This is a genomic window from Streptodolium elevatio (assembly GCF_040649515.1).
Lineage (GTDB): Bacteria > Actinomycetota > Actinomycetes > Streptomycetales > Streptomycetaceae > Yinghuangia > Yinghuangia elevatio.
On record NZ_JBEZFP010000047.1, the window covers coordinates 1 to 56,435 of the forward strand.

Sequence of the window (56,435 nt, forward strand, 5' to 3'; positions counted from 1 at the left end):
CACCGATCGGTGCCCGGCCCTCGCCCGTCGTCCTGATCCGGCCCCGCTCCGGCCCGATCCGTCCCTGATTCGGCCCGATCCGACTCAGTGCCCCGAACCGCCGTCCTCCCTGGCCTGCTTCGGCATCAGGAACACGGCGCACCACGTGGCCGCCAGGACTCCGGCCATCACCAGCAGCGAGTTCGTGATGCCGTCGGTGAAGCCGGCCTGGACACTCGCGGCGCCGCCTTCGGCGTAGTGGAAGAACAGCGTGCCGAAGGCCGCGACGCCCACCGCGCCGCCGAGTTGCTGCACGGCGTTGAGCACGCCGGAGGCCGACCCGGTCTCCTCGAAGGACACCCCGGCGATCGCGATGTCGAAGAACGGCGCCATGATCAGGCCGACGCCGAGGCCGGTCACGGCGAGCGCGGGCGTCAGGCCCCATCCGGAGACCCCGGCCGGGTCGTGGTCGACGGTGTACCAGACGGCGAGCACGCCGAGGACCTGCACGAGCAGCCCCGCGTGGATCACCCGGCGGCCGAACTTCGGGGCGAGCAGGCCGCCGGAGAGTCCCGCGCCGACGGTGCAGGCGAGCGACCACGGGATGAGCGCGACCGCGGTGTCCGAGGCGCTCCAGCCGTGTCCCGCCTGCAGGTACACGGTGACGATCAGCATGAACGCGACCATGGTGCTGAAGAACAGCAGGCCGACCACGAGGGCGCTGGTGAAGGCGCGGTTGCGGAACAGGCTGAGCTCGACGAGCGTCGAGGCGCCCCCCGCACGGCGCCGCCGCTCGTGCCACACGAACAGCGCGAACGCCGGGAGTGCCGCGGCCATCGACACGAACGCCCAGGTCGGCCAGCCGGATTCGCGGCCCTGCACGAGCGGCAGGATGATCAGGACCATCGCCGTGCTGAGCAGCACCATGCCGGTCATGTCGAGGGTGACCGTACGCCGCGCGTCGACGCGGTCCCGCGGCAGCAGGCGCATCCCGGCCGCGAAGGCCGCGATGCCGATCGGCACGTTGACGAAGAAGATGGCGCGCCAGTCGGTGCCGAACAGGTCGGCGTCGACCAGGAACCCGCCGATGATCGGGCCGGCGACCGCGCCCAGGCCCATGACGGGGCCGAAGATGCCGAACGCGGCGGCCAGTTCGCCGGGCGGGAACATGTCACGCAGGAGGCCGAGCCCCTGCGGCACCATCATCGCCGCGGCCACGCCTTGCAGCGCTCGGTACGCGATCAGCGTCTCGGGCGAGGTGGCCAGGCCGCACAGGAGCGAGGTGGCGGCGAACGCCGCGGTGCCGACCAGGAACATCCGGCGCCGCCCGAACATGTCGCCGAGCCGGGCCCCGGTGATGAGCAGCATCGCGAACGCCAGGGTGTACGCCGCCGACATCCACTGGAGCTGGCTGTAACTGCCGCCGAGCGCTGACTCGATGCGGGGGCCCGCGACGCTGGTGATCGTGCTGTCCAGCAGGTCCATGAGCTCGGCGCCGAGGATGACGAAGAGCGCGAGCCAGCGCCACTTGTAGGGGGTGGCCCGTGGTGGCGCCTCGCCATCGGCGGCGCCGTGCACCCGCGGGTCTGCGGTCGTCACGTCGGTAGTGGTCACGGGATCCCCCTGGAGGAAGCGGTTCGCGAGCGGTCCGAACGCCGTTCGTCTTACGAACGCCGTTCGTTTACTACGAACACTGTTATAGGTACGAACAGTGTTCGCGTCAAGTACAGTGTTCGCACCGAGTCCCGGAGGTGATGTGGTGTCCGACGTTCCCGAGGTCCCGACGCCCGCGTGGCGCACGGCCCGCAAACCCGCGCGCGCACCGCGCAAGCCCCCGGTCACCGCGGAGGCGATCGTCGATGCGGCACTCGAGATCGTCGACACGGAAGGCCTCGAAGCCCTCTCCATGCGCGGGGTCGCGCAGCGCCTCGACACCGGGGCCGCGACGCTCTACGCCCACGTGCAGAACAAGGACGAACTGCTCGAACTGGTCCTGGACCGGGTGAACGGCGAAGTGCGGCTGCCCGAGCCCGACCCCGAGCGCTGGCAGCAGCAAGTGCGGGAGTCGGCACGGCAGATCCGGGACGTGTACGCGGCCCACAACGACCTCGCGAAGGCCAGCTTCGGCAAGGTCCCGACGATGCCGAACAGCCTCACCGCGATCGAGGGCATGCTCGCCCTGCTCAAGGCCGGGGACCTGCCCGACCGGGTCGTGTCGTGGGCCGCCGACCTGCTCGCCCTCTACACGACCTCGGCAGCGTTCGAGCAGGGGCTGCTGGGCCTGGAGGAGCGCCGGAACCCCGGGGCCACGGACAAGTACTTCCGGCAGCTCGGGGAGTTCTTCTTCGCCCTTCCGCCGGAACGATTCCCCACCCTGACCAGCATGCTCGCGTCGATGATCGAAGGCGACGGCGACGAGCGGTTCGACTTCGGGATCGACGTCATCACGCTCGGCCTGCGGGCGTACGCCGACCGCATGCTCGCCGAGAAGGCCGCGGAGGCCGGGGCGGAAGCCGGTGCGGCCGACGGTGAGGGCGCCGCCGCGACCGACCGACCCGCCACCGCCGCGGACGGCTCCACGAACTGACCGGGCGAACTCCCGTGCGGGCCGCCGCTACCCGCGCGACCGCACCGGCGCGGCGGTGCTGCCCACGGCCACCGCGCCGGTGCGCTTCGGCTCCGCGCGTACCGGGGTCAGGGCCGCGGCCGCGAGAGGGATGGCCGCGCAGATCCCGTACGCCGCGGCGTACCCCGGCCCGCCGATCACGATCGCGAACACCGGGGGCCCGACGGCCGCCGTCAGGTTCTGTGCGGTGTTCTGGATGCCCAGTGCGCGTCCCGCCCAGGCGCTGCCCGCGAGTTCGGCGACCGAGGTGAAGGCCACCCCGTTCCAGCACACCGTCGCCACGGACGCGACCAGCAGGGCGACGATCGCGGGCCACGAGCTCAGCCACGCGGCCAGCGCCAGGGCGGCGACGGCGGCGGAGTTGGCCAGCGAGAGCCTGCGCATGGGTATCAGCCGGGACCCCATGCGGTCCGACCACGCCCCCACGACCAGCCGGGAGACCGCCGCGACGCCCTGCACCGCGGCCAGCAGGCGGCCCGCCGACGTCGCCGTCCAACCGTGGTCCTGCACCAGGTAGTCCGCGGAGTAGGAGACCACCACGAACTGCGGTATCACCAGCAGCGCGCTCGCCGCGTGGATTCGGTAGAGCACCGGAGTGCCGTACGGCGAGCCCGACTTCGCGGCGCCCTCGACCGCGGCCGCGCGCGGCGGGTCGACGACGAACAGCGCGATCGCGATCCCGGCCAGCACGCAGAAGGCCAGAGGGAACAGCAGCGCCGCACCGAAGCCGTACGCGGTCCCGATCGGCGGCAGCACCAGCGCCGCCGCCACCATGCCCAGCGGCTGCGCCATCTGCCGTACGCCCATGGCGACTCCGCGTTGCTCCGGGCCGAACCAGCCCAGGACGACGCGCCCGCTCGCCGCGTTGACCGAGGCACTCGCCGCACCCGCGACGGCGAGCCACGAGCCCGTCCAGACGACTCCGTCGCCGGCGACCGCCAAGCCCATGGCGCCGCCCGCCAGCAGCAGACCGGAGGCCATGACGACGCGCTCGCCGAACCGGTCGGCGGCGGCACCCCACAGGACCAGGGTGCACATGAGCCCGATCGTCGGACACGTGACGAGAACGCCCGCGGACGTCAGCGACAGGCCCTCCTCGGCGCGCAACACCGGGACGAGGTAGGCGAGTCCGTAGAGGAACACGCACGACGCACACTGCGCGGTCATGCCGATGCCGAGCATCAGCCACCGCCGGTTCGAGTCCCCGCCTCCCGCAGTCATGCGCACCCCTCCCCCGCCGGACCACCCCGGCGGAACAGCATGCACATTACACCGAATCTCATGATTCGAGATCTGTTTCTCACATAGTGGATCAGCGTGCGCTCGGTGCGGCGCGTCGGACGCGGAATCGCCGGACACGGTGTGATCGTCGAACCGAACCCCCGCCGACCAGGAGGCCCCTCATGAGCAAGCCCGTCCCGACGTCCGACGCGACGGCCCCGTACGCCCCGACTCCCGGCCCACGCAACGCTCTTACCGATGTCCTTGGGCTCCGCGTCGGGCACGCGTCCTACACCGGTGACGGCGCCCTCACCGGGGTCACCGTCGTGCTCGCCCCGCCCGGCGGTGCGGTCGCGGCGGTCGACGTACGCGGCGGCGGCCCCGGTACACGCGAGACCGACGCCCTGGACCCGCGCAACCTCGTGCCGCGCATCGAGGCGATCGCCCTCACGGGTGGCAGCGCGTACGGACTCGACGCCGTGTCGGGCGTTGTCGCCTGGCTGGAGGACCAGGGCCGCGGGTTCCCCGTCGGCGAGGCCCCGCACGAGGTCGTCCCGGTGGTGCCCGCGGCCACCGTCTTCGACCTGGGCCGGGGCGGGGACTTCCGCCGCCGCCCGGACGCCGCGCTCGGCCGACTGGCCGTCGAGCGCGCCGCCGCCTCATCGGAAGGTGCGGCGGTGCCGACCGGCTGCGTCGGGGCCGGCGCCGGCGCGGTGGTAGGCGGACTCAAAGGCGGTGTGGGAACGGCGAGTTGCGTCCTGGAGGGCGGGGTGACGGTGGCAGCCGTCGCGGTCGTCAATGCGGCGGGGTCGGCCGTCGACCCGGTCGGCGGGCTGCCCTACGGCGTCGGCCTGGGCCTGCCCGGCGAGTTCCCGCTGTCCGCCCCCGAGCACGGCGAACACGCCGCCGCGCTCGACCGGTTCGCCGCGGACGGCCCGGACGGCGCCGCCGACGGCCCGCCGCCCCTGAACACGACCATCGCCGTCGTGGCGACAGATGCCGCACTGACGCGCGCTCAGGCCCACAAGATGGCCGGCACCGCACACGACGGCCTGGCCCGGGCGCTGCGCCCCGTACACACGCTCTACGACGGCGACACGGTCTTCGCGATGGCGACGGGCGCCAAACCGCTGCCGGCCGTGCCCGCCGACACCCCGTACGGAATCGACGCGGAGACGGCCGCGTTGGCCGCGATCCAGGCCGCGGCGGCGGACGTCCTGACCCGCGCGGTGGTCGACGGACTGCTTGCGGCGGAATCGGCGGAAATGGCCGCCGGGACGGTGCCTTCCTATCGCTCGCTGTATCCGAACGCGGCAGTCCGTTACCGTCCGCGCAACTGAATTCCCCACCCATGGCCCATCATTCCGGAGGGAACGGACGAATATCTCCAGTCCGGAATGCGCACCACCCGTACCAGCCGTCAAGATCAACAAAAAACGTCCGGTTAGCGTGCAGTGCACACGGACTTGCCGAGCCCATATCATCGGCCCGCAGCGATCGCATTTCCGGTTTCCCGTCGGGCGCTTCGTCGTTCGGCCGTCGACCCGTGATCTGCGTGCGCGGGGGACGAAGGCACGCCAACGATCTAGGAGGCTCGGTGAAATGGGGACGATCGACCATTTCTCGTCAGGACCCATCACCCCCGCACTCGCATATGTGATGTCGTGCATGGGCTCCGCGCTGGGCCTTCTGTGCACGTCGCGAGCGCGTGCCGCACAAGGCTGGGCCCGCGGCCGGTGGCTGGTACTCGCCGCCCTGTCGATCGGCGGAACCGGAATCTGGGTCATGCATTTCATCGCGATGCTCGGATTCTCGGTCGACGGAACTCCGATTCGCTACGAGGTGCGTCGCACGATCATCAGTCTGATCGTCGCGGTGGTCGTCGTCGGAATCGGCCTGACGATCGTGGGGTACGCGGGCAACCGCGTCGCCGCGCTGCTCCTGGGCGGCACGCTGACCGGCGGCGGGGTGGCCAGCATGCACTATCTCGGGATGTCCGCGATGTGGCTGCGCGGCTCGGTCGAGTACGACACCCTGATCGTCGCGCTCTCGGTGGGAATCGCGGTGGTCGCGGCCACCGCCGCATTGTGGATGGCATTCAACATCAGAGGCGCCGTGGCGACCACCGCGGCGGCTTTGATCATGGGCCTCGCGGTAAGCGGAATGCACTACACCGGAATGTCGTCGATGAGCGTCGACATGAGTGGCACGAGCGCCGCCTCGCACGGCGCCGATCCCGTGCAGTTCCTGGCCCCGTTGATCACCGGAATCAGCCTCTTCACGTTTGTCACGCTGTTCATCGTGGCGCTCTCCCCGACCGAGGAGGAAATGCGCGAGGAGGCCGAACTCGGCGCCCGGCTCACCAGATTGACCCAGGACCAGGTGATCCGCCGGCGTACCACCGTCCGGGCCGCCCGGCCCACTCGCCGGGCAGCCCGCCCGGCACCCCAGCCGCCCGGCCCGGACGACACCGTCGACGATTCCGTCTGGGGCCGTCCCGGATTCACCGCGCCGAACGTGCAGCGGCCCGACGGGAACGGAAACGGAATTCCGAATTCCCCGCCGAGGCGCGGCGGCCGGCCGATGCCGCAGCGCCGTCCCGGCGAGTCCCGGCCGCCGGGCGAAGGGCCCGGGACGCACGAGGACTTCTTCCGCAATCCGCGCCGATAGCGGGGCCGGGGGCGACGGGCCCTGCCGTCCCCTCGGCGGTCAACCGGACCGACCGCCGGACCGGCAGCCGGACCGGCAGCGGGCCGACAACCGGCCGACAGCCCGACCGGCAGCGGGCCGACAGTCGGACCGACCGCGAGTCCGGCACGGCGCGGACGGCCCTGCCGGGCGGCCCTTCTGACGATCCGTAACGCCCCGGACACGCCCGGGTGACGCACCCGCAACCCCTGCGTCGCAGGCTGTTCCGCAAACGATCCGGCCCCGGAGCGGAGCCCAGCAGGGGGAGGCAGGCGCATGCCCGAGCCGATGTCCGTCGTCGCGACAGCCCGCGCGCTGCGGGACGGCAGGACCACGTCCCTCGAACTCGTCGCGGCGGCACTGGAACGGGCCGACAGATTCGGCGTGCGCCTGGGCACGTTCGCCCACCGGCGCGACGACGAGGCGCTGTTCGAGGCGGAGCGCGCCGACGCCGACCGCGAGGCCGGCCGCGCCCGCGGACCGCTGCACGGCGTCCCGCTCGGCGTACGCGACCTGCTGGGCAGTTCCAGCGCCGTCGCCCGGCTGCGCGCCGCCGGGGCGATCGTGCTCGGCGCCACCACCGCGATGGAGTTCACCATCGGCCTGCCCGACCCCGGCCGCCCGACCCTGGTGCCGCGCAACCCGTGGAACCCCGCGACGTGGGCGGGCGGCGGCTGTTCGGGCACCGCGAACGGCGTGGCCGCAGGCATCTTCCCCGCCGGCGTCGGGGCGGACGGCGCGGCCGGCATCCGCATGCCGGCCGCGTTCTGCGGGGTGACCGGACTGCGCCCGACCAGCGGGCGGGTGCCGAGCCCGGTGGACGACGCGCGCGACGGCAGGCCGCTCGACCACATCGGTCCGGTGGCTCGGACCGCCGAGGACTGCGCCCTCATGCTGTCGGTCATGGCCGGGTACGACGCGGCCGACCACCGCTGCGCGGACCGGGCGGTCCCCGACTACCCGGCCCTGCTCACCGGCGACCTGGAGGGCGTCCGGGTCGGCGTGGACCCCTTGCTGCGGATCGGCGGCGACCTCGCCGACCCCGCGCTCGCGCTGCGCTTCGGCTCCGCGCTCGACGTGCTGGCCGCCGCGGGTGCGGTGATCGTCGACGTGGAACTCCCGTTCGTACGCAAGTTGTACGCCGCCGACATGCTCACCCTCGCGGCCGAGGCGCTGGCCCACCACGCCCCCGATCTGACCACCCGCTGGGAGGAGTTCGGCCAGGTGGGGCGCACGGCGTTCAGCACCGGAGCGTTCTACACGGCGGCGGACTTCGTACGCGCGCAGGCCGTGCGCCGCACCGGGCAGCGGGCCGTCAACGGCCTGCTGGACGAGGTGGACCTCGTCGTGACGCCGACCGCGACCGTCGGGGCGCCGCGCGTGGACACCCTCGATACCCCCGGGTTCATGGCGGTGTTCCGTTCGGCGGTGCACACGCCGTACTGGAGTGCGGTCGGCAACCCGACGCTGTCGGTGCCGATCGGTTTCGGCGACGGCGGGCTGCCGCTCGGGATGCAGATCTCCGGCCGGCCGTTCGACGAAGCCACCGTGCTGCGGGCCGGCGAGGCGTACCAGCGGCGGGCCGCATGGCACGACGAAGTTCCGGACATGCGCGGGAAGTTGGCCAGCATCCCGGCCGCCGCCTGAGCGCCCCGGGACGCCGCGCGCCGTCCGCGCGCCCGCGTACGCTCCCGTGGGCCGGGCGTACTATACGCCCGCGCACGGAGCATGCGGACGATTCCCGGCACTTTGCGGAAACAGCGCATCACGCGCGGTCACGCTGGTGACCGAGAGGAGGGCCGTGGTCCCCGCGAACGAGCGGGCACGCCGCGGCGCGAACCACCATGAACCACTTCACGTACGGCCCGCTCACCCCTGGTCTCGCGTTCCTGATGTCGTGCACGGGTGCCTGCCTGGGCCTCTTGTGCAGCGCTCGGGCCCAGGCCACCACCGGTGCGGTGCGTGCCCGTTGGCTCGCCTTGGCGGCCTTGTCGCTCGGCGGCACCGGAATATGGGTCATGCACTTCATCGCGATGCTCGGATTCAGCATCCCGGGACGCCAGGTCAGGTACGACATCCCGCTCACCCTCGCGAGCATGGCGCTGTCCGTCCTGGTGGTCGGCATCGGCCTCGCCCTGGCGATCGGCGGGGGCAGCCGCAACTCGACGCTGCTGGCCGGCGGGGCGATCACCGGCACGGGCGTGGGCGGCATGCACTACCTGGGGATGGCGGCGATGAAGACGTCGCAGCCCATCACGTACGACCCCCGGATCGTCGCGCTGTCGCTGGTCGTCGCCATCATCGCGGCAACGGCCGCACTGTGGGCGGCACTTCACGTCCGCGGGGTCAAGGCGACCGTCGCCGCGGTGCCGGTGATGGGGCTGGCGGTGACGGGCATGCACTACATCGGCATGTACGCGATGCGGGCCGGTGAGACCGCGCCGGGCAGCCGCGCGCTCGAGCACGTGCACGGCACCGAGCCGACGCAGTTCTTCGCCCCGATGATCACCGGCATCAGCCTCGTCACGCTGATCATCCTGGTGATCGTGGCGATCTGGCCGGACGTCGAACAGATGGCCGACGACCGGGACTTCGACATGCGGGTGAACCGCCTGACCGGGCCCCACCCCGGCGCTTAGCAAGTCCGCCGAACGCGCGTGCGGCCGCCGAACGCCCCGCGGCACCCGCACGCGCGAGGGTGTGCCCGCCGCCACCACCAGCCCGGCGGGCACACCCTCTCCCGTGCGCTCTGTACGCTCGGTGCGCTCACCGCACTCAGGGCTCTGAATGCGCCCGGTGCGCCGAACTCCCCGAGTCGTCCTGGTGCGCGCTCAGTCGTCGGCGAGCAGAGCGCCCAGGCGCTCGGTCGCCTCGACCCATTCCTGCACCATCGTCAGCACGACCTCCTGGGTCGGCCGGACGCGGTCGATGGCGCCCACGATCTGGCCCACCGGCCAGCCGTTCAGCTCCTTGTTCTTGGTCCGCGTGAAACGCCGTGCGGCCTTGTTGTAGATGAGGCCCTGGAGCGGCATCGGCAGCGGGTCGGGGTTGTTCTCGTCCTCCCACGCCTCGGTCCACGCGGTGCGCAGCTGGCGCGCGGGCTTCCCGGTCATGGACCGCGAGCGCACCGTGTCGGTGGACTTGGCCTCCAGCAGGTTCTGCACGGAAGTCTCGTGCGTGTCCGCCTCGGTGACGGTCAGCCAGATGCTGCCGGTCCACACGCCCTGGGCGCCGAGCGCGAGCGCGGCGGCCATCTGGCGGCCACCGCCGATGCCGCCCGCCGCGAGCACCGGGACGTCGGGGCCGACCACGTCGACGACCTGCGGGATGAGCACCATCGTGGAGATCTCGCCGCAGTGGCCGCCGGCTTCGGTGCCCTGTGCGACGACGACGTCGACGCCCGCCTCGACCTGCTTCTGCGCGTGCCGCGGGCTGCCGCAGAGCGCGCCGACCAGCACACCCGCGTCGTGGCACGCGTCGATGATGTCGGCGGGGGGCGGGCCCAGCGCGTTGACGAACATCTTGACGAGCGGGTGCTTGAGCGCGGTGTCGATCTGCGCCCGCGACTCCAGGTCGACGTTGAGGCCGGCGGCCTTGGCCGCCTTGCCTTCCAACTCCGGGGGCAGCGGCGGGATGTCGTGCGCCGCGAGGAGGTCGTCGACGAACTTCCAGTGGGCTTCCGGGATCAGCTTCTCGAGGTTCTCCGGCACGGCCGCGTCGCCGCCGCCCTTGCCGAGGTACTTCATCGGGATGGCGAGGTCCACGCCGTACGGCCGGCCGTCGACGTGCTCGTCGATCCAGGCGAGCTCGATCTCGAGCTGGTCCGGGCTGAACGCGAGGGCGCCGAGGACACCGAAGCCGCCCGCGCGGCTGACCGCGGCGACGACGTCCCGGCAGTGGGAGAACGCGAAGATCGGGAACTCGATCCCGAGCTTTTCGCAGATCGGTGGCTTCATGCGAAGAGCGTAGACAGGATGCTTGACCAATACAAGGTCAGGCATCCTTACAATTTGCCCGTGCCCGACGAGACGAACGGGCCGGACCGCATCCCACGCGCGGTCCGGCCCGTCGTCGCCGTGCGGATCAGCTCGACGGGAGCTGCGAGCCGACCGCCCACATCGCGAAGTACTGCGCGGCGGCACCGTACGCCTGCGCGAGGGCCACCCGCGCGCCGTCCACCTGGTGCTCGCCCGCGGCTCCGCGGACCTGGAGCGCCGCTTCGAGGAAGCGGAGCATGCCGGACGCCCCGATCGGGTTCGACGACAGCACGCCGCCCGACGGGTTGACCGGGAAGGAGCCGTCGAACGCGGTCTCGCCGCGGTCGACCATCTTCCAGCCCTCGCCCACCGGCGCGATGTCGTGGCCCTCCAGCCACATCGGCTCGTACCAGGAGAACGGCACGTACAGCTCGGCGACGTCGATCTGGTTGCGCGGGTCGGTGATCCCGGCCTGCTTGTAGACGTCCCACGCGCAGTCGACGCCCGCCTGCGGGCGGATCGGGTCGCGGCCGTTGAACGACGACGGCTCCGAGCGCATCGACGTGCCCAGCACCCACGCCGGCGGCCTGCCGTCGGCCTCCGCCGCGAGCCCGCCGGCCTTGTCGGTGAGCACGATCGCGCCGGCGCCGTCCGACGACGGGCACGACTCCAGGAAGTGCAGCGGGTCCCACATCATGGGCGACTCGCGCACCTTGTCGATGGAGATGTCCTTCAGGTGCAGGTGCGCGTACGGGTTGCGCAGCGCGTTCTGCCGGTCCTTGACCGCGACCTGCCACCCGATGTGCTCGGGCGCCCCGGACTTGCGGATGTACGCGCGGATCCACGGCGCGAACGCACCGCCGGCGCCGATCGAACCGGACTTGCCGCCGCCGAGGCCGAACTGCGCGTTGCCCTCGGACTGCTTCTCCCACGCCACCGCGAGCACGCGCTTGTGCACGCGCGAACTCACCAGGTGCGACGCCACGATGGCGGTCGAGCCGCCCACCGAACCGGCGGTGTGCACGCGGAAGACCGGCTTGCCCGCGCCGCCGAGTGCGTCGGCGAGGTAGAGCTCGGGCTTCATGACGCCCTCGAAGATGTCCGGCGCCTTGCCGATGACGACCGCGTCGATGTCCGACCACGTCATCTGGGCGTCGTCGAGCGCGCGTTGCGCGGCCTCGCGGACCAGGCCGGCGATCGACAGGTCGTCGCGGCGCTTCTTGTGCTTCGTCTGGCCGATGCCGACCACTGCGACAGGCTCGTGCCCCATCAGACGTCACCTTCCAGAATGCACACCAGGTTCTGCTGCAACAGCGGACCCGAAGTCGCGTGGGCCAGCGTGCGGTTGCGACCGCCGGACAGGATCTGCTCGGCCGCCTCGGCGATGCGGACCAGACCGGTCGCCATCAGCGGGTTGCCGGTCAGCGGGCCGCCCGACGGGTTGACCACGACGTCGTCGGCAAGGCCCAGAGCCTGCCGCAGGACGACCTCCTGCGACGTGAACGGGGCCATCAGCTCCGCCACTTCCACCCCCGCCACGCCGCCGGCCTTCTCCGCGGCCAGGCGCGTCGACGGCGAGTCGGTCAGGTCGCGCAGCGCCGGGTTGTGCACCTCGCTGCGGTGGTCGAGGCCGGTGATCCAGGCCGGGCGGGCCACCAGTTCGCGGGCGCGCCGGGCGGTCGCCATCACCACGCAGGACGCGCCGTCCGAGATGGGCGGCAGGTCGCTCTTGCGCAGCGGCGAGCGCAGGTACGGCTCGGCGAGCAGCTTGTCGACGTCGGTCTCCGCCGAACGCAGCTGCTGCTTGGGGTTGTTCGCCGCGTCGCGCCGCGAACGCGCGGAGATCTCCGCGAGTTCGCGCTCGGTGGTCTTGCCCGACTCGATCAGCTGCCTGGCCTGGAGGGCCGCCAGCGACACCGGGTCCGGGCCGAGCGGGGCCAGGTAGTAGGGGTCGAGTTCGAGCGGGTAGATCTCCGCCGGGTCGCCGGTCGACGACTTGCCGGAGCCCAGCGCGACGGCGATCTCGACGTCGCCGTGCTGCATGCGGACCCACGCCTCGTACAGCGCCCAGGCGCCGTCCATCTCGACGTGCGACTCGTGGATCGGCGGCCAGGCGCCCATCGCGTCGAGGTTCGGCACGAACGAGAAGGTGCCGCCGGAGATGTAGTCGCACGAACCCTGGCAGCTGAAGCCGACGTCCGAGCGCTTGAGCCCGACCTTGCCCAGTGCCTCGTCGACCACCGAGATGAGCATCTCGGTCTCGCTGAGCTCGTTGCGGCGTACGGAGGGGAGGTACGCGGTCGAGACGACCGCGATGTCTGTGTCGTTACGCACGATGCCTGTCTCCTGAGTGGCCACGGTCAGAACACCCGGTTCAAGAACTGCTCGGCGGGCAGGTCGGGTTCGCCGGTCGGCAGCCAGCCCTCGATGAAGCCGGCCACGGTGCCCCAGCCCTTGCTGGTGATCTCGGCGGCGTCGCGCTGGGCGTCCGGGAACCACTGCGCCTTGACGCGCATGCCCACCCGGATCTCGCCCACCGGGATGCCGATGATCTGCTGCTGCGCGATGACCATCTCGTCGCCGTCCAGGACCACCGAAGCGCGCGCGAACGGCTCGGTCTCCTTCTGGCCGGGGTACGGAGTCGGGGTCACGATGGTGTAGTTCGACACCGTGCCGACGTCCGGCAGCGTCTCCTCGAGCTCGGGGCCGAGGATCAGCGCGTCCACCGAGCAGTAGCCGCGGCCGAGGAAGACGCGGTTGCACTTGGGGCAGCGCTGGCCGGTGATGACGCCCGCGCGCATGCTCGCCGCGTACCGCTCCAGCGTCGGCGAGAGCACGTCGGTGTAGGTGATCGTGGAGAAGAAGTCCATGGTCTGGACGTCCTGCGCCTCGCCCGCGGCCGGCCCCTCGGGGGTCTCGCCGGGGATGAACGCCACGATGTCGTCGATACGGCCCACCGGTTCGTCGCGCCAGCGCGGCACGACGCGCATGCCGGTCGACACCGCGTCCTCGCTGCCCGCGTCCAGCACGTGCAGCAGGTTGGTGTCGGCGCCGTCCAGCTTGACCAGCGCGTACGCGAACGGCCGGTCGAGCGGGTGGTGCTTGCCGGGCTCGGCGACCCAGGTCCAGGACACCACGGTCCCGGCCGGGCCGACCTCGACGAAGTCCGGCTCCAGTTGGTTGCCGGTCTCCGGGTCGTATTCCATCGGCGGCACGATGACCCGCTCGCCGCTGCGGATCCCGACGATGCGCTGCGCGGTCAGCTCCGAGAAGAACCGGCTGATGACCGGTCCGAGCGTGCGCTTGTACGGGAACTGGATGGTGCTGCTTGTCTGTGTCGACACGCGGTCGTCCTCTCGGCGCTGGGCTGATCGGCGATGCTGCTGGTCTGCTGGGGCTCGGGCTCGGGCTCGGGCTCGGGGCTCGGGGCTCGGGGCTCAGGGCCCGGGGGCCGTTGGTTCGGGTGCTCAGGTGGCCTGCGCCGCGACGCGCGAAGCCCAGGCGTAGTCCGCCTTGCCGACGTTGGTGCGGCCGATCTCCTCGGTCAGGACGACCGCCCGCGGGACCTTGTAGCCGGCGAGCAACGAGCGGCAGTGCTCCGCCAGTTCGTCGTACGAGGGGGCGGCGCCCTCGCGCGGTGCGACGACCCCGACCACGCGCGCGCCCCAGCGCTCGTCGGGTACGCCCACCACGATGCAGTCGAACACGTCCGGGTGCGCCTTGAGCGCGGACTCGACCTCTTCGGGGTAGATCTTCTCGCCGCCGGAGTTGATGCAGACGGAGCCGCGGCCGAGCATGACGATCGCGCCGTCGGCCTCGATCATCCCGAAGTCGCCCGGCACGACGTAGCGCACGCCGTCCACCACCGGGAAGGTGGCGGCGGTCTTGACCTCGTCCTTCCAGTAGCCGAGCGGGATGTGCCCGGACCGCGCGATCTTGCCGACCACGCCCGAGCCGGGCTCGACCGGACGCATGGACTCCAGGTCCAGCACGGTGACCTGAGGACCCATCAGGAACCGCGGCGCGTTGCCGGCCGCGTCGTCCTTGTCGACGGTCTCCTTCTTGACGCCGCTGCCGCCGGCACCCAGTTCGGAGCTGCCGTAGCTGTCGTTGATCATCAGGTGCGGCACGACGGCCTTCAGCTCGTCCTTGACGGCCTCGGAGAGCACCGCGCCGCCGGAGCCGATGACGTACAGCTTCGAGAGGTCGTGGTCGCCGGCCTTCGCCGCGTCCGCGAGCGGGCGGCCCATGGCGTCGCCGACGATCTGGATCGAGGAGACCTGCTCGCGCTCCGCGATGCCGAGCAGCCGGGCGGCGTCGTACTTGCGGTCCGTGTAGAGCACGATGCGGTTGCCGGCCAGCAGCCCGCCGATCGCGAACCACTGCGCGGCGCCGTGCATGAGCGGTGCGGCGGGCATGAAGGTCAGCCGGAAGTCGCGCTCGGCGTTGCGGGTGATCTCGGCGGGCGCCGCGATGGGCGTACCCGGCCAGCCGCCTCCGCCCATCGCGCCGAAGAAGATGTCCTCGTGGCGCCACATCGTGCCCTTCGGCATGCCGGTGGTGCCGCCGGTGTAGACGATGTAGCGGTCGTCGGCGCTGCGCGCCCCGAACCCGCGCTCCGGCGAGGCGGCGGCCAGGGCCTCCTCGTAGTCGACCGCACCCGGGACGTCCTCGACGTCGGGCTGGTCGTCGGCGATCGAGACGAACGTCTTGAGCGCCGGGAACTCCCCGGCCACGGCCGCCAGCCGGTCCGCGTAACCGCGCTCGTAGACCATCGCCACCAGGTCGGCGTCGCCCAGCAGGTACTGGAGCTCCGCCTCGACATAGCGGTAGTTGATGTTGACCGGCACGGCGCGGATCTTCCACGCGGCGAGCAGCGTCTCCACGAACTCGGCGCGGTTGAAGCTGTAGACGCCGATGTGGTCGCCCGGTCCCACCCCCGCCGCGGCGAGGTGGTGGGCAAGTCTGTTCGCCCGCTCGTCGAGTCGGCGGTACGTCCGTCGCTGATCGCCTGCGACAAGCACCTCGGTGTCGCCGCCCGCGTCCGCGAGCAGCTCCCAGAGGTCGGCGAGATTGAAGTCGGCCACGGCCGCACGATAGGTAAGGTTCCTTGACGACGTCAATGGTTATGGAAAACGCGTAGTCGTGACGATCCCCACCCGCGGCCCGCCCAGAGGGCGGCACGGCGGGCCACCCCGGGACCTTGTCCCGACCTCCCGCCGGCCATGCGGCGGCGCCGTGCAGCGCGGCGCTCACACAGGGCCGGGCGGCCGGCTCCCGGCGTCGAACCCGATGGCCTCGAAGCCCAGCTCGGGGATCCCCAGATCCGCCCGCATGGCATCGGACGTGGCCTGCACGGCGCGGAAGAACGACAGCTGCGCGGTGAGGTACGGGGCGTCCAAGAGGGTGGCGCCGTCCGCCGGCGCGTCGCGGATATCGCGGCGGTGGTCCGGCTGGACCACCGCCGCGGGCGCGTCAGTCGAAGGTGAGCGGGACGACCTCGAAGGAGGCGGCGTAGCGGGTGCCCAGGCGTGTGCCGGCGCCCCGGGCGAAGCCCTCCAGCCACTCGGACGCGTCGGCCATGTTCCCGGCCGAGCCGCCGAGGCCGGCGAGGTAGGCGGCATGGGCCTCCAGCGAGGCCACGCCGCGCTCGAAGGTGGCGGTGGTGTCGACGGCGTGCGCCGCGTCCGGGGATCCGGCGGCCCAGATCTGCCGGACGCCGTTCCACGGCTCCAGGCCCGCGGACTCGGCGAGCTCGCGGAAGATCCAGCGGTTGCCCGCGTCGCGGACGCCGTCCAGGACGGCCCGGCCGGTGGCGATGTGGTCGGCCTGGTTGGGGACCGCACCGCCGTACGTCTCCCGCCAGTTGCCGGTGATGACGATGTCCGGGCGGTGCCGGCGGACCACGCGCGCGACCTCGCGGCGCAGCGGCAGCCCGTACTCCAGCACGCCGTCCGGGTAGCCGAGGAACTCCACGACGTCGACGCCGACGATCCGCGCCGAGGCGATCTGCTCGGCCTCGCGCAGCGGCTTGGCCTCGTCCGGGTGCATGCCGTCGATGCCGGCCTCGCCGCTGGTGACCATGACGTACACGACGTTCTTGCCCTGGTCGGTCCAGCGGGCGACGGCCGCGGCGGCGCCGTATTCCATGTCGTCCGGGTGCGCGACGATCGCCACGGCGGTCGACCAGTCCTCGCGGAGCGGCTCGAAGGGCGGCGGGGGTGTGAAGTCGGCCATGGGGATCCCCTTGCGGTGAGGAACGAAGTCTGCGGAACGGTATGTCTCAGGAGACTTTATGGGGGCCTCCGTCATTGTGTCGGACGATTTGTCCGCGCGGCGCGCGGGCGATCACCGAAGGCCTCTTGGACCGGACACCAAAACGTGACGGGGAATTCCCCCGTGATCGCTTTTCCGTCCCACGCGCCACATGTAGCGTCATCGGATCCACCCCCATTCGCGCGCTCAACGCTGTCATTGCGCGAGTACGAGGAGTAGTCCCATTAGCAGTCCAATAGTCAGCCACCGCCGTCCGCGTGTGCGTAGATCAATACGCCACCTGCTCATCGCCGTGGCCATCGTCCTGGCCGTCACGGCGTCCGTCCTCGGCTATTCGATGGCCCAGAAGAGCGAGGCCGCGCAGACTCTGCCCGCGGGCTTCTCGATACGCGAAATGCCCAGCGGCCAGCAGTCCCTGCCGACCGATATCGCGTACACACCGGACGGCGGCTATATATCTGCCGCAAAGTCCGGACACCTCGCTTATGTCGCCCCCACCGGTGAAGTGACGCCGCTCGGCGACCTTCCGGTCCGCGACGACCAGGACCTCGGCCTGACCGGTATCGCGGTGGCCCCGGATTTCGCGGCCTCGGGCTTTCTCTACGTCGCCCGCACGACAGACACCAGCGTGATGCGCCTCGGCCGTTTCACCGTGCAGTTCTCCGCCGGCGCGGACCCGAAGCCGGTCGGCCTCGGCACCGAGAAGGTGCTCCTGGAGACCCCGGCGCGCACCGCGGTGCACGGCATCAGCGGGGTGGAGGCGGCCGCCGACGGCACGGTATGGGTGAGCATCGGCGACTCCGCCGACTTCATCCGCGTCGACCCGCTGGCGCTCGACGCGCAGAAGCTGGACAGCCCGTACGGCAAGCTCCTGCACATCACCAAGGACGGCGCGGGCGTCGCCACGAACCCGTACTACAAGGCCGCCACGCCGAACTCCTGGAGCAGCAAGGTCTACGCGAAGGGCTTCCGCAGCCCGTTCCGCTTCACCCTCGACCCGGTCACCGGCGCGCCCATGGTCGGCGACGTCGGCTGGAACTGGTGGGAAGAGATCAACATGGTCAAGGCCGGGGACAACCTCGGCTGGCCGTGCTGGGAGGGCGACGACACCGCGGGCGGCTACCGCGACCTGCCCGGCTGCTTCGGGGTGACGGCGACCAAGCCGCTGCACACGTACAGCCACAACGGCAAGAACGCGAGCGTCACCGGCGGCATCGTCTACACCGGGACCTCGTACCCCGAGCAGTACCGCGGCTCGTACTTCTTCGCCGACTACGCACTGCAGACCGTCAGCAACATGAAGCTGCGCGACGCGCAGGGCAAGCTGCTGCCGGCGCCCGTGCCGACGGTCTTCAGCCGCGAGACGGTGCCGATGCAGCAGGGCGGCGGCAACTGCATCGTGAAGTTCACCGCGGCCCCCAACGGCGACCTGGTGATGGTCGACATCTGCTCGAACGTCGTCAAGCGCCTGGTGTACGAGGGCGGCAACCGCGCCCCGGTCGCCAAGGCCACCACGACGGTCGAACCGGCAACGCTCACCGTGCAGTTCGACGCGTCCGCGACCACGGACCTGGACGGCGACGTGCTCACCTACGCGTGGGACTTCGGCGACGGCGAGAAGGGCACCGGGGTCACCGCGAGCCACCGGTACGCGGAAGCGGGGGACTACACGGCGACGCTGACCGTCAAGGACCCCGGCGGGAAGAGCGGCACGTACAAGCTCAAGGTGGTGCCGGCCAACCACGCGCCCACCATCGAATGGGTCTCGGCCCCGGCCGAGGACCACAAGTTCAAGGTGGACGAGGCGCTGGTCATCAAGGCGCAGGCCACCGACGCGGACGAACTCGCGGCCGACGGCACGCCGACACCGCTCACGGTCCGCTGGGAATCGGTGATGTTCCACTGCTACGGGGGCGGTTGCCACTCGCACCCGAGCAAGGCGTACACCGGTCCCGAGTACAACGTGCCGTTCGAGGACCACGGCGACGACACGCACATGCAGATCACCGCGTTCGTGACGGACGCGAAGGGCGTGACGACGCAGCGCTCCTACAAGGCGTGGCCGAAGCTGATGAACCTCACCGTCCGGTCGACCTCCCCGGCCGCGGTGACCATCAACTCGCGGGACGCGCAGACCGTCCCGGTCACCGTCGGCTCGAAGTTGTCGCTGGTCGCGGCGGAGACCGCGATCGACGGCGTGGCGACGTTCAAGTCGTGGGGCGACGGCGGGGCGCGCGTGCACGACATGACGATGCCCGACCGCGACGTGGAGCTGACCGTCACGTACGAGACGCCGATCGACAAGCGCCTCGCGACGGACAAGCCGGCGGCCGCCAAGTTGGGGGCGCCGCTGGGCGCCGAGACCGGCAACGGCACGCTGCGCACCCGCGAGTTCCAGGGCGGCCGCATGTACTGGACGCCGCAGTCCGGCGCGCACATCGTCGAGGGATTGATCCTGACGAACTACCTGGCCAACGGCGGCCCGGCCACCATGGGCGCACCGACCACCGACGAGCTCACGACGGCGGACGGCGTCGGCCGGTACAACCGGTTCGAGTACGGCGCCGCGACCTACTGGACGCCGCAGACCGGCGCCCACTCGGTGTTCGGCGCGATCTACACCAAGTGGGCCGAACTCGGCCTGGAGCGCGGCCCGTTGGGGTACCCGACGACCGACGAAATGGGCACCGTCAAGCCCGGCGGCCGGTACAACTACTTCCAGAACGGGTCGATCACCTGGTCCGGCTGGACGGGGGCGCACGCCGTGTACGGCGCGATCCTGACCAAGTACGGCGAGCTGAAGTGGGACTGGGGAGTCCTCGGGTTCCCGCGGACCGACGAACTGCCCACCGCACGTCCGGGCGGCCGCTTCAACGACTTCGAGGGCGGCACCATCGTGTGGTCGCCGGGCACCGGTGCCCAGATGGTGATGGGTGCGATCCACACCAAGTGGGGTGAGTACGGCTGGGACAACGGCCGCCTCGGCTTCCCCACCAGCGGCGAGACCGCCACCCCGAAGGTGTACGGCCGCTTCAACGCCTTCCAGTTCGGCCTCGTGTACTGGTCGCCGTCCACCGGCGCGCATGCCGTCTACGGCGCCATCCAGACGCGCTATGCGCAACTCGGCTGGGAGAACTCCTACCTCGGGTTCCCGACGAGTGAGGAGTTCGGCGTACCCAACGGGCGGCGCCAGAACTTCCAGAAGGGCTACGTGGTCTGGGACGCCAGGACCGGGGCGGTGGTGGACCGCAGGAACTGACGTGACCCGTGCCGCCCCCTCGGGGCGGCACGGGCGTCGGCCAGGTGCGTGACGGGCGGGCGGTGCGGCGCGGGGTGATCCTCGTCGTACCGCCCGCCCGTCTTTGCTGGCAGCATCGAGGGCATGACGTCGATCGATCTGACGAATGACACGCTGTTCGACCCCACGGTGCCCGCGCCTCCGGTGGTCGACGTCGCGACCTACGGCTTCGAGGGGCGCCTCGACGCCCTGGCGGACGACTGGTCCGCGGACGCCCGCTATTGGGAGTACACCAAGGCGGCGAACCCGATCGGCGCCGGTTTCACGACCGAGGTCCCGGCGGTGGTGTTCCCGGCCGCACTACACGGCGACGGGCCGTCGCGGGCGATCCCGCTCGACCTCGCCGAACCGATGCGCGTGGAAGGCGGCCCGGCGACCAGTCCCGCGCTGCTGGCGAGCTTCGTCCGCGTCAACCGCGGCGACCGGCTGGCACTCGCCGTCAACGCGACTTCACAGCTCTACTACGTGATGTACGGGCGCGGCACGTCGGTGGTCGGCGGCCGCGTGGCCCGGTGGGAGAAGGGCGACTTCATCGTCCTGCCCGCGGTGGGCGAGGTCGTGCACCACGCCGACGCGGACACCGTCATGTACTGGGTGCACGACGAGCCGTTGCTGCGCTACCTCGGAGTGCGGCCCGACGGCCCGAAGTTCCGTCCCACCAAGTTCTCGCGCGAGCGCGCGGTCGCCGAGTTGGACGCGATCGCCAACGCGCCCGGGGCGAACGCCAAGAACCGGGTGAGCGTGCTGCTCAACAACGCCGGGCAGGACCAGACGCTGACCGTCACGCACGTGCTGTGGGCGATGTTCGGCCTGCTGCCCGTCGGGCAGATCCAACGCCCGCACCGGCACCAGTCGGTGGCACTGGACCTGATCCTGGACTGCCGGCCGGGCTGCTACTCGCTGCTGGGCGACCGGTTGGACGAGCGCGGCGAGATCGTCGACCCGGTGCGCGTGGACTGGGAGCCGGGCGGCGCGTTCGTCACGCCTCCGGGCAAGTGGCATGCGCACCACAACGAATCGGGTGCGCCCGCCCACCTGATCCCGATCCAGGACGCGGGCCTCCAGACGTACCTGCGCAGCCTGGACATCCGCTTCACGGACCGCAAGTAGCGGGCGCTGGACGCGCGAACGCCGCAGGCCCGCCGCGACCCCGGTACGAGGATCGCGACGGGCCTGCGGCGTGCCCGGCGGATCGCGGAAACAGGGGTATCCGCGTTCCGCCGTCGTCCCGCGTCCGGCCGTCCCCCGGTCGCGGGTGGTCCTGGTCGGCCCGAAGAGGGCCGTCCGGCAAGGCAGTTGCCGGGGTGTCAGCCCGTGAGGCCCGCGTACGCCCCCCTGAAGAACAGCAAAGGGGCGGCGTCGCGCGGCACTTCGAGCGCGCTCACGCGGCCGATCACGATCTCGTGGTCGCCGCCGGGCAGGATGTGCTCGACGTCCGCCTCGATCCAGGCGATGCTTCCGGCGAGCCGCGGCGCGCCGTTGCCGCCCTTGTCCCAGGCGACGTCCGCGAACTTGTCGCCGCCGCTGCGGCCCATCGCACGGCACACGTCCTGCTGGTCCTCGGCGAGCACGTTGACGACGAAGGACCCGGCCTCGCGGATGCGCGGCCACGTCGTCGAGGTCAGCGCCGGGGCGAACGAGATGTACGCGGGCTCCAGAGACAGCGAGGTGAACGACTGGCATGCCATGCCCACCGGCGCGCCCTCGTGCACGGCCGTGATGACCGTGACGCCGGTCGCGAAGTGCCCCATGACGTTGCGCATCCGCGCGGGGTCGATCGTGACGCTGGACATGGCGGCCCCAGAGCTCATGGAAAGCGACTATGACTAATAGTCGTATGACTTTTCGTTGCGCCTATGACACGCGATTTCCGACCCCCCGTCAAGAGGGCGTAGGCAAGCTCACGTACGACACGCGGCCCGGGAACTTCCGGGACCCCTCCCCGCGTCCTGCTGATGGCAAGTACCTTCGGTGCGGAAACCGGACAATCGACCGGACACATCGAGATCCAGAACCTCGGAGGGATTCCCCCATGGCTGTGAGCCTCAGCAAGGGTGGCAACGTCTCGCTCACCAAGGAGGCCGCGGGCGGCACGCTGACCGCCGTCGTCGTCGGCCTGGGCTGGGACCTGCGTACGACGACCGGCGAGGACTTCGACCTCGACGCCAGCGCGATCGTCGTCAACACGTCGGGCCAGGTCGCGTCGGACCAGCACTTCGTGTTCTTCAACAACGCCTCCACCCCGGACGGCAGCGTCGTGCACACCGGCGACAACAAGACCGGCGAGGGCGAGGGCGACGACGAGCAGATCAAGGTCAACCTGGCCGCGCTGACCCCGGACATCGACAAGATCGTCTTCCCGGTGTCGGTGTACGACGCGGAGACCCGGCGGCAGTCCTTCGGCCAGGTCCGCAACGCGTTCATCCGCATCGTGAACGAGGCGGACAACACCGAGCTGGCGCGGTACGACCTCTCGGAGGACGCGTCCACCGAGACCGCGATGCTGTTCGGCGAGATCTACCGCAACGGCGCCGAGTGGAAGTTCCGCGCGCTGGGCCAGGGCTACGCCTCCGGCCTCTCGGGCATCGCCAAGGACTTCGGCGTCAACGTCTGAGCACCGCACCACGACCACCCGAAGGGCCCCGGCATCCGCCGGGGCCCTTCGGCCTTCGGCGGTCGCCGACACAGGCCGCCCGCCGAGAACGTCCGCGAGACCGTCTGAATACGGATGATTGCCGTCATCCCGGGTGCGCCGATCCGGTGCGCCTTCGGAAATCGTCGCGCCGACGGTCCCGATCGAGGGAATTCCCCTCCCTTCGTACCGCTCGGCCCGACACACTGGTTTTGCAGTGCATGGCGGGGGGCGCCCAGAGACGACGCTGCCGGTCGCCCGTGCCATCAACGAGCAGTCGTTCCGGAGGCGTGGTCACATGGCGGTAGCGAGCAGCCGAGCGGACCGGTGGAAGAGGGCCACCCTGGTCGCCGCGGCCGCACTCGTCCTGGTGGTCTTCTGGGCGCCGGCCGCGTCGGCCGCCCCGAAGCGCACGATCATCCTGGTGGTCGACACCTCGGACTCGATGAACGAGCCCACCGGAAACGGCCAGGACACCCGGCTCACCGAGGCCAAGGCCGCGCTGCGCTCGACCATCGGCTCGCTGGCCGACAGCGACAAGGTCGGCCTGCACGAGTTCTCCGGCGAGTGCGGCGACGGCGGCGAGCTGCTGGTGGAGCCCGCCACCGGCAACCGCGGCGCGCTGCGCGACGAGGTGGACGCGCTGCAGACCAACGGCCGCACGCCCACCCCCGACGCCATCCGCGCGGCCGCGAACGAGTTCCCCAAGGACTCGTCGGAGAAGGTCCTCATCCTCGTCTCGGACGGCGAGAGCTCGTGCGACGAGGACCCGTGCGAGGTCGTCGTCGAGGTCCAGCAGCAGGCGGGCATCAAGTTCGTCGCACACACCGTCGGCTTCCAGACCAGCGACCAGGCCAACACCGAGCTGAGCTGCATCGCCGACACCACCGGCGGCAAGTACTTCGCGGCCGACGACCAGCAGGGCATCACCGACAGCCTGGAGGAGGCGCTGCTGCCCGTCGTCGGCGGCGACGTCTCGACGATCCTCAACGCCCTGCCCATGCCGAGCGACGTGCCCCTGGACCCGGAGAGCGTCGGCAAGACCGCGGGCCTCGCGGCCGGCCTCGTCCTGCTGATCGGCTTCCCCGCCGAGTTGTTCAACCGCACGTTCGAGGCGAACCAGCGGCGCATCTCGCGATGGTGGCGGCGGCGCGGCGGCGGCCCCGCGGGTGCCGGCGGGCCCAACCCCGCGGGCGGCGGCGGGACCGGCCCGTTCCCGCCCGGTGGCGGCGGCGGCATGGACCCCGGCGCCGGCGGTGCGGGCGGCGGACCCGGCGGCGGTACGACCGGGATGCACGCCTCCCCGTCCGGCGGCATGACCGGGCTCCACGCGTCCGACCCCGGCGGCATGACCGGGCAGCACGCGGGCGGCGGCGGGGCGTACGGCCCCGGCGGCTTCGCCGGACCGGACCCGGGTGCGGGCGGTGCGGGCGCGGGCGCGTACGGGCCGGGCGGCGCCGCGGGCATGGACCCGGGTGCGGGCGGTGCGGGGGCCGGCGGCGGCGCGTACGCCTCCGGCAGCGGCACGTACGGCGCGTCCGGCGGCACCGGTGCCCACGGCGCGGCGAGCGGCTCGGGCGCGTACGGTGCGTCCGGCGGCCCGGGTGCCCATGGCGCCCCCGGGGGTTCGGGTGCGTTCGGCACCGCGGCGGTCCCCGGGCGCTCGCTGTGGGCGTCGCCGTGGATCCTGCCGGTCTTCGTCGTGCTCAGCGCGCTGGCGTCGACCTTCGTCGACCCGGACTCCGGGTTCAACGCGAAGTCCGGGATCCTGCTGCTGGGCTTCCTGGTCGCGGCGCCGCTCGTGATCTTCGCCTACTCCTGGCCCAACGAGCGGAACGCCAAGCGGGCTTCCGGCGTCCCCGGAGTGCTCAAGACCGTGCCCGCCGCTCTCGGCCTGGCGATCTTCTGCACGGTGCTGTCGCGCATGTCGGACTTCGTTCCCGGCTACGTCTTCGGCCTCGTGATCGGCTATGTGGCGCTGCGCGAACGGCGGTTGAGCCGGGCCCAGGAGGGCAAGGGCGTGCTCTTCGGCGCCGTCGGCGCGCTGCTGGTCAGCGTCGCCGCCTGGGTGGGCCTGGAGTTCGTGCACGAGAAGGCGATCGCCGTGGACGCCAACGTCGGCCTGGTGATCGCCGACACGATCCTGGGCACCACGTTCATCCTCGGCGTGGAGACCGTCCTGTTCGGCCTCATCCCCCTGCGGGTGCTGGACGGCGACAAGCTGCGCCAGTGGAACACCTGGGTCTGGGCGGCGACTTACACCGTCGCGATCCTCCTCTTCGTGCACGTCCTGGTGCTCAACTCCGGCCGGGCCGGCTCGGACGACGACACTTCGCTGACCGCCGCGCTGCTGCTGTTCGCCGGATTCGCGCTCGTGTCGGGCCTGTTCTGGGCGTACTTCAAGTACGTCCCGGACCCGGCGCTGATGCCCGCGCCCGCGGGCATGCCCGTCGGCGCGGCCCGGGCGGTGCCGCCGCGCGTTCCCCCGCAGATGGCGCCGTACATGCCGCCGCCTCCGCCCGGTGCGATGCCGGGTGCGTCGCCCGGTACGGCCCCGCCCGTCGCCGGCGGCACCGGAACGGCCGTGCCGCCGCCGCCCGTTGGGCAGCCGTACGTACCGCCGCCCGGCCGACCCCAGGCACCCCCGGTGCCGGCGACTCCGCCGCCGACGACGATGACCCCGCCCCCGCCGCCTCCCGCCATGCCGCCGAACGTACCGCCGACGATGCCCGGCCACGTGTCGCCGCCCGACGTGCCTCCCCCGCCGGCAGGACCACCCCCGGGAACCCACTGACCCGCCGTCGTCACACGCGTACCGGGATTCCGGGGCCCCTCTGCCAACATCCGTATGAGACAAGGAGAAACAGGGCAGAGGAGTCCTCGGAGAGGATTCGCTGTGACCACATTTCTGATCGTCATCGTGATCGTGGCCGTACTCGCGGGCGCCGCACTCGTCGTCGGACGCCCGCTGCTGCGGAGGCAACGACTGCGGCGCCGTTTCGGTCCGGAATATGACCGCGCGCTCGGCCAGTTCGCCACCCGCAGAGACGCCGAACGCAACCTCGCGGAACGAGAACGCATGTTCCGCGACCTCGACATCCGGGAACTGCCGGATGCGGAGAAGGACAAGTACGAGAACGCCTGGAGCGCGCTCCAGGAGCGTTTCGTCGAGTCCCCGAGCGACGCGCTCGCGGAGGCCGACGTCCTCATCACCCGCGTGATGCACGACCGCGGATACCCCACCGGTGCGCGGGAGAAGCGCATGGAGATCCTGTCCGTCAGGTACGGGCACTCCATCGACCGCTACCGGCAGGCCCAGGAGATCGAGCGCCTTCGCGAGGCCGGCAAGGCGTCCACCGAGGATCTGCGCCAGGCGATGCTGCACCACCGCACGCTGTTCACCGACCTGCTCGGCCGTGCTCCGGTCCCGGTGGCCCGGGGGAAGTGAGGCTGCTCATGACTTCTTCGACGTCGTCCACGAATTCGCCGACCGACAAGACCACCGATGACGCGCCGATCGTCGAGCGCGACGACCGCGACCGGGCGACCCGACAGGCGCGCGTGACCGAGAAGACCGGCTCCGCCCTCAAGCCGCCCGCAACCATCCCGGCACCGCCCGGACCGGTTCCGGCGCCTTCGACCGGCCGCGGCTCGGCACGGCAGCCCGCACATGCCGCACCGGCCAGGGCAGGCGAGACGCTACCGCCCTTGCTGGGCAAGTCGGTTGCCGACGGCCTCCGCAAGCGGCTGCGCGAGACGCTGGCCGGATTCGTCGACAGCCCGGACGACGCAGTCGCCGGCGCCGACGAGATCTACGCCGCCGCGGTCGACCAGCTGATGGAGGCCCTGGTACGCCGCCGCGAGGAACTGTCGCGTCAGCGGCAGGGCAAGAACGGCGACACGGAGGCGCTGCGCCAGGCCCTCCTGCAGTACCGTGCCGCGCTCGAGGCGATCGTGACGCTCTGACGGTCGAAGCGCGCGTGGCGGTCGGAGGCCGCCGTCCGGATCCCGCGATCCGGTCGGCGGCCTCCGCTTGTCCGCGAAGCGGGCGCTCCGAGGCCCCGTGCTCAGGAGCCGCTGAGGAAGTCCACCAGGATCTCCGCCACTTCGTCCGCCTTCTCGACGATCACCAAGTGCGCGGCGTCGTGCACGAGGACGAGGCGCGCGCCGGGGATCCCCGCGGCCACCTCCTCCGACAACGCGACCGGGGTCGAGGGATCGCGCTCGGCGGCGACGACCAGGGTCGGGACCGTCACGGCGGCGAGGCGGGCGCGTACGTCGAAGGTCGCGATCGCGTCGCACACCGACGCGTAGCCCTCCGCGGGACAGGCCTGGAGCATCGCCAGCGTCTCCGCGACGACGCCCGGTTCGCGGGCGGCGTACTCCGGGGTGAACCAGCGGCCCAGTACCGTCTCGGCGACCGCCTGGACGCCGTCGCGCCGGACCAGTGCGGCCCGCTCGTGCCAGGCCGGGGGCTCGCCGAGCTTGGCGCCGCTGCAGCACACCACGAGCCGGTCGAGGCGCTCGGGCGCGTCCAGGGCGAGGGTGAGGCCGAGCGCGCCGGCGAGCGAGATGCCGGCGTACGCGAACCGCTCGACGCCGTACCGGTCGGCCAGCGCCACGACGTCCGCCGCGAGGTCGGACATGGTCGGGCTGCCGGGCGGCAGTTCGGAACCGCCGTGGCCGCGCGTGTCGAAGCGGAGCACACGGTGCGTCGCGGCGAGGGCGGGCACGACCGCGTCCCAGACGCGGCCGTCCGCGCCGAGCGGCGAACCCAGCACGATGACAGGTGCGTTCTCAGGGCCGTCGAACCGGTGGTGGAGGGTGGCAGGCATGCGTCGCCTTTCGCGTGCGGATCCTTCCGGAAGATCCTCGCAGCCCTCGGCGGCAGACGCGCCCGTACGCTCCCGACACGTTGTGCATTGTGGGTCTGACGGGTCGTCAATAACCTGAGCGGTTCGTCCGTGATTCCGCCCAGCCGCCTTCGGAGGCCCCGGTGAAGTACACGCTCCGCGCCGAACCGATCGAGTTCGTGCAGACCGCGCCGCGCCGCCGGTCCTGGACGGCCGACCTCGCCGCGCCGCCGCAGCAGGTGTTCGCCGCGCTGACCGACGACCCGGATACGTGGAAGACGTGGTTCCCCAACTTCCGGGGCGGACGGTGGCTCGCGGCGGCGCCGGACGGTGGTCACGGGGTCGGGGCGCGCCGTGAAGTGCGCCTGGTCAAGCCGGTGGTGTTCCACGAGACGGTGATGGCCTACGAGGAGCCGACGCGCTGGGCGTACCGGATCGACGGGCTGACGGTGCCGATGTGCCACGCGCTCATCGAGGAGTGGGCGATCGAGGAGCGCGGCACCGGATCGCGGGTGACCTGGACGTTCGCCGCCGACCCCATGCCGTTGATCGCCTTCACGCTGCGCTTCATGCCGTGGGCCATGAGCTCCACGTTCCACCGGGCCATGAAGCGCCTTGACCGCAAACTGGCCCCGGTCTCGGCCTGAACCGCAAGACCCGCACTCCCGTAAGCGGAGCGAGTGAGGAGTAGGCGGGGAACCGCGCGGGCGCGTCGCGGAGGGGGAAGGGCAGGGCGGGTAGGGCGCGCAGCGGGTGGGAGCTGAGGAAGCCTTGCGCAGCGGCTCGGCGCGCAGCGCGGGTGGGGAGCGTCGCAGCGCGGGCGGGGCGGGGACGCGTAGCGGGCGGGGCGCAGAGGGAGCCTGGCGCAGCGGGTGGGCGCGCAGCGCGGACGGGGTGGGACGCGATGCGGGTGGGGAGCGTCGCAGCGCTGGTGGGGCGGTGACGCAGAGCGGGCGGGGCGCACGGGGAGCCTCGCAGAGAGAGGGCGCGCGGAGGGGGAGAGGAGCGTCCCGGAGTGCGTGGGTGCGCGGGGTGGGTGAGGAGCGGCTCGGAGTGTGGGGCGCGGGGCGGGTTGGCGTGCGGGGCGGCGGCGGGCTGGTGGGTTCGGGGTGACTGGTCCGCTCGTCCGCCGACGGTCGACCACGGGCGGGGCGGGGGTTCCCTCGAACCTCGCGCCGGTTGCGTACGGTCCCGCAAAACGGCAGGTCGCACAGGCGGAATTGCCCTTTTTGACACAATATGAGAGCCACGTGTGTCGACTAGGGAGAAGATCGCATGGGATCCGCGAACCTGGGGGGTCTTGGGAACCTCGGCAGCCTCGGCGGGCTGCTGGGCGGCGCGCTCGGGGGTTCGGGCGGCGGTCAGAACCAGCTGCTCAAGACCGTGCTCGGCATGTTGCAGGGCGGCGGATCAGGAGGCGGCGGCCTGGGCGGGCTGCTCTCGCAGCTGAACGCGGGCGGCCTGGGCGACCAGACGAAGTCCTGGGTCGACAGCGGCCGCAATCAGCCGGTCAGCGGCCAGGAGATCACCAACGCGCTCGGCGAGGAGCGGCTCAACCGGCTCGCGGGCGAGGTCGGCATGACGCGCGAGGAGACCGCGGCCGGGATCGCCGCCACGCTGCCGCAGGTCGTCGACGCGGTGACGCCGGACGGCGAGGTGCCGCCCGAGTCCGACCTCGACCAGGCACTGACTCAGTTCCTGGACGAGACCGGCGGCGCTGCCCCGGCGGCGGCCCCGGCAACGGGCCCGGCGCCGGACGCCGCCCCCGACCAGGCCCCTGGGTCGGCTTCCGAGACGGGCGCGGACTCGGGCGCGGAGGCGCCCAAGAAGACCGCGGGAACGGAAGAACCGCCAGGCACTTCCTGAGCGGCCCCGAGTCCGGGATCCGCGGAGCTGCCCGGCAAGCGGGCCCACTCCGCGGATCCCGCGTTCGTGGGTCGGTGACTCGGCAGGCCGACACCTTCGGAAGTCCGGGAGTCGGACGTCCGGGACTCGGAAGCCGGTGGCTCAGAAGAGGTAGCCGCTCGGAACCCCGGGGGCGACCCGGTGGTGGGAGGCGCCGCCGCCCTCCCCCGGGGCCGCGTCCTCGCCGCACGCAATAGCGGCGGAGCCGAACGCGGCGACGGCGGCGGCCAGAAGAAATGCCGCGAGGAATCGTTGCGCCGACATGCCGTGCCCAACGGCCCGGTACGCCCGGGGCCACGCACGCTCACCCGGTCGGCCCAACAACCCGCGCCCGGCCGCCCGGACCCCGCTCCCGGGCTGCCGCTCCGCTCAAACTCCCGGCGCCGGCGCGAACGCGCACGGCATGTGCTTGATGCCGTTGATGAAGCTCGACCGCAGCCGCTGCGGCTCGCCCGCCATGTGGATGTCCGGTAGCCGGCCGAGGAGTTCGCGGAACATGATGGTGATCTCCCGCCGGGCGAGATGCGCGCCGAGGCAGAAGTGCGGGCCCGCACCGCCGTACCCCACATGGGGGTTCGGGTCGCGCGTGATGTCGAAGCGCCGCGGCTCGGGGAAGACGGCGCCGTCACGGTTCGCCGACCAGTAGTACATCAGGAGCTTGTCGCCCTCGGAGACGGCCTGGTCGGCGAGGACCGTGTCGCGCGTGGCGGTGCGGCGCATCCACACCACCGGCGACGCGACGCGTACGATCTCCTCGACCGCGGTGGGTGCGTACCGCTCGAAGTCGCCGAGCCACAGCGCGCGTTGGTCGGGGTTCTCGGTGAGCAGCCGCAGGCCGTGCGAAATGGCGTTGCGGGTGGTCTCGTTGCCGGCCACGACGAGCAGGATGAAGAACGACGCGAGCTCGTCGGCGGTCAGGCGCTCGCCGTCGACGTTGCCGTTGACGAGGGCCGAGATGACGTCGTCCGCCGGGTTCTCCACCCGGTAGGCGCCCAACTCGGTGAGCAGCGCCGCCAGTTCGGCTCCGGCCGTGAGAAGGACGGTTATGTGGTCGGCGTCCTCGGGCACGTATTCCGGGTCGGCCACCCCGATGATCGTGTTGGTGCGGTCGAGGATGAAGCCGTAGTCCTTCACGGGCACGCCCATCATGTCGCAGATGACCTTGAGCGGCAGGCGGGCGGCGATCTCGGTGACGAAGTCGCAGGAGCCCAGGGCCGCGACGTCGTCCACGACGGCTGCCGCGGCGGTTTCGACGTCCTGCTCGAACTTCTTGATCATGCGCGGGGTGAACGCCCGTGACACGATGCGGCGGAGTCGGTGGTGCCGGGGGTCGTCCATTTCGATCATCGAGCCGAAGAACTCCGCGAACTCGGTCGGGAAGTCCGGGATGTGCGTCGCGCCGCGCCCCGAGCAGAAGTCCTCGGGGCGGCGGCTGACCTCCAGCAGGTCCGCGTGCCGGGTGACGGCCCAGTAGCCGGGGCCGCCGGGCAGCGGGCTCGGCGGTTCCGGGTAGTACGGCAGCGGCCATTCCGCACGCAGGCGGGCGAAGCCGTCCTCGCGTTCGCCGAACGGCCCTGCCCAGAAGTCCATGTCGGACAGGTTGACCCAGTCCGGTGCGGCCTTGGGGCGCTGCCGTCCCGCGGATTCCCCGGCTCCCCCGCTGTGCTCGGTGACCGTCATGCGTTACCCCCGGTACGGTTCGGGTTTGAGGCACAGGGAACCACGAACTCCGGTGGCAAGTACAGGGGTCGTACACCGAATTGCCGGCGCCGGGCCCCCGGTGGGCCCGGTCGGCGGGAGTCCCGCGTCAGGTGGTCGGCGCCCCTCCGTTGACCTGCCAGGTCTGCCCGGTGATCCACTCCGCCTCGCGGGAGGCGAGGAACACGCAGGTGGCGCCGATGTCCTCGGGCTTGCCGAGGCGTCCGACGGGGATCGCCTTGGCCATCGCGACGGTCGCCGAGGCCTGTCGGCCGCTGCTGGCCGGGTCGATGAGCCCGACCGCGATCGAGTTGGCGGTGATGCCCTCGCGCGCGTGCTCGACGGCGAGGTGCCGGGTGAAGGCGATGGCGCCGCCCTTGGCCGCGCCGTACAGCGATACGCCGATGTTGAGACCCTGGGTGCCCGCGCCCGAGGCGATGGTGATCACGCGGCCGTGGCGGCGGGCGCACATGCCGTCGAGGACCGCGCGCGTGGCGTTCATGACGCCGAAGAGGTTGATGTCGGCGAACCGCTGCCAGTCGGCGGGGTCCGAGTCGCGGAAGCGGGTGGGCCGGAAGCCCTCCGCGCCGCCGTTGCCGGCGTTGTTGACCAGGATGTCGACCGGGGCGACCATGCGCTCGAACGCACGTACCGCGGGGGCGACGGCGCCCTGGTCGGTGACGTCGAACGGCAGCGCGTACGCCGAGCCGCCCGCCTCGCGGATGCGTGCCGCGACCTCCTCCGCGCGCTCGGCCACGATGTCGTTGACCGCCACGGCGGCCCCCTGACGGGCCATCAACTCGGCGATACCCGCGCCGACGCCCTGTCCCGCACCGGTCACCAGCGCGGTCCTGCCATGCAGTTCAAACATGCGCACCTCCGTCCCGCGCGGAGCAAACCACCGCCCGCCGACAGAGTCAATGGTGGAGTCAATCAAGTGATTGGGCCCACGGCCGACCTGCGCGGACGTGACACGGAGCCGGTCCTCAGCCGTAGACTTCGCGGCACCGGACGGCTCCGTACGGACCCGGCCGACCAACCGACCGATCACCCCGCCCGCCCCGGCCCGGGTGGTCCCCGACCAGGACGCGGGAGTGAGCGTTCCCTTGCAGCCGGACGACCCCAAGCCGCCCGACACCGAAACGCCGGGCATATCCGACACGCCCGATCCCTCCGACGCCCCGAAGTTCGCCGACGGACCCGAGGCCCTGGCCGCCCAGCGGCAGGTCCAGGGAGCCGTCGAACGGCTGCTCCGCCTGCAACAGAGCCGCCGCGTCCACGGCGAGCTGATGAGTGCCGCCCGCGCGCAGGTGTCGCAGCCCGCCGTGATCCTGCTGGCCCGCCTCCAGGCCGACGGCGGCCTCACCATCGGCGAGTTGGCCCGGCGCACCCACATGGACATGTCGCTGGTCAGCCGCGAGCTGCGCAAACTCGAGACCGAGGCGATGGTGACGCGGGCCACCGACGCCCGCGACGGCCGCGTCACGCGCGTCGGCCTCACGCCCAAGGGACGCGGGATCGTCCGGCGGCTGCGCAACGTGCGCGACCGGCACATCTTCGAGGTGCTGTCCGCCTGGTCGGCACAGGAACTGGTGGCGCTGGGCGACCTGATGACGCGCTTCGTCGACGACCTGCAGTCGGTGCGCTACCGCGACGCGGACACCGACGGCAGCGGAGGGCCCGAGACGACCAAGGGGTGAGCGCGCGGCGGGCACGGACGCGCGGCACGGATGCACGACCACGGACGCACGGCGCGAATGCGTGCACGGACGCGCGGCCACGGACGCGGCGCAGGCGAGCGGCACCAGTGTGCGGGGCGGACGTGCCCGGACCTGACCCCGGGTCAGGCGGGCTCCCGCAGCTGCACGGCCAGGCCGCCCACCGCCGCCTCCGCGTCCGTGCCCCGCCCGCGCACCGTGACCGGCGTACCCGCGCGGGCGCCCAGGCCCATGATCTCCAGCACGCTCGACGCACGCGCGACCCGGCCGCACGCGACGAGCTCGACGTCGGCGACATAGCGGGCGGCGGTACGCACGACGGCGCCGGCCGGGCGCATGTGCAGATCGGCGCCGAGCACGACGTCCTCCGCGTACTCCCCGGCCCCGGTCCCCGCCGCGGTCCCCGCCTGGCCAGGCGCCGCGGCGGTCTCGCGCCCCGCCTCCGCCTCGGGCTCCGGGCCGCGCCCCCGCTCAGAGCTTTCGGACATTCCGCGCCTCCTCCGCCGCCGCCACCACGGCCTCCAGATCCGCGCCCGTCCCCGCGGTGACCGCGGCCGCGACCGCCCCCTCGACGAACGGGGCGTCCACCAGGCGCACGCCGGGCCAGGCCTCCTCCAGCAGCAGCGCCCGCACGGTCAGCACCGCGCTCCCCAGGTCGGGCAGCACCACCACACCCGCACCGCCGTCCGCCTCGCGCAGCGCCGCCGCGACACGATCGGCGGACGTCCCGAGCCCGCCGTCGGGACCACCGGCCGCGATCCCGACGAACACCTCGCCGCCACCGATCTGCCCGACGAGTTCCCGCACTCCCTCGGCGAGAGTGCGGCTGTGCGATACCAGGACGAGACCTACGAGATTGCCCACGATCGGGCATGCTACGAGAACAGTCGCGCTCCGTCACTTGCGAAGGCACGCACGGTGCGCGCGTACCGGCGAAGGAGAGGACCATGAAGAAGTTCCTCAACGACCCCGAGTCGGCGGTCGACGACGCGCTGGCCGGGCTGGCCGCGTCACGGCCCGATCTGCTCGTCGACCGGGAACTGCGCGTCGTCACGCGGGCGGGCGGGCCACGGCCCGGCAAGGTCGGCCTGGTCTCCGGCGGCGGCTCCGGCCACGAGCCGCTGCACAGCGGATTCGTGGGCCCGGGCATGCTGGACGCCGCCTGCGCGGGCGAGATCTTCTCGTCCCCCACACCGGACCGCGTGCTCGCGGCGACCCGCGCGGTCTCCGCGGGCGCCGGCGTCGTGCACATCGTCAAGAACTACACCGGCGACAACCTCAACTTCGACATGGCCGCCGAACTCGCCGCCGAAGAGGGCCTGGAGGTGGCGAAGGTCCTCGTCGACGACGACGTCGCGGTACAGGACTCGACGTGGACCGCCGGGCGACGCGGCACCGCGGCCACCCTCGTCGTGGAGAAGATCACGGGTGCCCGGGCGGAGGAGGGCGGCGACCTCAAGGCGGTCGCCGAGGCCGGGCGGCGGGCCAACGAGGCCTCGCGCTCGTACGCCGTCGCCCTCGCCGCCGGCACCGCCCCCGCGGCCGGCCGACCCGGGTTCGACCTCGGCGACGACGAGATCGAGATGGGTGTCGGCATCCACGGCGAGCCCGGTCGGCTGCGCGCTCCGCTACGCCCCGCGCGCGAGCTGGTCGCCGCCATGGTCGACGCGGTCCTCGCCGAGCTGCCCGCCTCCGGCGACCCTGTCATCGCGCTGGTCAACGGGCTGGGCGCGACGCCGCTCCTGGAGCTGTACGTGGTTTACGGACACGTGGCGGAGGAACTCGCCCGCAGGGGCGTCCCCATCGCCCGGAACCTGGTCGGCACGTATGTGACCAGCCTCGACATGGCCGGGGCGTCCCTCACCCTGTGCCGGGCGGATACCGAGATGCTGCGCCTGTGGGACGCGCCGGTCGACACTCCGGCACTGCGCTGGGGCTGACGCCGCCGACCGCCGGACGACCACCGGGACGACCACCGGACAAGGGAGCAACGTGGGAGACCTGGACACCGCGACGACACTGTCCTGGATGCGCGCCGTCGCCGCGTCGATCGCGGAGCACGAGGCGGAGCTGACGGCGCTCGACGCCGCGATCGGCGACGGGGACCACGGCGCGAACCTGCGCCGGGGGTTCTCCGCGGCGGCCGTCGCCGCGGAACGCCTCGCCGCCGAGGATGCCGAGCCCGGCCCGTTCCTCGTCGAGGTGGGCGGCGCGCTGATCTCCAACGTGGGCGGCGCCGCCGGGCCGTTGTACGGCACCGCGCTGCGCACCACGGGCAAGGCCATCACCGGGCCTTCCGCCGACACCGCGACCCTGGCGGCGGCCCTGCGGACCGGACTGGACGCGCTGTGCCGCCTGGGCGGCGCGGTCCCCGGCGACAAGACCATGGTCGACGCGTTCGACCCGGCGGTGGCGGCCATGCAGGCCGCCGCGGACGCGCCGCTCCCGCATGCGGCACTGCTCGCCGCGGAGGCCGCGGAAGAGGGCATGCGGGCGACGGCGCCGTTGCGCGCCCGCAAGGGCCGCGCGTCGTACCTCGGCGACCGCAGCATCGGCCATCAGGATCCGGGGGCGACCTCGACGGCGCTGATGTTCCGCGCACTTGCCCGAGCCCTCACCCCCACCGCATGACGCCCCGCGCGCGGGACGGCCGACCGGTGCCGCGGAACGGCCCGTACCCCCGGGACGAAGCCGACCCCGTGAAGGAAGCCGGCCCCATGGGCGACGCCGCCCCCCGGGACGACGACCGCGGCCTGGTGCTGCGCGGCGTGCCCGGCGCCGGCGGGGTCGCGGTGGGGCGGATGGTGAGCGTCGACGAGACCCCCGGCGGTGCCGGGCACGGCAGCGTGGCCGACACCGGCGGTACCGGGCACGGCAGCGTGGCCGACGCGCTCGCCGCCGTCGCGGCGGAACTGACCGGGCTGGCCGACGCGCTGCGCGGCGAGGGCCGCGTCGAGCAGGCCGACATCGTCGAGGTCGGCGCGCTGATCGCGGAGGACCCCGCATTGCGGTCGCTCGCCGAGGAGTTGGCTCGCGCCGGGCTCACCGCTGTCGAGGCGGTCGTGGCGGCGACAAACCGGCACGCGGACGCGCTCACCGCGCTCGGCGACCCTGTCTTCGCCGACCGTGCCACCGACATCCGGCAGATCGGCCGACGCGCGGCGGCCTGGCTGCGCGGCACCGGGCGTCCGACGTCGCGCGGCACGGACGTCGTCCTGGTGGGCGACGAACTCGCCGCCGCCGACGTGCTCTTGCCGGGACGCGGCCCTGTCGGCGCGGTGTCCGCGCGCGGCGGTCCGACGGGTCATCTTGCGGTGGTGGCAAGGGCGTTGGGAATCCCGCTGGTCCTCGGTGCGGACGTCCGCGAACTGCACGGGACGGCGGATCACCGCGTACTCGTGGACGGTGACCGCGGCCTGGTCGTCGTCGACCCGCAAGTCGGGGACCTGGTACCGGACTTCACCCCGGCCGAGGAATCCGAGACGACCGACGGGGCGACGCAGGCCGAGGTGCGCCCCACCACAACAAGGGACGGCCGCCGCGTCCGGGTGCGGGCCAACGTGGGCAGTTACCGCGAGGCCGCCGCCGCGCGGGCGAACGCGGCCGAAGGCGTCGGCCTGCTGCGCACCGAACTGCCGTTCCTGGCGGCCGACCACTGGCCGGACGCCGAGGAGCACACCGCGTCGCTCGTGCCCTTGCTGCGCGACGGCCCGGAGGGCACGGTCGTGGTCCGTACGCTCGACTTCGCGGGCGACAAGCGGCCTGCGTTCCTGACCGGAGGTTCCGGTGCGGAGCGCTCGGACGCCATGCTGCGCACGCAGTTCCGCGGCATCCTGGCAGCCGCCGCGACCACCGCGCGCGCCGTACGGATCCTGGTGCCGATGGTCGAGGGCGCCGCCGACTTCGCGCGCTGTCGCCATCTGTTGGCGGAGGTGTGCCGGCTGTCCGGCGTCACGCGCCGCCCGCCGCTCGGCGCGATGGTCGAACTGCCGGGCGCGGTCGACGAGGCGGAAGCGCTGGCCGCGGCGGCGGACTTCCTGGCGCTGGGCACGAACGACCTCACCGCGGCACTGCTCGGTCTGGCGCGCGACGACCCGGCGCTGAGCCCCAGGCGCACCGCCGATCCGGTCGTGCTGACGGCGGTGCGCCGCGTGGTCGGGTACGCGCACGCCTTCGGCCGCCCGGTCTCGGTGTGCGGCGACGCGGCCGCCGACCCGCGCGTACTCCCCCTGCTCCTCGGGCTCGGCGTCGACGCGCTGTCCGTGGCACCGCCCGCGTTGGCGGCGGTGCGCGAACAGGTGCGCGCGCTGGACTCGACACGCTGCGCCGAGCTGGTGCGCGAACGCCTCGCGCGCGGCGGCGAGTGACGCAGGCTCAGATGGCGCAGCGACGAGCGGAGAAGGGCTCGGGGCGCGGGCTCACATGGCGCGGGCCCACCGACACGGACTCAGCCGACTCGCACTCAGCCGACTCGCACTCAGCCGACTCGGACTCAGCTGACTCGGACTCAGCTGACTCGGACTCAGCTGACTTGGACTCAGCCGACACGGACTCAACAGCTGGGGTCGAACAGCACCTTCAGGCACCCCTCCGAGCGGTCCGCGAAGACCTCGTAGCCGTGGGCGGCCTCGGTCAGCGGGAGGCGGTGGGTGAACACGTCCACCGGGGTGAGGCGGCCGTACCGGATCAGCGGGATGAGCTCGGCCCACGTGGCGGCCACCGGCGCGGTCGTGAAGCGGATCGTGATGTTGCGGATCAGCAGCAGCGGAGCGGCGATCGGGAAGGCGAAGTTGGCGTTGACGCCCACCACCGACACGGTGTGCGAGGTGCGCACGGCGTTGAGCGCGGCGGTCAGGGTCACGTCGTGTCCGACCGCCTCGATGACCGAGTCGGCGCCGAGGCCCCCGGTCGCGGCAAGCACCTGCTGGGCGATGTCGCCCGCGGACGCGTCGATCGGCTCGGCGCCCAGCGCCTCGGCCATCGCGAGGCGCTCGGGTACGCGGTCGGCCGCCAGCACCCGGCCGGCACCCAGCACCTGCGCCGACTGGAGCGCGTACAGACCGACCGGGCCGAGGCCGATGACCAGGACGGTGGATCCGGGCCGGATGTCCGCGCGGCTCGCGGCCGTCCAGCCGGTGGGCAGCGCGTCGGTGAGGAGCACCGCGTTGTCGACCGAGATGTCCTCGGGGATCGGCAGCAGGGCCATGTCGGCGACCGGGATCTCGACCGCCTCGGCGTGCCCGCCGGGCAGGTCCGGGCCGCTGCCCAGCACGCGCAGGCCGCCGCCGGTGCAGTCGATGCCGTTGCCGGCCGCGCAGCCCGCGCACTTGCCGCAGCCGAACACCGGCGAGACGAGGACGCGGTCGCCGGCGCGCACCCGGCTCACCGCGCTGCCGGTCTCCAGTACCGTGCCGACCACCTCGTGGCCGGGCCGCAGGCCGCTCACCGCGAAGTCGCCCTCGTAGAAGTGCAGGTCGGAGCCGCACAGCGCGCTCGCGGTCACCTGCACGATCGCCCCGTCGGGGCCACTGAGCACCGGGTCGTCGACCTTCTCGACGGTGACGTCGCGGGTTCCGTTGATGACGACGGCGCGCATGGGCTGCTCCGGGGAGAGAGTCAGTAACAGTGTTACAGGCGCGAATCTAGCCGACGCGCCGTACGGATGGCAGAGCGCTCGGTGGGCAACTCCGGTGGGTCGCCGCCCGGGCGGCGTGACCTTCGTCCCACCACCGGCCTCGCGTCGAGTCGATCTCGCTAGCGTGGGCGCCATGTCGATGGCTCAAGCCCTGCGCGCACACGGCCGCCGGGCCGTTTCGCGGACCCTGCACCGCGGCTGGGACGCGGTGCGCAAAGCCGGTGCGATCACCGCCGACCGGCCCGGTCTGCTGCGGTTCGGGGCGCTCGGCTCAGGGTCGAAGTTCGCGTTCCCGACCGGCACGATCTTCGGCGAACGCTGGATCCACATCGGCGAGGAGACCGGGTTCGGCGACCACGTGAGCCTGTCCGCGGGGCTCGCGCCGGGCCACGACCTCGGCAGCAGGCCGATCGTCACGATCGGCGACCGCTGCACGATAGGCCGCGGCAGCCACATCGTCGGCCACCACTCGATCGCGATCGGCGACGACGTGTGGACCGGGCCGTACGTCTACATCACCGACCAGAACCACAGCTACGCCGACCCCGACCAGCCGATCGGCAAGCAGTGGCCGGTCAACGACACCGTCGTGATCGGCGACGGCAGTTGGCTGGGCGCCGGGGCGATCATCCTGCCCGGCGCCCGGCTGGGCCGGAACGTCGTGGTGGCGGCCGGCTCCGTGGTGCGCGGGACGGTGCCCGACCACAGCGTGGTGGCCGGCGTACCGGCGAAGGTCGTGCGCCGGTACGACCCGGCCACCGGCTGGGACCCGCCCCTGCGCAACATCCCCTCCGGCATCCCGGACGGCGTCACGCACGAGCAGTTGGTGGCACTGATCGAGCAGTGGGAGAACCACGCGGCGGACTGACACGGCCGGGGCGGTCACGTGTCAGGGCCGCTCGCGCGGCGGACGGAAGGCCTGCTGAGGCAAGGCCTGCGGACGGAAGTCCGGCGTCAGACGGGCAGCAGGCGGAAGGCCGACGCCACATCGGCGTCAACCGGCCTGGAAAGACCGGGAGTTCGGCGGGTCCGAGGGCCTGCCGGGGGCGACACGTGTGCGATGCCGCCCCCGGCATTCCAGCACCGGTCCCCGGCACCGGTGGTCCTTGTCCCCCGCCTGATCCCCACTTGCTCCCCCATCTGATCCCCACCTGTTCCGCAGGCGTTTTGGCCGCCCGTTCCCCCGACGGCCTTGGTATGCCGGGCCGTTCCGTTACGCGGTCAGCCCGGTGAGCCGCAACCGCAGGCTCAGGTTGTCGAACACCGACACGACCTGGCCCAGCGCCCACGCGGGTGTCGTCCAGTCGCCGTCCAGCAGCGAGACGGAGACCTTGCCCTGGCCGACGGCGGTGGTGTCCGCGTTGCCGACCGGCTCCGGGGCGTTCGGGTCGACGCCCAGGTCCAGACGGAAGCACGTGGCGCACTGGTCGGGCGCCGGCACGTACTTGGTGAAGATCGCCTCGGCCGAACCGACGTTGGTGAGCGCCACCTTGCCGGTGGGCTTCACCGGGTAGTTGACGTTGAGCGTGGCCTTGCCGGGCAGCACCGGGCCGTTGCGCGGCGCGGTGGCGACCAGTTTCTCGACCAGCTTGACGGTGAAGCCGACGGCCTGCGGGATCTGCGGGAACGGGTTGGTCGGGTTCGCGACGTCGAACTCGGCACTGACCGCGATGGACGGAACGCCCTTCTCGGCGGCCGTGATCGCGGCACCGACGGTGCCGGAGTGGTTCGTCGTGGCACCCATGTTCTGGCCCGCGTTGATACCCGAGATGACCAGGTCGGGCTTCTTGTTCTGGTACACGTGCTGGATGCCGAACGCGACCGAGTCGGCGGGCGTGCCCTCCACCGACCAGATGCCGGGCTCGACCTCCGCCGCCTTGAACACCGAGCCGGGCTTGGCGTTGATGCCGGTGCCCTTGCCGGACTGGTCCGTCGCCGGGGCGACGATCACCGCGTTGTGTCCCGCCGCCCTCAACGCGCCCTGCACCGCGCGGATGAACGGGAACTGGTAGCCGTCGTCGTTGGACAGCAGGATGTCCAGCCGCTTGGGCGCGGGTGCGGGCGCGGCCGCCTCGGCGGCGGGCGCCGCCAGGCCGAGCACCGATGCGCAGACCGCAAATGCGGTCACGAGTCTTACGGGTCTGTTGCCGAACCGAGCCATCTCGGGCCTCCGTGGAACGAAGAGGTGATTGCCGATGACGTGCAGCGGCACCCGGTGGACGGTACGGGTAGCGCGATCGAGCGCAAACGATTCCCCCCGGTGGACACGCGCGCGGCTCCCCTGCGCGGACTCGTGTCAACCAGCGGTTAGCGAAAATAGGCTCAACACGCGGACATTTCAATAGAACAAATGCGGCCGTTCACCCGGGCGGGGGCGCGTTCCGTATCAGCCCGCGGGCCGGGCGACCCGGCGACCGGGTAGGCGGGCAGCCGTGCAGGCGGCGGCCAGACGGGCCACCGGCAACGCCGGGGCAGCGGCGCCGACGCCGGTCAGGTCGCCGGGTAGCGCTTCGCCCAGTGCGTACGCGGTCCGTCGGCGCCGTGCAGCGCGGCGGACTGCGTCATCTCCATCGAGAAGTCGTCGGCGAGCTGCAACATCGTGCCGCGGCCCTCCAGTTCGGCGACCAGGTCGGCGGGCAGCGCGGTCTCCCCGTGCATGGCCCCCAGCAGGTTGCCGCAGATCGAGCCGGTCGAGTCGCTGTCGCCGGAGTGGTTGACCGCGAGCAGGAGTCCGCTGCGGACGTCCGGGGCCACCAGCGCGCAGTACAGCCCGATGGCCAGGGCCTCTTCGGCGGTCCAGCCCTGGCCCAGTTCCTCGACGCGACCCGAATCGGGGGTGCCGGTCCGGACCATGGCGAGCGCCGCCTCGACCGCGGCCACGGTCTCCTCGTGCCCGTCGTGGGCGGCGGCGATTTCCAGCGCTCCGCGTACCCCGGCGTCGATGCTCGCCCCCTGCATGAGGGCGTGCACCACCACCGCGAACACCCCCGCGGACAGGTACCCGGTCGGGTGACCGTGCGTCAGCACCGCGCACTCCACCGCGAGTTGGAAGACGAGGTCCGGGCTCCAGCCGACCAGCATGCCGAACGGCGCCGAGCGCATCACCGCGCCGCAGCCCTTGGAGTCGGCGTTCTTGGGCTTGTCGAGGGTGCCCATCACCTCGTCGTCGAGGCCGCGCAGGCACGCGTGGCCCGGCGCGCGGGAACTGTAGAGCCATTCCTCGCGTACCAGCCAGCCCTCGTCGCGGCGTTCGTCCGGGCCCCACTCGCTCTGCGTGGCCTTCCAGCGCAGGTACGCGCGGTGCACGTCCGACGGCGGGTGCCACAGGCCGTCGTCGCGGCGCACGTGCGCGCGTATCAGCCCCTCGACGGTGAACAGGGTCATCTGCGTGTCGTCGGTGATGGCACCGCGCCGGTGGTACGCCGTGACGTACCCGGTCACCCCGTCCGCACCGTGCTGGGCGCGGATCTCGTCGAGCGACAGGAACTCGATCCCGGCGCCGAGCGCGTCGCCGACGGCACCGCCGACCAGGCATCCCCTGACCCGGCTGCGGAAGTCCTGCTGCCGCTCTCTCGACCACAGTGCGGCCATGGATGTCCCTCCCCGAAGTCGGAGGGGCCGCGGACCGCCGGCTCCCCTCCGGCCCGGTCCCGCCCCGCTGAGTTCACCTGCGTACCGTCGCGTGCCGCCGGGGTGCCCGGTCGCGCCCCGTGCGGAAGCGTACCGACAGACGGGGTTCCCGGGCCGCCCATCTGACGATGCGTCAGATGGGCGTTCCGCTTCGCACCCCGGCGGGCCCCCCGACCGGCCGTCCGGCTGCCGGACGGCCGCCGCATGCGGTGCGGCGGCCGACCGGGAGCGGACGCACCGTCATCCGAGGATCGGCAGCATGATCTTCTCCACCTCATCGTCGTGGCGCCGCGCGACTTCCTGCCGCTCCGCGCCGACCTCGCCGTACGTCGTGGTGCGCTGCCGCGCGCGGCGCCCCAACGACGCGGCCATCGCCTCGAGTTCGGCGATCGACTTGCGCGAGCCGTTGTCGGCCCCCGCCATCCGCGAGATCGTCTCCTCCATCAGGGTGCCGCCCATGTCGTTGGCACCGCCCTGGAGCATCAGGTTGGTGCCGTCGACCCCGAGCTTGACCCAACTGGTCTGGATGTTCGAGATCTTGCCGTGCAGCAGGATGCGCGCCATCGCGTGCACCGCGCGGTTGTCGCGGAGCGTCGGCCCCGGGCGGGCGATGCCGGCCAGGTAGACGGGCGCGTTGGTGTGCACGAACGGCAGCGTCACGAACTCCGTGAAGCCGCCCGTCTGGTCCTGGATGCGGCCGAGCAGGCGCAGGTGCGCGAGCCAGTGCGCGGGGGTGTCGACGTGGCCGTACATCATCGTCGACGAGCTGCGGATGCCAAGCTCGTGGGCCGTGGACACGACCTCGACCCAGGTGGCCGCCGGCAGCTTGCCCTTGGTGAGGATCCAGCGCACGTCGTCGTCCAGGATCTCGGCCGCGGTGCCCGGGATCGTGTCGAGCCCGGCCTCCTTGGCCGCCTGCAGCCAGTCGCGGATCGACATGCCGGTGCGCGTCGCGCCGTTCACGACCTCCATCGGCGAGAACGCGTGCACGTGCATCTCCGGCACCCGCTTCTTCACCTCGCGCGCGATGTCGAAGTACGCGGTGCCCGGCAGGTCGGGGTGGATGCCGCCCTGCATGCAGACCTCGGTGGCGCCCACCGCCCACGCCTGCTCGGCGCGTTCGCCGACCTGCTCCAGCGAGAGCGTGTACGCGTCGGCGTCGGTGCGCCGCTGCGCGAACGCGCAGAACCGGCAGCCGGTGTAGCAGACGTTGGTGAAGTTGATGTTGCGGTTGACGATGTAGGTGATCTCGTCGCCGACCACCTCGCGCCGCAAGTCGTCGGCGATCCGCGCGAGTTCGTCGAGCGCCGGGCCGTCCGCGTGGAACAGCGCGAGGGCCTGCTCGTCGGTCAGCAGCGTCGGGTCGGCGGCGGCCTGCGCGAGAGCGGCCTTGACGTCGCCGTCGATCCGCACGGGTGCGGCCTGGCCGTCGACCATGCTGTCGCGCCCGTAGGTGGCCTGGCCGCGCAGTTCCTCCCAGTCGCCGTAGACCTCGTCGAAGTCGTCGCGGCGGTCGGAGGTACGCCCGGTCGTGTCGATCGTGACGTGCAGGTCGGTACGCCCGGACGCGGCCGCGAACAGGTCCTCGGGCTCCTGCCACGGCAGGCCCTCGGGGTTCTTCCCCTCGACCGCCATCCCGTCGGCGTCGCTCAGCGCCCGCACGTGCGGCAGCACCCGCGGGTCGATCCACGGCTCACCGCGGCGGATGAACTCCGGGTAGATCGTCAGGCGTTCGCGCAGCGTGAAGCCGGACTCCGAGGTGCGCTCGGCGAGTTCGTCGATGTGCGGCCAGGGACGCTCGGGGTTGACGTGGTCCGGCGTCAGCGGCGACACGCCGCCCCAGTCGTCGATGCCCGCGCGGATCATCAGCGCGAACTCCTCGCCCACCAGGTTCGGCGGGGCCTGCACGCGCATCTTGGGCCCGAGCACGATGCGGGTCACCGCAATGGCGGCGGCGAGTTCCTGCAGGTCGGCGTCCGCGACGGAGCGCATCGCGGTGTCCGGCTTGGCGCGGAAGTTCTGCACGATGACTTCCTGGATGCCGCCGTACTGCCGGGCGGTCCTGCGCAGCGCGAACACCGACTCGGCGCGCTCGGCCATCGTCTCGCCGATGCCGATGAGGATGCCGGTGGTGAACGGCACGTTGGAGCGGCCGGCGTCCTCCAGGACGCGCAGGCGTACCGCGGGCTCCTTGTCGGGCGAGCCGTGGTGCGGGCCGCCCGGCTCGGACCACAGGCGCGTCGCGGTGGTCTCCAGCATCATGCCCATCGACGGACTGACCGGCTTGAGGCGCTGGAGGTCGGTCCAGGACAGCACGCCGGGGTTCAGGTGCGGGAGGAGGCCGGTCTCCTCCAGGACGCGGATGGCCATGGCGCGGACGTACGAGAGCGTGTCGTCGTAGCCGTGCGCGTCGAGCCATTCGCGGGCCTCGGGCCAGCGGTCCTCGGGGCGGTCGCCGAGGGTGAAGAGGGCTTCCTTGCAGCCCATCGCGGCACCCTCGCGCGCGATCTCGAGGACCTCGTCGGGGCTGAGGAACATCGAGTGCCCCTCGCGCTTCAGCTTGCCGGGGACGGTCACGAAAGTGCAGTAGTGGCACTTGTCCCGGCACAGCCGCGTCAGCGGAATGAACACCTTGCGGGAGTAGGTGATCACACCCGGACGGCCCACCGCGTCGAGGCCGGCGTCGCGCACCCGGGCCGCCGAGGCGCACAGGTCGTCGAGGTCCGTGCCCTTCGCGTGCAGCAGCACCTCGGCTTCGGAGACGTCCAGCATGACCCCGTCACGGGCACGGCGCAGGGCGCGCCGCATCGCGTTCTCGGTCGGAGTCTGGGTCATGCGACACCCCTCGCTGTCGTGCTTATGGCCGGTCCGTACAGGGCTTTTGGGCCTGAACAGACCAACTGTAGGCGTGCCCCCGAAGACGTACGCGGACTCGTGTCGCACATCACGCCGCTCCGCGCTCCGGCATCCGGAACACGCCGAAGGCCCGGCCGCACGGGTGCGGCCGGGCCTTCGTACACGGCGTGCGATCAGGACGTACTCAGAAGCTGACCGATTCGTTCGTGACGGTGTAGGTGTCCTGGCCCGAACGCAGCACCTTGCCGTTGACGGCGCCGGTGACCTGGCCGTCGCGCACGGTCTCGACGCCGTTGACGCGGACCGAGACGATGCCCTCCGACTCGGCGGTCAGGCGCGGGCTGTCGCCCGGCAGGTCGTGCACCAGGCGCGCCGGCCCGGAGTTGACCTTCTCCGGGTCGAACAGCACCAGGTCGGCGTGGTAGCCCTCGGCGATCCGCCCGCGGTCCTTGAGGCCGAACAGCTTGGCCGGGTCGGTGGTGAGCATCTGCACCGCGCGCTCCAGCGAGACCAGCTTGCGGCCGCGCAGCGAGTCGCCCAGGAAGCGGGTCGTGTACGTCGCACCGCACATGCGGTCCAGGTGCGCGCCCGCGTCCGAGCCGCCCAGGATGACGTGCTTGCTCTCCCAGACCTCCTGGCGCAGGTCCCACGACGCCTGGTCGTTGTCGGTCGGCATCGGCCACAGCACGGTCCGCAGGTCGTCCGCGGCGCAGATCTCGACCAGCGCCTCGAACTCCTCCTGGCCGCGCTCCTTGGCGATGTCCGCCACGACGCGGCCGGACAGGCCCTCGTTGGCCGCGGAGTAGGTGTCGCCGATGACGTACCGGCCGAAGTCCACCAGGCGGCGGAAGACGCCCGCCTCGGGGCTGTTCGCGCGGCGCAGCATCTCGGTGCGGGTCTCCGGGTCGCGCAGCTTCGCGATGCGCTCCGGGACCGGCAGGGCCAGGATCTCGCCCCAGCCCGGCAGCAGGTTGAGCGCGCAGTAGGTGAGCAGCGACATGTTCATCGGCACCAGCACCGGCAGGGTGAGGATGACGATCTTGCCGCCGGCCGCCTCGGCCTTCTCCGACGCGTAGATCTGGCGCGGCACGCGGTCCGGGTCGGCCGAGTCGACGGTCAGCACGTTCCAGTTCATCGGACGGCCGGCGGTCACCGTCATCTGGGTGAGCAGCTCGATCTCGTCGTCGTCGAACTTGTCGAGGCAGCCCGCGACGATGACCTCCAGCTGGGTGCCCTCGTGCCGGCCGACCTCGGCGCAGAGCGCCAGGACCTCTTCGGGGGTCGCGTGGCGCGACGGGACGGGGTTGCCGTCGCCGTCGGTGTGGTTCGAGCGGCCGGTGGAGAAGCCGAGCGCGCCCGCCTCCATGGCCTTCTTCAGCTCGACGACCATGGCCTCGACCTGCTCGGGCGTGGCCGCCTTGCCGAAGTCGGAGCCCATCACGTAGCGGCGGATCGCACAGTGGCCGGCCATGAACGCGGCGTTGACGCCGATCGTGCCGTCCAGCTTGTCGAGGTACTGGGCGAAGGTCTCCCAGCTCCAGTCGATGCCGTTCTCCAGGGCCGGGAGGGCCATGCCCTCGACCTTGGCCATCATGCGGCGGGTGTAGTCGGCGTCCTCGGCCTTGAGCGGGGCGAGGGTGAAGCCGCAGTTGCCGCCCACGATGGTGGTGACGCCGTGGTTGACCGAGGGGGTGGCGTACGCGTCCCAGTGGAGCTGCGCGTCGTAGTGCGTGTGCGGGTCGATGAAGCCGGGGGCGAGCACGAGGCCGGTGGCGTCCTCGGTGGCGGCGGCTTCCTCGGTGATGCTTCCGGTCGGGCCCACCGCGACGATGCGGCCGTCCCGGATCCCCACGTCACCTCGGTAGGAGGGTGTGCCCGTTCCGTCGACGACGGTGGCTCCGGTGATGAGGTGGTCGAGCATGACCCGGACTCCCTACTTCGATACAGAGGCGCCTGCGTGGTGCGGTGTTCCGGCGGCCCTCCACGGCGCATGCCGAGGACCGACCGCGATTTCCTGATGGTACGTCAGATTTCACATTTGGCGAGGGGCCCGGAGTCGTGAGTTCGGACTCACCTTAGGTTGCCCTAACCCGTTCCGAGCCCCCGCGAAACGCCTCGCGCGGCCCTCGTCACGGGCCGCCGAGCACGGTCGGCTACTTGTTCAGAAGGGGCGCGACCTGGGTCGAGAACGCCTCGATCTGGTCCAGCAGCTCCTGCAGCGTGCGGTTGCGGAAGCGGATCTGGATCTGGTTCGCGCCCTGCTCGCCGTACCAACGCAGCGACTCGGCGATCTCTTCCGGGCTGCCGGACAGGGTGCGCTCGCCGACCTCCCAGTCGGGCTTGCCGACGTACAGCATCTCGGTGATGGCGCCGATGTCCATCGCCTCGTCGGCGCGCCCGTACTCCGCGCGCAGGCGGCGCAGCTCGGCCACCTGGTCGGGGAAGGTCTCGCGCGGGCTGCCCTGCGGGAGCCAGCCGTCGGCGTACTTGGCGACCCGCTTGAGCGCGGCACCGGCCGAGCCGCCGATCCAGATCGGGGGACGCGGGCCCTGCACGGGGCGCGGGCGGGCGCCCATGTCGTCCACCTTGAAGCGCTTGCCCTCGTACGTCACGAACTCCTCGCGCAGCGCGAGGTCGAGCAGCTCCAGGGCCTCGTTCAGCGCCGGGCCGCGGTCCTTGAAGTCCAGGCCGAACATCTCGAACTCGGCCTCGACGTGGCCGGCCCCCGCACCGACGATCGCGCGGCCCTTGGAGATGACGTCCAGCGTCGCGAAGGCCTTCGCGGTCATCATCGGGTGCCGGTACGCCAGCACCGCGACGTGGCTCACGAGGCGCACGTGCTCGGTGATGCCGGCGAGCCAGCCGAGCGTGGTCATCGTGTCCCACCACTCGGTGCCCATCATCGGGGCGTGGCTGCGCGGGATCGCGGTGTGGTCGCAGACCGCGATGTACGCGAAGCCGCCGCGGTCGCACGCCTGGGCGATGGCCGCCAGGTCGTCGGGCCCCGCGGTCTCCTCCCACGCCTCCGCGTACAGCTTGCTCTGCGACTGGATCGGCAGCTGCATGCCGTAATGCAGGACTCCGGGGGGAAGGATCGCGGCCATCGGGGACTCCCTTGTCTCACCTTGTGTCATCTGAAGACCGGTCACATACTCCGATCTAACGCACCGTCAGACAAGACCGATCGGGCGCATACCGAGGGGACAGGCACGTGATCAACACCACCGATCCGACCATCGAACCGGGCCAGGAGCGGATGCGCCTCGACGTCGAGGACGGTGTCGGCGTCGTCACGCTCTGCCGCCCCGAGAAGCTCAACGGTTGGAGCTGGGAGGCCAGCCGCCAGCTCGGCGTCATGGCCGACCGCATCCGCTTCGACCCGGAGATCCGCGTGGTGCTGCTGCGCGCCGAGGGCCGCGCCTTCTGCGCGGGCATCGACGTCACGGCCCCGGGCGGCAACATCACCGGCCGCTCCGGCGCCGAGCGCACCCGCAACTACTACGAGGGCCTGCGCTGGGTGCACGAGCGTTTCCGCGCGTTCGCCCGCCTCCCCCAGCCGGTGGTCGCCTCGGTCCAGGGCTACGCCCTCGGCTTCGGCTTCGAACTCGCGCTCCTCGCCGACATCCGCGTCGCCGCCGACGACGCGGTCTTCGCCCTCCCCGAGGCCCAGCTCGGCGTCGCCGTCGACGCGGGCGGCGACATGCGCATCGCCCGCGAGGCGGGCGCCGGCTGGGCCAAGTACCTCGCCCTCACCGGCCGCCGCATCGACGCCGCCACCGCCGAGCGCCTCAACCTCGTGCAACTCGTCGTCCCGCGCGACGACCTCGACAAGACCGCCCGCGAGATCGCCGGGCAGATCGCCGCGAACGCCCCTCTCGCCGTCCAGGGCATCAAGCGCTCGATCGACTCCTACGCCGACGCCGCCCTCGACAACGCCCTCGCCCAGACCGCCATGACCGCCGCGGTCACCCTCGCCTCCGAGGACATCACCGAGGGCTACGGCGCCAAGGCCGCCAAGCGCACCCCCAACTTCGAGGGCAAGTAGCCGCAGCCCGGGTGCGTGCCGGCGGAGGCCGTGCGCACCCGGGGCCGGGCGGCGTCAGGCGGGTTGGGGGACGGAGCCGACGAGGCCGCCGTCGATCACCAGGTCCTGACCGGTGATGTACGACGCGTCGTCGGAGGCCAGGAAGGCGACCGCCGCCGCGACGTCGTCCGCATGCCCGAGCGAACCGAGCGGCACCTCGGCCGAGTTCACCGCCTCGGCGGCCGGGTCGGGGTTGTTGTCGCGGTACATCTCGGTGTCGATGTAGCCGGGGCTGACCGAGTTGACGCGGATGCCGCGCGGGGCGAGGTCGGCGCCGAGCGTACGGGCGAGGTTGTGCACGGCGGCCTTGGTGGCCGAGTAGACGGAGGCCACGGACAGGCCGCGGTGCAGCGTCCACGACGCGTTGATCACGACCGCGCCGCCGTCCTTGAGCAGCGGCAGGGACTTGAGCACGGTGAAGTAGACGCCCTTGAAGTTGACGTCGACGGTGTAGTCGAAGTCGGCCTCGGTGATCTCGGTGCTGGGCTTGAAGACCCCGACCCCGGCGTTCGCGAAGACCGCGTCGAGGGAGCCGCGCCAGGCCCGTACGCGCTCGACCAGGTCGTCGAGTGCGGGAAGTGCGGCGACGTCGGCGGGCACCGCGAGGATCCGCTCGGGCGTCACCCCGGTCTCCGCGACCAGGCGGGCCACGGCCGTGTCGAGACGGGGGCGGCTGCGGCCGGTGACGGCGACGTACGCGCCCTCGTCGAGGAGCCTGCGGGCGGTGGCGTACCCCATGCCGCTGGTGCCGCCGGTGATCAGGACCGTCTTGTTCGTGTATCGGTTCATGACGACGATCCTGGGGCCGTTCCGGCGGACCCGGCAGTGCGCGCTGAACCTGGGTCCGGCACCACCACCCTGAGGGTCAGACGGTGACCGCGAGCAGCCGGGCGAGCCGGGCCTCGGTGTCGGTCGCGGCGTCCGGGGTGTGCAGGATCATGCGGTGTCCGGGCAGGTCGGGCAGCGGCAGCGAGGTGTACTCGAACGTCAGCCGGCCCACCTCCGGGTTGTCGAGGACCTTGACGCCCTGGCCCGCGGAGCCGATCGGGTGCTCGGCCCAGATCGCGGCGAACTCCGGGCTGACCGCGCACATGTCGTCGGCGATGCGGCCGAACTCGGGGTCGCCCGGGTAGCGGGCGGCGTCCGCGCGGAAGTGGCCGACGATCGCGCGGGCGACGTCGTGCCAGTCGTCCCATTCGGTGCGGTGGCGTGCGCTGGTGAAGAAGCTCACGAGGCAGTTGTGCGCGGCCTCGTCGTACCCGAACACCGCGCGGGCGGCGGTGTTGACGGCGACGAAGTCCCAGTGCCGGTCGACGACGTAGGCCGGCTTCGGCATCCACGCGTCGATCACACGCCGCACGGCGTCGGGCACGCCGCGCTCCGCCGGGCGAGCGGGCGGCGGATTGAGGCCCGACAGCAGGTAGAGGTGCTCGCGTTCCGCGGGATCCAGGCGCAGCACGCGCGCTATCGCGTCGAGCACATCGGCCGAGACGTTGATCTCGCGGCCCTGCTCGAGCCACGTGTACCAGCTGACGCCCACGCCGGCGAGGACGGCGACCTCTTCGCGGCGCAGGCCGGGCGTACGGCGTCCGCCGCCGGCCGGCATGCCCACGTCCGCGGGCGTCAGCCGCGCCCGGCGCGTCCTCAGGAACTCGCGCAGCTCGACCCGCCGCCGCTGTCGTGCCTCCGCCGGAAGCCGGGATATGTCGACCATGCCCGCCAGGCTAATCCGCCGCGAGGGCGTCGCGGGCGGCCGGGTACCCACCTTTTTGTGGGTACTTGTGGGGCCTGCGGGGTGGGGACGAGGGTTGGGGTCAGGACGCGGGACGGTCCTCGGCGCGGTTGTCGAGGAGGCGGTGGCCCCAGTCGGAGAGGGGGGCCAGTGCCTCGCAGAGATCGCGGCCGAAGCCGGTCAGGGAATAGACCGTCTTCAGCGGCAGGGTGTCGTGCACCTCGCGGTGGACGAGGCCGTCCTCCCGCATCTCGCGAAGGGTTTGGGTCAGCACCTTCTCGGTGAGGCCCGGCAGTTGCCTGCGCATCTCGCCGGGGCGCCGCGGGCCCGACTCCAGCAGCCACAGCAGCACCGTCTTCCACTTGCCGTCGATCACCCCGATCGCGGCGGTGACGCCGCAGACGCCCGGTTCAACGGCTCTCCTGCGCGTCATCCATTGTCCTTTTCATCACGAATTGACAGCTATTCGTCGCGCTCTTCACGCGCTTGCCCGGGAGTCCTGCCATGTCTTCGAACACCGACCGGACCGTCGCTTCTTCCGCCACCGCCGCTCTGTCCGTCACCGTGCTCGGCCTGGGGCCGATGGGACGCGCCCTCGCCGGGGCGTTCCTGGACGCGGGCCTGCGTACGGTTGTCTGGAACCGCACCCCCGGCCGCGACGACGAACTCGTCGGACGCGGCGCGGAGCGTGCCATGACCGCCGAAGAGGCGGTCGCGGCAAGCGCGTTGACGGTCGTCTGCGTCGTCGACTACGACGCGTCCGACGCCGTCCTGCGGCGCGAACCGGTCGCGGCGGCGCTCAACGGGCGCACGGTCGTGAACCTGACCGCCGACACCCCGGCCCGCGCCCGGGACACCGCCGAGTGGGCGGCCGAACATGGCGTCCACTACCTCGACGGCGCGATCATGACCCCGACCACCACCATCGGCACGCCGCACGGGGTGTTCATCTACAGCGGTCCGCGGGACCTGTACGCGGAGCACCGCCCCGCCCTCGACGCCCTCGGCGGCAGCCACACCCACCTCGGCGAGGAGATCGGGCGCGCGGCGGCGTACGACGTCGCGCTCCTCGACATCTTCTGGACCGCGATGACCGGCTACATGCACGCCGTCGCGATCGCCAAGGCCGAGGGCATCTCGGCACGGGAACTGCTGCCGTTCGCCCAGGGCATCGGCGCGATCCTGCCGCCCGTCTTCGCCGACACCGCCACCGAGATCGACAACGACACCCACTCCGGCGAAGGCAATCCCATCACCTCGGCCGCCTCCTCGATGGCCCACATCGTCCACACCTCCGAGGCCCACGGCATCGACGCGAGCGTCATGCGCGCCGCCGAGTCCCTCGCCCGCAAGGCAATCGACCTCGGCCACCCCACCGACGGCTTCACCCGCATCGCCGAACTCCTGGGCCGACACTGACCGTTACGGCGTCCCGGGCCCCGGCCTCGCGGCGACGGTTCGCATCTCTGCCAACGGTCAGCGCTCACCGCTGACTTCGTCGACGCGTCGGCGGGCCGGAACGCTTTCCGGCCCGCCGCGGCGGACCGCTCACTTGCGGGCGGCGAACTCCTCGGCGGCTTGGGCACGCAGTTCGAACTTCATGACCTTGCCGGTGGGGTTCCGGGGGAATTCGGTGACGATCTCGACGTAGCGCGGGACCTTGTAGTTCGCCATTTCCTTGCGGCAGTAGTCGACGATCTCGTCAGTGGTGACGGAGGCTCCCGCGCGCAGGATGAGGTACGCCTTGCCGACCTCGCCCATGCGGGCGTCGGGGACGCCGATCACCGCGGCCTCGGAGACCGCCGGGTGGCCCGCGAGGACCGACTCGATCTCGGCCGGGTAGGCGTTGAAGCCGCCCACGATGTACATGTCCTTGATGCGGTCGGTGATGCGCAGGTTGCCCTGCTCGTCGAGGACGCCCACGTCGCCGGTGTGCAGCCAGCCGTCCGCGTCCACCGCCTTGGCGGTCTCCTCGGGGTCCTCGAAGTAGCCGCGCATCACGTTGTATCCGCGCACCCAGACCTCGCCGGGCTCGCCGACGGCGGTGGGCTTGCCGGCGTCGTCGACGGTGACCAGCTCGACGCCCTCGATCGCGCGGCCGGAAGTCGAGGCGATGATCTCGGCGGGGTCGCCCTGGCGACACATGCTGGCGGTGCCGCAGGACTCGGTCAGGCCGTACGCCGTCAGGACGGTGTCGAAGCCCAGGTCGTCGGCCATGCGCGTGACGAGGGAGAGCGGCACGGAGGCGGCGCCGGTGACCGCGAGGCGCAGCGAGGCGAGGTCGTACTTGCCGCGCGAGCCGGAGTCGAGCAGCGACGTGTAGATGGTCGGCGCGCCCGGCAGGACGGTGACCTTCTCGGCCTGGATAAGCGCGAGCGTGGCGTCGACGTCGAAGACCGCCTGCGGGATCATCGTGGCGCCCTTGATCAGGCTCGCGAGGATGCCGGCTTTGTAGCCGAAGGTGTGGAAGAACGGGTTGACGATCAGGTAGCGGTCGCCCTCCGCGAGGCCCACGGTGCTCGCCCACGTCTCGAAGACGCGGAGCGACTGGCCGTGCGTCGTCATGACGCCCTTGGGCCGGCCGGTGGTGCCGGAGGTGAAGATGATGTCGCCGAGGTCGTCGGAGGTGACCGACGCGGCGCGCTCGTCGACGGCCGCGGCGGGCACGGACTCCCCGGCGGCCAGGAAGTCGGCCCAGGTCACGCACGTGTCCGGGGCGCTGTCCGAGAGCACGACCGCGGTGGCCAGGTCGGGCAGGGCGGCGAACGGGCGTCCCGCGGTGCCCTCGCCGGCCGAGGAGCGCAGCATGGCGACGTACGACGCGCCGAGGAACGTGCCGGAGACGAAGAGCAGCTTGGCGCGGGTCTTCTCCAGGACGTACTGCGCCTCGGCGCCCTTGTAGCGGGTGTTCATCGGGACGATCGCGGCACCGGCCGCGAGCGCGCCGAGGGCGGCGGTGATCCAGTCGCGGCCGTTCGGGGCCCAGACCGCGACGCGGTCGCCCTTCTCGACGCCCGCGGCCACGGCCGCCGCGGCGGCGGCGCGCACCCGGTCGCGCAGCTCGGCGAACGTGATGCGTACGCCGCCGTCCACGACGGCCTCGCGGTCACCGAAGCGCTCGGCCGCGCTGTCGACGAGAGCGGGAATGCTGCCCCACTCGAGATCACCCTGCATGATCGCTCCTGAGAGGTCCGACGGTGGCCGCCTGTGCCGTTGCTAGTCTGAGCTGACGGTACGTCAGATCAGGGCGGCGAGGGAAGCTGCCGACCGGGAGATCGAGACCACGCCGGATTCGCATCCAGGCCGACAACGCGGGCCGACCAGGAGGATGGGGCACATGCGCAAGTTCGAGACGCTCGGGTACGAACAGGCCGACGGTGTCGCGTGGGTGACGCTCAACAGGCCGGACCGGCACAACGCGTTCGACCTGGTCATGATCGAGGAGCTGCACACGCTGTGGCGTGAGCTGCGCCACGACGACGACGTGCGTGTGATCGTCCTCACCGGGGCCGGCGACAAGGCTTTCTGTACCGGAATCGACCGTTCTGTCGACGTTCCGCAGCCGTCGTCGCCGTACATGATGGACGACCCGATGCTGAAGATCAGCCCGAAGCACTCCGACCTGTGGAAGCCGGTCATCGTCGCCGTCAACGGCATGGCCTGCGGCGGCGCCTTCTACCTTCTGGGCGAGTGCGAGTTCATCATCGCGAGTGAAAGCGCCACGTTCTTCGACCCGCACACGACGTACGGCATGGTGTCCGGCTTCGAGTCGATGTACCTCGCCCAGCGCATGCCGCTCGGCGAGGTCATGCGGCTGACGCTGCTGGGCAACGCGGAGCGGATGAGCGCGAAGCGGGCGTACGAGACGGGCCTCGTCTCGCAGGTGGTGCCGGCCGACGAGCTGCACGAGGCGGCGAAGTGGGCGGCCGAGGCGATCGCCGCCTACCCGCCGGGCGGCGTCGAGGGCTCGGTGCGGTCGATCTGGGCAGCCCGCGACATGACGCGCTCGCAGGCGCTCGCGATGGCGCCGCACATGATCACCCTGGGCAATCTGGCCTGGTCGGAGCAGGCGGGGCTGTTCCAGCAGCGCAGCAAGGAGTACCGCGTTCGGTAGGGCGGTTGCCGCGGCGGCGGCCGCGGGCGATGTCGTGTCCGCGGCTCGTCGTGTCCGCGGTCCATCTGTGTCCGCGGCTGTCGTGTTTGCGCCCGTTGTGCGTGCGCCCGTCGTACGTGCGCCTCGTCGTACGTACGGCTCGCGCCACCGTGTCGCGCGGCGCGTGACGCGTCGGGCGTGACGTCGCGGGGCCATAATCGTCACTGTGCGCGTTGCGATCATGACGGTGGGTTCGCGCGGGGACGCCGCCCCGTTCACCGGTCTCGGGGTGGGGCTTGCCCGGCGCGGGCACGAGGTGACCTTGGTGACCCACGCCCGCTTCGAACCGCTGGCGGCCGGCACGGGTGTGAAGTTCCACGCCCTGCCGGTCGATCCGCACGAGGAGTTGCACTCCGCCCGGGGACGCGGACTCCACCGCAGCATCACCGGAGCGGGCAAGCTGGCCCGCGTCGTGGCGCTGGCCCGCGCGCTGGCCGGTGAACTGACGGACGGCCTCTTGGACGCAGCGCCCGGCCACGACGTCCTGGTGGCGTCGGCGTCGCTGGCCCCGGTCGCCTGCACGCTCGCCGAGAGCCTCGGCGTACCGGTGCTCGGCGCGTACCTGCAACCGCTGCACCCGACCCGGGTGTTCGCACCGCCGATGGTTTCCGCGCGCTCGTTGGGCCCGCTGGGGAACCGCCTGGCCGGCCACGCCGTGGACCTGGCCGTCGACCACGTCTTCTCCGCCGCCGACCGCGACCTGCGCCGCGCTCTGGGACTTCGGCCGATCGGCCTGGCCGCCTCGCGGCGGGCCCGCGAACGCGAGGGCTGGCCGGTGCTCTACGGCTTCAGCCCGGTCGTCGTACCGCCGCCGAGAGACTGGCGGCCCGGACTGCGGCCGGTCGGCTACTGGTGGCCCGGCGACACCCGCCAACTCCCCGACGCTCTCCAGGACTTCCTTGCCGCGGGGCCGCCTCCGGCATTCGTCGGGCTGGGCAGTGCCACCGTCCCCGTCCCGGATCTGGTGGTCGCGCACGTCGTACGCGCGCTGCGCGCGGCCGGGCTGCGCGGCGTGATCCAACGCGGCTGGGCCGGGCTCGACGCCGAAGGTGCGGGTGACGACATGTTCGCGGTCGACGACGTCCCGCACCACCTGTTGTTCCCGCGCATGGCCGTGGTCGTGCACCACTGCGGCGCCGGTACGACCGGGGCGGGCCTGCGCGCCGGGGTGCCGGCCGTGCCGGTCCCCGTCCAGTTCGACGCCGCGTTCTGGGCCCGCCGCCTCGTCCGTCTCGGCGTGGCGCCCACCGCCGTTCCGCTGCGCTCCCTGACCGCCGACCGCCTCGGTGCCGCACTGGCCGAGGCGGCGGGCAACCCCCGGTACCGCCTCCGGGCCCGGACGATCGCCGACCGCGTGGCCGGCGAAGACGCGGTCGGCGCGGTCGACGACGCCCTCGCCGCGGCCTGCCGAGCCTGAGCGGGGTGGGCCCAGCCGGATGCCTGCGGGTGGGGCTAGCCCCACCCGCATTCGGGC

The 56,435-nt window shown here is 72.0% G+C and carries 48 protein-coding genes; 22 read left to right on the plus strand and 26 right to left on the minus strand.

The window, feature by feature from the left end:
• Positions 1 to 84 precede the first annotated feature (84 nt).
• Positions 85 to 1,593: an MFS transporter gene (locus tag AB0C36_RS19245; protein ID WP_358355549.1), complete on the minus strand. Its 1,509-nt coding sequence runs from the start codon at positions 1,591 to 1,593 to the stop codon at positions 85 to 87.
• Positions 1,594 to 1,738: 145 nt separating this feature from the next.
• On the opposite strand from AB0C36_RS19245, the gene AB0C36_RS19250 reads away from it, so the two are divergent.
• On the plus strand, positions 1,739 to 2,566 hold the full coding sequence (locus AB0C36_RS19250; protein WP_358355551.1) for a TetR/AcrR family transcriptional regulator: 828 nt from the start codon (positions 1,739 to 1,741) through the stop codon (positions 2,564 to 2,566).
• A 27-nt stretch (positions 2,567 to 2,593) separates the two neighbouring features.
• Here AB0C36_RS19250 and AB0C36_RS19255 read toward each other — a convergent pair whose 3' ends face one another.
• A complete protein-coding gene (locus AB0C36_RS19255) occupies positions 2,594 to 3,826 on the minus strand; it encodes an MFS transporter (protein WP_358355553.1) in 1,233 nt (410 codons plus the stop codon).
• Between the two features lie 182 nt (positions 3,827 to 4,008).
• Here AB0C36_RS19255 and AB0C36_RS19260 point away from each other — a divergent pair, with 182 nt between their 5' ends.
• The 4 genes from AB0C36_RS19260 (at position 4,009) to AB0C36_RS19275 (ending at position 9,153) form a co-directional block, all read left to right on the plus strand.
• Positions 4,009 to 5,166: a P1 family peptidase gene (locus AB0C36_RS19260; protein ID WP_358355555.1), complete on the plus strand. Its 1,158-nt coding sequence runs from the start codon at positions 4,009 to 4,011 to the stop codon at positions 5,164 to 5,166.
• Between the two features lie 109 nt (positions 5,167 to 5,275).
• Positions 5,276 to 6,496: an MHYT domain-containing protein gene (locus tag AB0C36_RS19265; protein ID WP_358355557.1), complete on the plus strand. Its 1,221-nt coding sequence runs from the start codon at positions 5,276 to 5,278 to the stop codon at positions 6,494 to 6,496.
• A gap of 294 nt (positions 6,497 to 6,790) precedes the next feature.
• Positions 6,791 to 8,161: an amidase gene (locus AB0C36_RS19270; RefSeq protein ID WP_358355559.1), complete on the plus strand. Its 1,371-nt coding sequence runs from the start codon at positions 6,791 to 6,793 to the stop codon at positions 8,159 to 8,161.
• Positions 8,162 to 8,358: 197 nt separating this feature from the next.
• Complete coding sequence (locus tag AB0C36_RS19275; protein WP_358355561.1) at positions 8,359 to 9,153, plus strand: MHYT domain-containing protein; 795 nt, start codon at positions 8,359 to 8,361, stop codon at positions 9,151 to 9,153.
• 192 nt (positions 9,154 to 9,345) lie between these two features.
• On the opposite strand, the gene AB0C36_RS19280 is transcribed toward AB0C36_RS19275, so the two are convergent.
• The 7 genes from AB0C36_RS19280 to AB0C36_RS19310 all read right to left on the minus strand — a co-directional run bounded on the left by AB0C36_RS19280 (position 9,346) and on the right by AB0C36_RS19310 (position 16,728).
• A complete protein-coding gene (locus tag AB0C36_RS19280) occupies positions 9,346 to 10,470 on the minus strand; it encodes a nitronate monooxygenase (protein WP_358355563.1) in 1,125 nt (374 codons plus the stop codon).
• A gap of 127 nt (positions 10,471 to 10,597) precedes the next feature.
• Positions 10,598 to 11,761, minus strand: coding sequence for a thiolase family protein (locus tag AB0C36_RS19285; protein WP_358355565.1), 1,164 nt, complete (start codon positions 11,759 to 11,761; stop codon positions 10,598 to 10,600).
• The gene (locus tag AB0C36_RS19290; protein ID WP_358355566.1) at positions 11,761 to 12,825 is read right to left on the minus strand and encodes a thiolase family protein; all 1,065 of its coding nucleotides are present in this window, start codon (positions 12,823 to 12,825) and stop codon (positions 11,761 to 11,763) included. The genes AB0C36_RS19285 and AB0C36_RS19290 overlap by 1 nt, the downstream gene beginning before the upstream one ends.
• A gap of 26 nt (positions 12,826 to 12,851) precedes the next feature.
• Positions 12,852 to 13,835, minus strand: a complete 984-nt coding sequence (locus tag AB0C36_RS19295) for a Zn-ribbon domain-containing OB-fold protein (RefSeq protein ID WP_358355568.1) — start codon at positions 13,833 to 13,835, stop codon at positions 12,852 to 12,854.
• Positions 13,836 to 13,958: 123 nt separating this feature from the next.
• A complete protein-coding gene (locus AB0C36_RS19300; protein WP_358355570.1) occupies positions 13,959 to 15,578 on the minus strand; it encodes an acyl-CoA synthetase in 1,620 nt (539 codons plus the stop codon).
• Positions 15,579 to 15,743: 165 nt separating this feature from the next.
• Positions 15,744 to 15,953 (minus strand): hypothetical protein, encoded by a 210-nt coding sequence (locus AB0C36_RS19305; protein WP_358355572.1) that lies wholly within the window; start codon positions 15,951 to 15,953, stop codon positions 15,744 to 15,746.
• Positions 15,954 to 15,966: 13 nt separating this feature from the next.
• Complete coding sequence (locus AB0C36_RS19310; protein WP_358355573.1) at positions 15,967 to 16,728, minus strand: PIG-L deacetylase family protein; 762 nt, start codon at positions 16,726 to 16,728, stop codon at positions 15,967 to 15,969.
• Between the two features lie 298 nt (positions 16,729 to 17,026).
• Here AB0C36_RS19310 and AB0C36_RS19315 point away from each other — a divergent pair, with 298 nt between their 5' ends.
• Positions 17,027 to 20,026 carry a PQQ-dependent sugar dehydrogenase gene (locus AB0C36_RS19315; RefSeq protein ID WP_358355575.1) on the plus strand — a complete coding sequence of 1,000 codons (3,000 nt, stop codon included), beginning with the start codon at positions 17,027 to 17,029 and terminating at the stop codon, positions 20,024 to 20,026.
• A gap of 123 nt (positions 20,027 to 20,149) precedes the next feature.
• Positions 20,150 to 21,175 carry a cupin domain-containing protein gene (locus AB0C36_RS19320; RefSeq protein ID WP_358355577.1) on the plus strand — a complete coding sequence of 342 codons (1,026 nt, stop codon included), beginning with the start codon at positions 20,150 to 20,152 and terminating at the stop codon, positions 21,173 to 21,175.
• Between the two features lie 197 nt (positions 21,176 to 21,372).
• On the opposite strand, the gene AB0C36_RS19325 is transcribed toward AB0C36_RS19320, so the two are convergent.
• A complete protein-coding gene (locus AB0C36_RS19325) occupies positions 21,373 to 21,876 on the minus strand; it encodes a flavin reductase family protein (RefSeq protein WP_358355579.1) in 504 nt (167 codons plus the stop codon).
• A 221-nt stretch (positions 21,877 to 22,097) separates the two neighbouring features.
• Between AB0C36_RS19325 and AB0C36_RS19330 the strand changes: the two genes are divergently transcribed.
• The 4 genes from AB0C36_RS19330 to AB0C36_RS19345 all read left to right on the plus strand — a co-directional run bounded on the left by AB0C36_RS19330 (position 22,098) and on the right by AB0C36_RS19345 (position 26,663).
• Positions 22,098 to 22,679, plus strand: a complete 582-nt coding sequence (locus AB0C36_RS19330) for a TerD family protein (protein ID WP_358355581.1) — start codon at positions 22,098 to 22,100, stop codon at positions 22,677 to 22,679.
• A 316-nt stretch (positions 22,680 to 22,995) separates the two neighbouring features.
• Positions 22,996 to 25,491 carry an FGLLP motif-containing membrane protein gene (locus AB0C36_RS19335; RefSeq protein ID WP_358355583.1) on the plus strand — a complete coding sequence of 832 codons (2,496 nt, stop codon included), beginning with the start codon at positions 22,996 to 22,998 and terminating at the stop codon, positions 25,489 to 25,491.
• A gap of 102 nt (positions 25,492 to 25,593) precedes the next feature.
• The gene (locus tag AB0C36_RS19340) at positions 25,594 to 26,145 is read left to right on the plus strand and encodes a hypothetical protein (RefSeq protein ID WP_358355585.1); all 552 of its coding nucleotides are present in this window, start codon (positions 25,594 to 25,596) and stop codon (positions 26,143 to 26,145) included.
• An 8-nt stretch (positions 26,146 to 26,153) separates the two neighbouring features.
• Positions 26,154 to 26,663: a hypothetical protein gene (locus tag AB0C36_RS19345; protein WP_358355587.1), complete on the plus strand. Its 510-nt coding sequence runs from the start codon at positions 26,154 to 26,156 to the stop codon at positions 26,661 to 26,663.
• A 101-nt stretch (positions 26,664 to 26,764) separates the two neighbouring features.
• Here AB0C36_RS19345 and pcaD read toward each other — a convergent pair whose 3' ends face one another.
• Positions 26,765 to 27,532, minus strand: coding sequence for a 3-oxoadipate enol-lactonase (pcaD, locus tag AB0C36_RS19350; RefSeq protein ID WP_358355589.1), 768 nt, complete (start codon positions 27,530 to 27,532; stop codon positions 26,765 to 26,767).
• Positions 27,533 to 27,693: 161 nt separating this feature from the next.
• On the opposite strand from pcaD, the gene AB0C36_RS19355 reads away from it, so the two are divergent.
• Together AB0C36_RS19355 and AB0C36_RS19360 are read left to right on the plus strand one after the other, a co-directional pair.
• Entirely contained in the window at positions 27,694 to 28,197 is a 504-nt protein-coding gene (locus AB0C36_RS19355; RefSeq protein ID WP_358355590.1) for an SRPBCC family protein, read from the plus strand.
• 628 nt (positions 28,198 to 28,825) lie between these two features.
• Positions 28,826 to 29,416, plus strand: a complete 591-nt coding sequence (locus AB0C36_RS19360; protein ID WP_358355591.1) for a YidB family protein — start codon at positions 28,826 to 28,828, stop codon at positions 29,414 to 29,416.
• Positions 29,417 to 29,557: 141 nt separating this feature from the next.
• Here the strand turns inward: AB0C36_RS19360 and AB0C36_RS19365 are convergent, their stop codons facing one another.
• From AB0C36_RS19365 to AB0C36_RS19375, 3 genes are all read right to left on the minus strand, one after another.
• On the minus strand, positions 29,558 to 29,719 hold the full coding sequence (locus tag AB0C36_RS19365) for a hypothetical protein (protein ID WP_358355592.1): 162 nt from the start codon (positions 29,717 to 29,719) through the stop codon (positions 29,558 to 29,560).
• Positions 29,720 to 29,824: 105 nt separating this feature from the next.
• Entirely contained in the window at positions 29,825 to 31,135 is a 1,311-nt protein-coding gene (locus tag AB0C36_RS19370) for a cytochrome P450 (protein WP_358355594.1), read from the minus strand.
• Between the two features lie 127 nt (positions 31,136 to 31,262).
• Positions 31,263 to 32,024, minus strand: coding sequence for an SDR family NAD(P)-dependent oxidoreductase (locus AB0C36_RS19375; protein ID WP_358355596.1), 762 nt, complete (start codon positions 32,022 to 32,024; stop codon positions 31,263 to 31,265).
• A 223-nt stretch (positions 32,025 to 32,247) separates the two neighbouring features.
• Between AB0C36_RS19375 and AB0C36_RS19380 the strand changes: the two genes are divergently transcribed.
• A complete protein-coding gene (locus tag AB0C36_RS19380) occupies positions 32,248 to 32,853 on the plus strand; it encodes a MarR family winged helix-turn-helix transcriptional regulator (protein ID WP_358355597.1) in 606 nt (201 codons plus the stop codon).
• A 143-nt stretch (positions 32,854 to 32,996) separates the two neighbouring features.
• Here the strand turns inward: AB0C36_RS19380 and AB0C36_RS19385 are convergent, their stop codons facing one another.
• Together AB0C36_RS19385 and dhaM are read right to left on the minus strand one after the other, a co-directional pair.
• Entirely contained in the window at positions 32,997 to 33,359 is a 363-nt protein-coding gene (locus tag AB0C36_RS19385) for an HPr family phosphocarrier protein (protein WP_358355599.1), read from the minus strand.
• Positions 33,343 to 33,735, minus strand: a complete 393-nt coding sequence (dhaM, locus tag AB0C36_RS19390; RefSeq protein ID WP_435839073.1) for a dihydroxyacetone kinase phosphoryl donor subunit DhaM — start codon at positions 33,733 to 33,735, stop codon at positions 33,343 to 33,345. The genes AB0C36_RS19385 and dhaM overlap by 17 nt, the downstream gene beginning before the upstream one ends.
• A gap of 83 nt (positions 33,736 to 33,818) precedes the next feature.
• On the opposite strand from dhaM, the gene dhaK reads away from it, so the two are divergent.
• From dhaK to AB0C36_RS19405, 3 genes are all read left to right on the plus strand, one after another.
• On the plus strand, positions 33,819 to 34,811 hold the full coding sequence (gene dhaK / locus AB0C36_RS19395) for a dihydroxyacetone kinase subunit DhaK (RefSeq protein ID WP_358355600.1): 993 nt from the start codon (positions 33,819 to 33,821) through the stop codon (positions 34,809 to 34,811).
• Between the two features lie 88 nt (positions 34,812 to 34,899).
• The gene (gene dhaL, locus AB0C36_RS19400) at positions 34,900 to 35,502 is read left to right on the plus strand and encodes a dihydroxyacetone kinase subunit DhaL (protein WP_358355626.1); all 603 of its coding nucleotides are present in this window, start codon (positions 34,900 to 34,902) and stop codon (positions 35,500 to 35,502) included.
• An 86-nt stretch (positions 35,503 to 35,588) separates the two neighbouring features.
• Positions 35,589 to 37,238 (plus strand): putative PEP-binding protein, encoded by a 1,650-nt coding sequence (locus AB0C36_RS19405; protein WP_358355601.1) that lies wholly within the window; start codon positions 35,589 to 35,591, stop codon positions 37,236 to 37,238.
• Between the two features lie 185 nt (positions 37,239 to 37,423).
• On the opposite strand, the gene AB0C36_RS19410 is transcribed toward AB0C36_RS19405, so the two are convergent.
• The gene (locus AB0C36_RS19410) at positions 37,424 to 38,467 is read right to left on the minus strand and encodes a zinc-binding dehydrogenase (protein WP_358355603.1); all 1,044 of its coding nucleotides are present in this window, start codon (positions 38,465 to 38,467) and stop codon (positions 37,424 to 37,426) included.
• A gap of 172 nt (positions 38,468 to 38,639) precedes the next feature.
• Here AB0C36_RS19410 and AB0C36_RS19415 point away from each other — a divergent pair, with 172 nt between their 5' ends.
• Entirely contained in the window at positions 38,640 to 39,374 is a 735-nt protein-coding gene (locus tag AB0C36_RS19415) for an acyltransferase (RefSeq protein WP_358355605.1), read from the plus strand.
• Positions 39,375 to 39,719: 345 nt separating this feature from the next.
• Here AB0C36_RS19415 and surE read toward each other — a convergent pair whose 3' ends face one another.
• The 5 genes from surE to AB0C36_RS19440 form a co-directional block, all read right to left on the minus strand.
• Entirely contained in the window at positions 39,720 to 40,634 is a 915-nt protein-coding gene (surE, locus tag AB0C36_RS19420; protein WP_358355607.1) for a 5'/3'-nucleotidase SurE, read from the minus strand.
• A gap of 362 nt (positions 40,635 to 40,996) precedes the next feature.
• Entirely contained in the window at positions 40,997 to 42,097 is a 1,101-nt protein-coding gene (locus tag AB0C36_RS19425) for an ADP-ribosylglycohydrolase family protein (protein ID WP_358355608.1), read from the minus strand.
• 279 nt (positions 42,098 to 42,376) lie between these two features.
• Positions 42,377 to 44,971, minus strand: coding sequence for a bifunctional FO biosynthesis protein CofGH (locus tag AB0C36_RS19430; RefSeq protein ID WP_358355610.1), 2,595 nt, complete (start codon positions 44,969 to 44,971; stop codon positions 42,377 to 42,379).
• A 205-nt stretch (positions 44,972 to 45,176) separates the two neighbouring features.
• Positions 45,177 to 46,913, minus strand: coding sequence for an N-acyl-D-amino-acid deacylase family protein (locus AB0C36_RS19435; protein ID WP_358355611.1), 1,737 nt, complete (start codon positions 46,911 to 46,913; stop codon positions 45,177 to 45,179).
• Positions 46,914 to 47,145: 232 nt separating this feature from the next.
• Positions 47,146 to 48,096 carry a TIGR03619 family F420-dependent LLM class oxidoreductase gene (locus AB0C36_RS19440; RefSeq protein WP_358355613.1) on the minus strand — a complete coding sequence of 317 codons (951 nt, stop codon included), beginning with the start codon at positions 48,094 to 48,096 and terminating at the stop codon, positions 47,146 to 47,148.
• Between the two features lie 107 nt (positions 48,097 to 48,203).
• On the opposite strand from AB0C36_RS19440, the gene AB0C36_RS19445 reads away from it, so the two are divergent.
• On the plus strand, positions 48,204 to 49,037 hold the full coding sequence (locus tag AB0C36_RS19445; protein WP_358355615.1) for an enoyl-CoA hydratase/isomerase family protein: 834 nt from the start codon (positions 48,204 to 48,206) through the stop codon (positions 49,035 to 49,037).
• Between the two features lie 54 nt (positions 49,038 to 49,091).
• On the opposite strand, the gene AB0C36_RS19450 is transcribed toward AB0C36_RS19445, so the two are convergent.
• From AB0C36_RS19450 to AB0C36_RS19460, 3 genes are all read right to left on the minus strand, one after another.
• A complete protein-coding gene (locus AB0C36_RS19450; protein ID WP_358355617.1) occupies positions 49,092 to 49,865 on the minus strand; it encodes an SDR family NAD(P)-dependent oxidoreductase in 774 nt (257 codons plus the stop codon).
• 76 nt (positions 49,866 to 49,941) lie between these two features.
• A complete protein-coding gene (locus AB0C36_RS19455) occupies positions 49,942 to 50,790 on the minus strand; it encodes a helix-turn-helix transcriptional regulator (protein ID WP_358355618.1) in 849 nt (282 codons plus the stop codon).
• Positions 50,791 to 50,890: 100 nt separating this feature from the next.
• The gene (locus tag AB0C36_RS19460) at positions 50,891 to 51,241 is read right to left on the minus strand and encodes a winged helix-turn-helix transcriptional regulator (RefSeq protein ID WP_358355619.1); all 351 of its coding nucleotides are present in this window, start codon (positions 51,239 to 51,241) and stop codon (positions 50,891 to 50,893) included.
• A 71-nt stretch (positions 51,242 to 51,312) separates the two neighbouring features.
• On the opposite strand from AB0C36_RS19460, the gene AB0C36_RS19465 reads away from it, so the two are divergent.
• Positions 51,313 to 52,227 carry an NAD(P)-dependent oxidoreductase gene (locus AB0C36_RS19465; protein ID WP_358355620.1) on the plus strand — a complete coding sequence of 305 codons (915 nt, stop codon included), beginning with the start codon at positions 51,313 to 51,315 and terminating at the stop codon, positions 52,225 to 52,227.
• Positions 52,228 to 52,356: 129 nt separating this feature from the next.
• Here AB0C36_RS19465 and AB0C36_RS19470 read toward each other — a convergent pair whose 3' ends face one another.
• Positions 52,357 to 53,982 (minus strand): FadD3 family acyl-CoA ligase, encoded by a 1,626-nt coding sequence (locus tag AB0C36_RS19470; RefSeq protein ID WP_358355621.1) that lies wholly within the window; start codon positions 53,980 to 53,982, stop codon positions 52,357 to 52,359.
• A gap of 163 nt (positions 53,983 to 54,145) precedes the next feature.
• Here AB0C36_RS19470 and AB0C36_RS19475 point away from each other — a divergent pair, with 163 nt between their 5' ends.
• Both AB0C36_RS19475 and AB0C36_RS19480 read left to right on the plus strand, forming a co-directional pair.
• Positions 54,146 to 54,922: an enoyl-CoA hydratase/isomerase family protein gene (locus tag AB0C36_RS19475; protein ID WP_358355623.1), complete on the plus strand. Its 777-nt coding sequence runs from the start codon at positions 54,146 to 54,148 to the stop codon at positions 54,920 to 54,922.
• 220 nt (positions 54,923 to 55,142) lie between these two features.
• Positions 55,143 to 56,378 carry a glycosyltransferase gene (locus AB0C36_RS19480; RefSeq protein ID WP_358355628.1) on the plus strand — a complete coding sequence of 412 codons (1,236 nt, stop codon included), beginning with the start codon at positions 55,143 to 55,145 and terminating at the stop codon, positions 56,376 to 56,378.
• Positions 56,379 to 56,435: the final 57 nt, after the last annotated feature.

Excerpts from the sequence above, each read along its gene's own strand:
- AB0C36_RS19255 (WP_358355553.1), bottom strand. The coding sequence starts at position 3,826 with ATGACTGCGGGAGGCGGGGACTCGAACCGGCGGTGGCTGATGCTCGGC.
- AB0C36_RS19260 (WP_358355555.1), top strand. The coding sequence starts at position 4,009 with ATGAGCAAGCCCGTCCCGACGTCCGACGCGACGGCCCCGTACGCCCCG.
- AB0C36_RS19270 (WP_358355559.1), top strand. The coding sequence starts at position 6,791 with ATGCCCGAGCCGATGTCCGTCGTCGCGACAGCCCGCGCGCTGCGGGAC.
- AB0C36_RS19275 (WP_358355561.1), top strand. The coding sequence starts at position 8,359 with ATGAACCACTTCACGTACGGCCCGCTCACCCCTGGTCTCGCGTTCCTG.
- AB0C36_RS19280 (WP_358355563.1), bottom strand. The coding sequence starts at position 10,470 with ATGAAGCCACCGATCTGCGAAAAGCTCGGGATCGAGTTCCCGATCTTC.
- AB0C36_RS19285 (WP_358355565.1), bottom strand. The coding sequence starts at position 11,761 with ATGGGGCACGAGCCTGTCGCAGTGGTCGGCATCGGCCAGACGAAGCAC.
- AB0C36_RS19310 (WP_358355573.1), bottom strand. The coding sequence starts at position 16,728 with ATGGCCGACTTCACACCCCCGCCGCCCTTCGAGCCGCTCCGCGAGGAC.
- AB0C36_RS19320 (WP_358355577.1), top strand. The coding sequence starts at position 20,150 with ATGACGTCGATCGATCTGACGAATGACACGCTGTTCGACCCCACGGTG.
- AB0C36_RS19325 (WP_358355579.1), bottom strand. The coding sequence starts at position 21,876 with ATGAGCTCTGGGGCCGCCATGTCCAGCGTCACGATCGACCCCGCGCGG.
- AB0C36_RS19330 (WP_358355581.1), top strand. The coding sequence starts at position 22,098 with ATGGCTGTGAGCCTCAGCAAGGGTGGCAACGTCTCGCTCACCAAGGAG.
- AB0C36_RS19335 (WP_358355583.1), top strand. The coding sequence starts at position 22,996 with ATGGCGGTAGCGAGCAGCCGAGCGGACCGGTGGAAGAGGGCCACCCTG.
- AB0C36_RS19345 (WP_358355587.1), top strand. The coding sequence starts at position 26,154 with ATGACTTCTTCGACGTCGTCCACGAATTCGCCGACCGACAAGACCACC.
- pcaD (WP_358355589.1), bottom strand. The coding sequence starts at position 27,532 with ATGCCTGCCACCCTCCACCACCGGTTCGACGGCCCTGAGAACGCACCT.
- AB0C36_RS19360 (WP_358355591.1), top strand. The coding sequence starts at position 28,826 with ATGGGATCCGCGAACCTGGGGGGTCTTGGGAACCTCGGCAGCCTCGGC.
- AB0C36_RS19365 (WP_358355592.1), bottom strand. The coding sequence starts at position 29,719 with ATGTCGGCGCAACGATTCCTCGCGGCATTTCTTCTGGCCGCCGCCGTC.
- AB0C36_RS19370 (WP_358355594.1), bottom strand. The coding sequence starts at position 31,135 with ATGACGGTCACCGAGCACAGCGGGGGAGCCGGGGAATCCGCGGGACGG.
- AB0C36_RS19375 (WP_358355596.1), bottom strand. The coding sequence starts at position 32,024 with ATGTTTGAACTGCATGGCAGGACCGCGCTGGTGACCGGTGCGGGACAG.
- AB0C36_RS19385 (WP_358355599.1), bottom strand. The coding sequence starts at position 33,359 with ATGTCCGAAAGCTCTGAGCGGGGGCGCGGCCCGGAGCCCGAGGCGGAG.
- dhaK (WP_358355600.1), top strand. The coding sequence starts at position 33,819 with ATGAAGAAGTTCCTCAACGACCCCGAGTCGGCGGTCGACGACGCGCTG.
- dhaL (WP_358355626.1), top strand. The coding sequence starts at position 34,900 with ATGCGCGCCGTCGCCGCGTCGATCGCGGAGCACGAGGCGGAGCTGACG.
- AB0C36_RS19405 (WP_358355601.1), top strand. The coding sequence starts at position 35,589 with ATGGGCGACGCCGCCCCCCGGGACGACGACCGCGGCCTGGTGCTGCGC.
- AB0C36_RS19410 (WP_358355603.1), bottom strand. The coding sequence starts at position 38,467 with ATGCGCGCCGTCGTCATCAACGGAACCCGCGACGTCACCGTCGAGAAG.
- AB0C36_RS19415 (WP_358355605.1), top strand. The coding sequence starts at position 38,640 with ATGTCGATGGCTCAAGCCCTGCGCGCACACGGCCGCCGGGCCGTTTCG.
- AB0C36_RS19425 (WP_358355608.1), bottom strand. The coding sequence starts at position 42,097 with ATGGCCGCACTGTGGTCGAGAGAGCGGCAGCAGGACTTCCGCAGCCGG.
- AB0C36_RS19430 (WP_358355610.1), bottom strand. The coding sequence starts at position 44,971 with ATGACCCAGACTCCGACCGAGAACGCGATGCGGCGCGCCCTGCGCCGT.
- AB0C36_RS19435 (WP_358355611.1), bottom strand. The coding sequence starts at position 46,913 with ATGCTCGACCACCTCATCACCGGAGCCACCGTCGTCGACGGAACGGGC.
- AB0C36_RS19440 (WP_358355613.1), bottom strand. The coding sequence starts at position 48,096 with ATGGCCGCGATCCTTCCCCCCGGAGTCCTGCATTACGGCATGCAGCTG.
- AB0C36_RS19450 (WP_358355617.1), bottom strand. The coding sequence starts at position 49,865 with ATGAACCGATACACGAACAAGACGGTCCTGATCACCGGCGGCACCAGC.
- AB0C36_RS19455 (WP_358355618.1), bottom strand. The coding sequence starts at position 50,790 with ATGGTCGACATATCCCGGCTTCCGGCGGAGGCACGACAGCGGCGGCGG.
- AB0C36_RS19460 (WP_358355619.1), bottom strand. The coding sequence starts at position 51,241 with ATGACGCGCAGGAGAGCCGTTGAACCGGGCGTCTGCGGCGTCACCGCC.
- AB0C36_RS19465 (WP_358355620.1), top strand. The coding sequence starts at position 51,313 with ATGTCTTCGAACACCGACCGGACCGTCGCTTCTTCCGCCACCGCCGCT.
- AB0C36_RS19470 (WP_358355621.1), bottom strand. The coding sequence starts at position 53,982 with ATGCAGGGTGATCTCGAGTGGGGCAGCATTCCCGCTCTCGTCGACAGC.
- AB0C36_RS19475 (WP_358355623.1), top strand. The coding sequence starts at position 54,146 with ATGCGCAAGTTCGAGACGCTCGGGTACGAACAGGCCGACGGTGTCGCG.
- AB0C36_RS19480 (WP_358355628.1), top strand. The coding sequence starts at position 55,143 with ATGACGGTGGGTTCGCGCGGGGACGCCGCCCCGTTCACCGGTCTCGGG.